Origin of the sequence: Gelidibacter maritimus (assembly GCF_014062315.1) — a bacterium.
In the GTDB taxonomy this organism is placed as follows: Bacteria; Bacteroidota; Bacteroidia; order Flavobacteriales; family Flavobacteriaceae; genus Gelidibacter; species Gelidibacter maritimus.
On the sequence record NZ_JACGLT010000006.1, the window covers coordinates 173,015 to 230,685 of the forward strand.

At 38.1% G+C, this 57,671-nt stretch carries 37 protein-coding genes (1 of these 37 cut by a window edge); 16 read left to right on the plus strand and 21 right to left on the minus strand.

Going from position 1 to position 57,671, the window contains the following annotated elements; genetic code table 11:
* The 9 genes from H3Z82_RS09695 to H3Z82_RS09735 all read left to right on the plus strand — a co-directional run.
* Positions 1-24, plus strand: the final stretch of a protein-coding gene (locus H3Z82_RS09695; protein ID WP_182205303.1) for a nucleotide exchange factor GrpE. It extends 510 nt beyond the left edge of the window; only the last 24 of its 534 coding nucleotides appear in the window; its start codon lies beyond the left edge, outside the window; the stop codon is at positions 22-24.
* Positions 25-67: 43 nt separating this feature from the next.
* Positions 68-1,177, plus strand: coding sequence for a molecular chaperone DnaJ (dnaJ, locus tag H3Z82_RS09700; protein ID WP_182205304.1), 1,110 nt, complete (start codon positions 68-70; stop codon positions 1,175-1,177).
* Between the two features lie 258 nt (positions 1,178-1,435).
* The gene (locus tag H3Z82_RS09705) at positions 1,436-2,362 is read left to right on the plus strand and encodes an ABC transporter ATP-binding protein (RefSeq protein ID WP_182205305.1); all 927 of its coding nucleotides are present in this window, start codon (positions 1,436-1,438) and stop codon (positions 2,360-2,362) included.
* 1 nt (position 2,363) lies between these two features.
* Complete coding sequence (locus H3Z82_RS09710) at positions 2,364-3,677, plus strand: ABC transporter permease (RefSeq protein ID WP_182205306.1); 1,314 nt, start codon at positions 2,364-2,366, stop codon at positions 3,675-3,677.
* Between the two features lie 457 nt (positions 3,678-4,134).
* Complete coding sequence (locus tag H3Z82_RS09715) at positions 4,135-5,298, plus strand: sigma-54-dependent transcriptional regulator (protein ID WP_182205307.1); 1,164 nt, start codon at positions 4,135-4,137, stop codon at positions 5,296-5,298.
* 5 nt (positions 5,299-5,303) lie between these two features.
* Positions 5,304-5,879, plus strand: a complete 576-nt coding sequence (locus tag H3Z82_RS09720; protein ID WP_182205308.1) for a hypothetical protein — start codon at positions 5,304-5,306, stop codon at positions 5,877-5,879.
* Between the two features lie 11 nt (positions 5,880-5,890).
* Positions 5,891-6,769: a PPK2 family polyphosphate kinase gene (locus H3Z82_RS09725; RefSeq protein WP_182205309.1), complete on the plus strand. Its 879-nt coding sequence runs from the start codon at positions 5,891-5,893 to the stop codon at positions 6,767-6,769.
* Between the two features lie 147 nt (positions 6,770-6,916).
* Positions 6,917-8,296, plus strand: a complete 1,380-nt coding sequence (locus H3Z82_RS09730) for a M20/M25/M40 family metallo-hydrolase (protein ID WP_182205310.1) — start codon at positions 6,917-6,919, stop codon at positions 8,294-8,296.
* Between the two features lie 247 nt (positions 8,297-8,543).
* A complete protein-coding gene (locus H3Z82_RS09735; RefSeq protein ID WP_182205311.1) occupies positions 8,544-8,792 on the plus strand; it encodes a type II secretion system protein GspG in 249 nt (82 codons plus the stop codon).
* 97 nt (positions 8,793-8,889) lie between these two features.
* Here the strand turns inward: H3Z82_RS09735 and H3Z82_RS09740 are convergent, their stop codons facing one another.
* Positions 8,890-9,660, minus strand: a complete 771-nt coding sequence (locus H3Z82_RS09740; RefSeq protein ID WP_182205312.1) for a DUF1206 domain-containing protein — start codon at positions 9,658-9,660, stop codon at positions 8,890-8,892.
* 3 nt (positions 9,661-9,663) lie between these two features.
* Entirely contained in the window at positions 9,664-10,719 is a 1,056-nt protein-coding gene (locus H3Z82_RS09745; protein ID WP_182205313.1) for a proline iminopeptidase-family hydrolase, read from the minus strand.
* A 484-nt stretch (positions 10,720-11,203) separates the two neighbouring features.
* Between H3Z82_RS09745 and H3Z82_RS09750 the strand changes: the two genes are divergently transcribed.
* From H3Z82_RS09750 to H3Z82_RS09760, 3 genes are all read left to right on the plus strand, one after another.
* Positions 11,204-14,152, plus strand: a complete 2,949-nt coding sequence (locus tag H3Z82_RS09750; protein ID WP_182205314.1) for a SusC/RagA family TonB-linked outer membrane protein — start codon at positions 11,204-11,206, stop codon at positions 14,150-14,152.
* Positions 14,153-14,164: 12 nt separating this feature from the next.
* Positions 14,165-15,481, plus strand: coding sequence for a RagB/SusD family nutrient uptake outer membrane protein (locus H3Z82_RS09755; protein WP_182205315.1), 1,317 nt, complete (start codon positions 14,165-14,167; stop codon positions 15,479-15,481).
* Between the two features lie 460 nt (positions 15,482-15,941).
* Positions 15,942-17,819, plus strand: a complete 1,878-nt coding sequence (locus H3Z82_RS09760) for a CocE/NonD family hydrolase (protein ID WP_182205316.1) — start codon at positions 15,942-15,944, stop codon at positions 17,817-17,819.
* A 196-nt stretch (positions 17,820-18,015) separates the two neighbouring features.
* On the opposite strand, the gene H3Z82_RS09765 is transcribed toward H3Z82_RS09760, so the two are convergent.
* The 4 genes from H3Z82_RS09765 to lysA all read right to left on the minus strand — a co-directional run bounded on the left by H3Z82_RS09765 (position 18,016) and on the right by lysA (position 26,042).
* Positions 18,016-20,040 carry a S9 family peptidase gene (locus tag H3Z82_RS09765; protein WP_182205317.1) on the minus strand — a complete coding sequence of 675 codons (2,025 nt, stop codon included), beginning with the start codon at positions 20,038-20,040 and terminating at the stop codon, positions 18,016-18,018.
* 274 nt (positions 20,041-20,314) lie between these two features.
* Positions 20,315-23,482, minus strand: a complete 3,168-nt coding sequence (locus H3Z82_RS09770) for a S41 family peptidase (protein ID WP_182205318.1) — start codon at positions 23,480-23,482, stop codon at positions 20,315-20,317.
* A 208-nt stretch (positions 23,483-23,690) separates the two neighbouring features.
* Positions 23,691-24,728, minus strand: coding sequence for an AI-2E family transporter (locus H3Z82_RS09775; protein ID WP_182205319.1), 1,038 nt, complete (start codon positions 24,726-24,728; stop codon positions 23,691-23,693).
* Positions 24,729-24,833: 105 nt separating this feature from the next.
* Positions 24,834-26,042, minus strand: coding sequence for a diaminopimelate decarboxylase (gene lysA, locus H3Z82_RS09780; protein WP_182205320.1), 1,209 nt, complete (start codon positions 26,040-26,042; stop codon positions 24,834-24,836).
* Positions 26,043-26,302: 260 nt separating this feature from the next.
* Here lysA and sucC point away from each other — a divergent pair, with 260 nt between their 5' ends.
* A complete protein-coding gene (gene sucC, locus H3Z82_RS09785) occupies positions 26,303-27,493 on the plus strand; it encodes an ADP-forming succinate--CoA ligase subunit beta (RefSeq protein WP_182205321.1) in 1,191 nt (396 codons plus the stop codon).
* 355 nt (positions 27,494-27,848) lie between these two features.
* On the opposite strand, the gene H3Z82_RS09790 is transcribed toward sucC, so the two are convergent.
* Entirely contained in the window at positions 27,849-28,106 is a 258-nt protein-coding gene (locus H3Z82_RS09790) for a DUF1456 family protein (RefSeq protein WP_182205322.1), read from the minus strand.
* A 169-nt stretch (positions 28,107-28,275) separates the two neighbouring features.
* Positions 28,276-29,082, minus strand: a complete 807-nt coding sequence (locus H3Z82_RS09795; protein ID WP_182205323.1) for an alpha/beta hydrolase — start codon at positions 29,080-29,082, stop codon at positions 28,276-28,278.
* A gap of 266 nt (positions 29,083-29,348) precedes the next feature.
* On the opposite strand from H3Z82_RS09795, the gene H3Z82_RS09800 reads away from it, so the two are divergent.
* A complete protein-coding gene (locus H3Z82_RS09800) occupies positions 29,349-29,750 on the plus strand; it encodes a TerB family tellurite resistance protein (RefSeq protein ID WP_182205324.1) in 402 nt (133 codons plus the stop codon).
* Between the two features lie 330 nt (positions 29,751-30,080).
* Here the strand turns inward: H3Z82_RS09800 and uvrB are convergent, their stop codons facing one another.
* A complete protein-coding gene (gene uvrB, locus H3Z82_RS09805) occupies positions 30,081-32,084 on the minus strand; it encodes an excinuclease ABC subunit UvrB (protein WP_182205325.1) in 2,004 nt (667 codons plus the stop codon).
* Positions 32,085-32,382: 298 nt separating this feature from the next.
* Here uvrB and H3Z82_RS09810 point away from each other — a divergent pair, with 298 nt between their 5' ends.
* Positions 32,383-32,916, plus strand: a complete 534-nt coding sequence (locus H3Z82_RS09810; RefSeq protein WP_182205326.1) for a lipid-binding SYLF domain-containing protein — start codon at positions 32,383-32,385, stop codon at positions 32,914-32,916.
* Positions 32,917-33,048: 132 nt separating this feature from the next.
* On the opposite strand, the gene H3Z82_RS09815 is transcribed toward H3Z82_RS09810, so the two are convergent.
* The 6 genes from H3Z82_RS09815 to H3Z82_RS09840 all read right to left on the minus strand — a co-directional run bounded on the left by H3Z82_RS09815 (position 33,049) and on the right by H3Z82_RS09840 (position 50,037).
* Complete coding sequence (locus tag H3Z82_RS09815; protein WP_235982422.1) at positions 33,049-35,424, minus strand: T9SS type B sorting domain-containing protein; 2,376 nt, start codon at positions 35,422-35,424, stop codon at positions 33,049-33,051.
* A gap of 26 nt (positions 35,425-35,450) precedes the next feature.
* Positions 35,451-40,298, minus strand: coding sequence for a T9SS type B sorting domain-containing protein (locus H3Z82_RS09820; protein ID WP_182205327.1), 4,848 nt, complete (start codon positions 40,296-40,298; stop codon positions 35,451-35,453).
* 163 nt (positions 40,299-40,461) lie between these two features.
* Complete coding sequence (locus H3Z82_RS09825) at positions 40,462-45,288, minus strand: T9SS type B sorting domain-containing protein (protein ID WP_182205328.1); 4,827 nt, start codon at positions 45,286-45,288, stop codon at positions 40,462-40,464.
* Between the two features lie 338 nt (positions 45,289-45,626).
* Entirely contained in the window at positions 45,627-48,014 is a 2,388-nt protein-coding gene (locus H3Z82_RS09830; protein ID WP_182205329.1) for a T9SS type B sorting domain-containing protein, read from the minus strand.
* A 283-nt stretch (positions 48,015-48,297) separates the two neighbouring features.
* Entirely contained in the window at positions 48,298-49,122 is an 825-nt protein-coding gene (locus tag H3Z82_RS09835; protein WP_182205330.1) for an ABC transporter permease, read from the minus strand.
* Between the two features lie 18 nt (positions 49,123-49,140).
* Positions 49,141-50,037: an ABC transporter ATP-binding protein gene (locus H3Z82_RS09840; RefSeq protein WP_182205331.1), complete on the minus strand. Its 897-nt coding sequence runs from the start codon at positions 50,035-50,037 to the stop codon at positions 49,141-49,143.
* A 100-nt stretch (positions 50,038-50,137) separates the two neighbouring features.
* On the opposite strand from H3Z82_RS09840, the gene H3Z82_RS09845 reads away from it, so the two are divergent.
* Positions 50,138-51,199: a hypothetical protein gene (locus H3Z82_RS09845; RefSeq protein WP_182205332.1), complete on the plus strand. Its 1,062-nt coding sequence runs from the start codon at positions 50,138-50,140 to the stop codon at positions 51,197-51,199.
* Positions 51,200-51,474: 275 nt separating this feature from the next.
* On the opposite strand, the gene H3Z82_RS09850 is transcribed toward H3Z82_RS09845, so the two are convergent.
* From H3Z82_RS09850 to H3Z82_RS09875, 6 genes are all read right to left on the minus strand, one after another.
* Positions 51,475-51,993, minus strand: a complete 519-nt coding sequence (locus tag H3Z82_RS09850; protein WP_182205333.1) for an IS1096 element passenger TnpR family protein — start codon at positions 51,991-51,993, stop codon at positions 51,475-51,477.
* A 41-nt stretch (positions 51,994-52,034) separates the two neighbouring features.
* A complete protein-coding gene (locus H3Z82_RS09855) occupies positions 52,035-53,054 on the minus strand; it encodes a COX15/CtaA family protein (RefSeq protein ID WP_182205382.1) in 1,020 nt (339 codons plus the stop codon).
* 143 nt (positions 53,055-53,197) lie between these two features.
* Complete coding sequence (locus tag H3Z82_RS09860) at positions 53,198-54,619, minus strand: CCA tRNA nucleotidyltransferase (protein WP_182205334.1); 1,422 nt, start codon at positions 54,617-54,619, stop codon at positions 53,198-53,200.
* 71 nt (positions 54,620-54,690) lie between these two features.
* Complete coding sequence (locus H3Z82_RS09865; protein WP_182205335.1) at positions 54,691-55,248, minus strand: L-threonylcarbamoyladenylate synthase; 558 nt, start codon at positions 55,246-55,248, stop codon at positions 54,691-54,693.
* 122 nt (positions 55,249-55,370) lie between these two features.
* On the minus strand, positions 55,371-56,126 hold the full coding sequence (locus H3Z82_RS09870; RefSeq protein ID WP_182205336.1) for a glycosyltransferase family 2 protein: 756 nt from the start codon (positions 56,124-56,126) through the stop codon (positions 55,371-55,373).
* Between the two features lie 314 nt (positions 56,127-56,440).
* Positions 56,441-57,550, minus strand: a complete 1,110-nt coding sequence (locus H3Z82_RS09875) for a CDP-glycerol glycerophosphotransferase family protein (RefSeq protein WP_182205337.1) — start codon at positions 57,548-57,550, stop codon at positions 56,441-56,443.
* Positions 57,551-57,671: the final 121 nt, after the last annotated feature.

A 57,671-nucleotide genomic window follows, 5' to 3' on the forward strand; every position in this document is an offset into this window, starting at 1 on the left:
CCTAAAGTAATTACAGGATTTTAAACAAACGGGTAAGGATTTTAGGAATTGATTAGAAATAGATACCATGAAGGAAGATTATTACGACATATTAAAGATTGACAAGAGTGCATCGGCAAGTGATATTAAGAAAGCCTATCGAAAGAAGGCCTTAAAATATCACCCTGACAAAAATCCAGACGATAAGACAGCGGAAGAAAACTTCAAAAAAGCAGCTGAAGCCTATGAGGTATTGAGCAATCCTGACAAGAAAGCACGTTATGACCAGTTCGGTCATCAGGCATTCGAAGGTGGCGGTGGCTTTAATGGTGGCGGCATGAATATGGACGACATCTTTAGCCAGTTTGGAGATATTTTTGGCGGCGGTTTTGGCGGTGGATTTGGTGGTGGTTTCGGCGGCCAACAAAGACGGGTTAAAGGCAGTAATTTGAGAATAAGGATTGCATTGACTTTAGAAGAAATTGCCAATGGTGTTGAGAAAAAGCTGAAGGTGAAACGTAAAGTTCAGGCTGAAGGTACAACCTACAAAACCTGTTCAAGCTGTAATGGTTCTGGACAAGTGATGCGAATTACAAATACAATTTTGGGCCGGATGCAAACCTCATCACCATGTCCTACATGTGGTGGTGCAGGTGAGATGATTGATAAAAAACCATCAAACGCAGATGCCCAAGGTTTGGTACTCAAAGAAGAGACCGTATCTGTTAAAATACCTGCAGGTGTAGTGGACGGCATGCAGTTAAAAGTATCCGGAAAAGGTAATGATGCCCCTGGAAATGGCATTTCTGGAGATCTATTGGTGGCCATACAAGAAGAAGAGCACAGTACTTTGAAGCGCGAGGGCGACAATTTGCATTTTGATTTATATGTGAGTTTACCAGATGCGGTGTTAGGAACCAGTCAGGAAATTGATACCGTAACCGGTAAAGTGCGCATCAAGATAGAGTCTGGAGTTCAATCAGGTAAGATTCTACGATTGAGAGGTAAAGGGATACCAAGTATCAACGGTTATGGCAAAGGCGACTTATTGGTACACATAAATGTTTGGACCCCTAAGACCTTGAATAAAGAGCAAAAAGAGTTTTTTGAAAACGTCAGAAATGATGAGCACTTTCAGCCAAGGCCAGAAAGTTCAGATAAATCATTCTTTGAGAAAGTTAAAGATATGTTTTCATAACCAATTGGAAGTTTGATAAAAATCACTATATTTGAATATCACTAATTAATTTTGGTGATATTTTTCTTTTTCATAGCAATTTTTTCCCATCCTTGATTTATTAAGGGTGGGTTTTGTTTTTTAGGTCGATAGGGATTTTTTTAAGGTCAAAAAATGCCATGTACTTTTTAGATAAAAATAAAAGCATAAAAGCAGTCCTAAACTCTAACATTTAATATATTTACGCATCTTTAAACCATACCTTACAAAAGCTATTTTATGAACAACTTATTAGTTGCCGATTCAGTTTCCAAAAGTTTTGGAGATTTTAAAGCACTAAATGAAGTCTCAATTGCAGTTCCAAAAGGAAGTATTTTTGGACTGTTGGGTCCCAACGGGGCTGGTAAAACGACCCTAATTCGTATTATCAATCAAATTACCATGCCCGACAAGGGTGAGGTGCTTTTGGACGGTTCGCCCTTAATGCCCATGAACATTCGCGATATAGGGTATCTGCCAGAAGAGCGCGGCCTTTATAAATCCATGAAAGTAGGAGAACAGGTGCTCTATTTGGCGCAGCTAAAAGGCTTATCAAAACAAACGGCGAAAGAGCGTCTTAAATATTGGTTTGACAAACTGGATATTGGCGACTGGTGGAACAGGAAAATACAAGAGCTCAGTAAAGGACAGGCGCAAAAGATTCAGTTTATTGTCACCGTCATTCACAGGCCTAAACTTTTAATTTTTGATGAACCATTTTCTGGATTTGATCCAATCAATGCCTCCCTTATTAAAGATGAAATTTTACAATTGAGAGATGAGGGCGCAACGGTTATTTTTTCGACCCACCGCATGGAATCGGTTGAAGAGTTGTGCGATCATATTGCGTTAATTCATAAATCCAATAAAGTTTTGGATGGGAGATTGACAGATGTCAAACGCCAATTTAAAACCAATACTTTTGAAGTTGGTTTGCAATCTTCCAACCCTGAGGAAATTACTAGATTGATCAAGGATAAGTTTGAAGTGTTCCCGGCAACTTTCAAAAACCTGAATGATGATATCAAATTGAATATTAAGTTGCCTCAAGACACATCGTCAAACGATTTGTTGCGTTTTTTAACGTCAAAGGCGGAAATTCATCATTTTGTTGAAGTCATCCCTAGTGCCAACGACATTTTTATTCAAACTGTAAAAAACAACTAAAATGAACCATTTACCGCTCATCATCAAAAGAGAATATTTGAATAAGGTGCGTAACAGGTCTTTTGTTGTTATGACATTTTTAAGCCCTATCATTATGATTGCCCTTGTGGCAGTTGTGGCCTATCTGTCGCAAATCAATAATGACAAAAAACGCTCCATAACAATTTTGGATGAAACGGGGATTTTAGCAGAAGCTTTCGAGAACACTGAACATACCACTTATACCATTTTAACTGATTCTAATTATGCTGACGCCAAAGCCTTAGTAAAAGCCCAGGAAGATTTTGGTTTGTTGTATATTAAGAAAAGTACAGATACGCTCAATCTTGTCGAAACTGTAAATTTTTACTCCGATGAGTCTCCATCGGTATCTATAATTTCCAATTTAGAACGACGCATTGAAAAGCGCATTTCAGATATCAAACTTCAAAATGATGGTGTTAATATTGAACAGATAAGAGCATCTAAGACTACAATAAATATTGCTCAGGAAACTTTTGATGGCGAAAAAACCTCTAAGATTGACAGTTACCTTAAACTCGCATTTGGCGGGGCTGCAGGCTACTTGCTGTTTATGTTTATCATTATATATGGCAATATGATTATGCGCAGTGTGATTGAAGAAAAAACAAGCAGAATTATTGAAGTGATTATTTCTTCGGTCAAGCCTATCCAATTAATGATGGGCAAAATCATAGGGACATCATTGGCTGGTATTACTCAGTTTTTAATTTGGCTCATCCTTGGAGGGGTGTTATTATTTGTTGTTTCTGCAATTTTTGGAATTGATTTGACCCAAATACAATCGCCACAACAGGAAATGATCAATCAGGCTATGGCAACCTCTGATGCGCAAAATATCGCCCAAGACCTAATTGCGGGATTTGTCAACTTGCCAATTCTTAATTTGTGTGTGGCGTTTTTGTTTTTCTTTATTGGAGGGTATCTTTTGTACAGTTCGTTCTATGCTGCCATTGGTGCGGCCGTAGATAATGAAACCGATACCCAACAGTTTATGATGCCTATTATTATGCCACTTATTTTGGCCGTTTATGTTGGGGTGTTTACGGTCATCGAAGATCCTCACGGAACTATTTCTACAATTTTTTCTTTTATACCCTTAACGTCACCGGTGGTTATGTTAATGAGGATCCCGTTTGGTGTTCCCATATGGCAGCAACTTTTGTCTTTGGCAATATTGGTCTTTACCTTCATCTTTACCGTGTGGTTTGCAGCCAAAATTTACCGAGTTGGGATTTTGATGTACGGGAAAAAACCGAGCTATAAAGAGCTGTTTAAATGGTTAAGGTATTAATAAAATATCAATTAAATGATATAGTTACTCGGTGCCACGGCATAAATTATAGGTAACTTAAAATTCTAAATTTTTATAAATCAATTGATCCCGCTTTATTGAAGTAGCCTGATTGGTGGATTTAATTGAGCAAAATGTTTGACTTCTATCTTGCATTCATAAGATATACCAGATCATTTTATGTACTTTTTTGATCTATCTACGAGTTGTCATAGCTTTGAGTTTTTGAAATTCTTTTTATCAATAGATCTTCTTAACTTAAATTGCTAAAACCATTTTTTGTTTTATGACAACACTCTGCGAAGGTCTTTTGCATTGTACGTCATTTTTATTGGGTAATGTCACCTATAGAGTTTCTAATAAATACAGATGGGTTAAAAAAATACATATCAAATTTATACCTTGTTCAAATAATTTGTTTCTATTTTAGAACCTGAATAATCATTAAATATAAAAAATGTCAAAAATATTAGTCATTGAAGACGAAGCGAGTATCAGAAGGGTTTTGGTGAAAATCCTTTCTGAAGAAAATGAAGCCTATCAAGTAGATGAAGCTGCGGATGGCTTGATTGGATTGGAAAAAATAAAGAAGGAGGATTATGATTTGGTGCTTTGTGACATCAAAATGCCAAAAATGGACGGTGTGGAAGTATTAGAAGCCGTCAAAAAAATAAAACCAGAAACTACAATTGTGATGATTTCTGGGCACGGTGACTTAGATACCGCGGTTAATACGATGCGTCTGGGCGCTTTCGATTATATATCAAAACCACCAGATTTGAACCGATTGCTCAATACGGTCAGAATTGCATTAGATCGAAAAGAATTGGTGGTTGAGAATAAAATGCTCAAGAAAAAAGTGGGCAAAAATTATGAAATGATTGGTAAAAGCAAAGCCATTTCCCACATAAAGGATATGATAGAGAAGGTAGCTGCTACTGACGCCAGGGTGTTGATTACCGGCCCAAACGGTACAGGTAAGGAACTGGTGGCGCACTGGCTTCATAAAAAAAGCGAACGCTCCACAGGTCCTCTAATTGAGGTCAATTGTGCGGCTATTCCTTCAGAATTGATAGAAAGTGAACTGTTCGGACATGTTAAAGGGGCTTTTACCAGTGCAGTCAAAGACAGGGCAGGACGTTTTGAAACCGCCAATGGTGGAACTATTTTTCTTGATGAAATTGGAGATATGAGTCTTTCAGCCCAAGCTAAGGTGTTAAGAGCGTTACAAGAGAGCAAGGTGCAACGTGTAGGAAGCGACAAGGACATTAAGGTGGATGTGCGCGTTATTGCCGCAACCAATAAAAACCTGAGCAAAGAAATAGAAGAGGGTAAGTTTAGAGAGGATTTATACCACCGATTGGCTGTCATTTTAATTCAGGTGCCGCCGCTGAATGACAGAAGAGAGGACATTCCATTATTGATAGAGCATTTTGCAACTAAAATAGCCGAACAAAATGGAACGGCACCAAAATCATTCTCGGCAAAAGCCATTAAACGATTGCAAGAGTATGATTGGACAGGAAATATCAGGGAGCTGCGTAATGTGGTGGAGCGTCTAATTATTCTTGGAGAAAAGGAAGTTAGTGAAAGTGATGTAAAACTGTTTGCTTCTAAATAAAACATATGATAACACTCACCCAATATAACAGAAGAGCACTTTACGGAGGTATTATTTCTGCTCTTATAATGGGACTTGGGGCATATTTCTTAGGAAATATTAGCGGGTATGAAGCCAAAATATTAATCAAATCATCACTTCCGGGAATTAATACACTATGCAATACCATTGCCTTGGCATCGGCAACTATTTTGGCTCTTTTGCTAACTTTATTAAGTTTGAGTTCCAGCACCAAATCAAAACTTACAAAAGAACATTATCACCATGTGCTACTTATTGCTAAGATTGATACTGTCATTTTTATTATGGCAATGATTTTGTTCCAGCTACTCAATATCCCCATTACAGAGGCCGATAACGTGCCAAGTTTTTGGTATACTACCATTTATTATGTGAGTTTGGCTTTATCATCTTTATTGAGCGGAGGATTGATTAGTGTAGTCTTAATGCTATTCAATGCCGTAAGCAGTATTATTAAAATTGTAGGTTTGGAAATCACAGATCATCCATTGATTTCTAAAAGCGAAGATGAAAATAATGAAAATACGACCTCTGAAACAAAAAACACAAATTCAGATTAAATAAAATCAATATGAAAAATATTAATATTAACGACTTTAAAGTTACGGATGCAGTTCAGATAGAAGATCTTAAGACTTCTATCGATTTAGAAGCATCCAAGAGCGATTTAAAAGATGGTCTCAAAGACGTCAGAAAAGGACTCGGTAAAATACAAGATAAGATGTATGCCCATGGCAAATATGCTGTTTTGGTGTGCTTGCAAGGTATGGATACAGCAGGAAAAGATAGCCTGATCCGTGAGGTTTTTAAAGACTTTAATTCGCGCGGCGTGGTTGTCCATAGCTTTAAAACACCTACAAGTTTAGAACTGAAGCACGATTATTTATGGAGGCATTATGTCGCACTTCCTGAGCGAGGAAAGTTCGGAATTTTCAATCGTACACATTATGAAAACGTCCTGGTTACAAAAGTTCACCCGTCTTACATTTTAAATGAGAATATCCCGGGAATTGATTCGCTTGAAGATATTGATGAAGCCTTCTGGGAAAGACGCTTTGAAGACATCAATAATTTTGAGAAACACATTGCCGATAATGGTACACTCGTATTTAAATTCTTTTTGAACATCTCAAAAGATGAACAAAAGCACCGATTGTTGAGACGCTTAAACCGTGAGGATAAGAACTGGAAATTTTCTCCAGGCGATTTGGATGAGCGCAAGCTTTGGGGTGACTATATGGCCTGTTATGAAGATCTTCTCAACAAGACCTCAAAGCCTCATGCACCTTGGTACGTTATTCCTTGTGATGATAAAAGAACGTCACGGTATTTGGTGGCTAAAGTTCTGTATGACACCTTAAAGACTTATACAGATATAAAAGAACCAGAATTAGATGACGATATCAAGGCCAATATCGATTTGTATAAAAAACAATTACAAAACGAATAGCTATGATTTTTTATCAGGATTTTATAAGACTCTATAAGACTTATAAAACCCTGTAGGTCTAAAAAGCACTAACTGCTATGAAGAATACAGCTCCAAAACACCGTTTTAAACACTATAGTTATCTCTAAAATCAATCCTTTCTTTCCGATGAAACAGTTTCTTATTATAATAGGGATTTTAATTCCCATTAATATTTCAGCTCAAACCGACGTTGAAAACATCAGAAAAATCTATAGTAATTCGCTTACTAACGGAAAGAGTTATGAGTGGTTGGATTACTTATCCAATAATATTGGTGCTCGATTATCGGGATCAGTAGGTGCAGAACGTGCCGTGATATATACCAAAGAAGAGCTGGAGAAATTGGGATTGGATAAAGTATGGTTGCAACCAGTCATGGTTCCAAAGTGGATTAGGGGCTTGCCTGAGTTTGCTTATATTGAAAGTAAACCGGGTCTGACCACCCATGTCAATATTTGTGCCTTGGGAGGCTCGGTTGAAACGCCAGGTGGTGGGGTGCGTGCACAGGTTGTTGAAGTTCAGGGTATAGAGGCGCTAAAGGCGCTGAGTCGGGACCAAGTTGAAGGTAAAATAGTGTTTTTTAACCGTGCCATGCAGGCCGATTTAATAGATACTTTTGAGGCTTATGGTGGTTGTGCAGACCAGCGTTATGCAGGCGCTATGGAAGCCGGAAAAATGGGGGCGGTTGGCGTTATTGTTCGCTCGCTAAATTTGCGATTGGATGATTTCCCACATACTGGCAGCATGACCTATGGTGATTTGCCCGTATCCCAACGGATTCCATCCGCTGCAATTAGTACCAATCATGCTGAATTATTAAGCACCATGTTAGCATTGGATCCAACAATAAATTTCTTTTTCAAGCAGAATTGCCAACAATTGGCAGATGTGGAATCCTATAACGTGATTGGACAAATTACAGGATCAGAATTTCCAGATGAATATATCGTGGTGGGTGGTCATTTGGATTCTTGGGATTTGGGCGATGGTTCGCACGATGACGGTGCTGGTGTTGTACAATCTATGGATGTGCTTAGACTGCTTAGGGAAAGTGATATTACGCCAAAACGCAGTATAAGGGTCGTACTTTTTATGAATGAAGAAAACGGACTTAGAGGTGGTAAAAAATATGCTGAAATAGCGAAGTCCAAAAAGGAAAATCACATTTTTGCCCTTGAAAGTGATTCTGGAGGGTTTACGCCAAGAGGTTTTTCATTTGATTGTAGCGATGAGGTGTTTAATAAGGTCTTGGGATGGCAGGATTTATTTAAGCCCTATTTGATCCATTATTTCGAAAAAGGTGGCAGCGGTGCTGATATTGGTCCGCTAAAATCTGATCATATTGTTTTGGCGGGTTTAAAACCGGATTCGCAACGTTACTTTGATTACCATCATGCTGCAACGGATGTTTTTTCAGCGGTCAACAAACGAGAATTGGAATTGGGGGCTGCAACCATGGCAACATTGGTGTACTTATTTGACACCTATGGAACGGGCACTAAATAGCTAACGGCTCATATATAGCATGGGAGAAATTGCTGCATCATTGGCCGAATTCTTACTGATGTTTCAGAAGTTTAAATTTTGGAAGAAAAGACGAAAGCATCGGAGTTACAAACAGGATCATGGCCTGTCAAATAACCGATGGTACCATAAATTACAGAAGGGGTTGATTATAGTGTTAATGGTACTATTAATATTCTATTTTTTTAGATTTACGTATTTCATCTTAGGAAATCCGGAAAGGCAAACTGTGAAAAAGCTAACAGAAGTAGCATCTCTTTTAAAACATGAAAAACAGACTTCCGGCCATTATCCAGAAAAATTGTCCACAATTATTAGAAATAACCCTTTGCACAACAAAATTGACAAAGATTATTGGGGCCGAGAGTTTTTCTATGAGCGACATCCATCAGGAGAAAGTTTTATTTTGATTTCTTTGGGACCTGATGGAAATTTGAATACTCCAGATGATATTGCCTATGAATTTTCAGCTGATTGATCGGATTTTTTTGATCCTTTATTTCGAATAGATTCATAAGTCCTCTTCATAACCTATTCATTCAAGATCATCGTGATGGTGATAAAGAGGCGCAGTATTAACGTATATTGATATATAGGTACCGTGCTTTTACAAACATAAAGAGTCCGAAACACAAAAATCCGAGAGCTACGACTCCAAGTACTACATCACCGAATTCATTGTTTAGAAATTGAAAAGCATCTTCGAGCGTGCTCATTTTTTTGTTTCGAAATGTGAGTCCTGTACGTATGGTTAAAAACGACATGACTCCAAAAACTACAGCACGGGCCGAGTGTCCAATGCTTCCAAATTTTAATAAGGTGGTTTTTGCTTTTGGTGGCATTTCTGAAGATTGTACATTCTTTTTGAACTGATTTGAGATTACAAAATATATTTCGAAGATTGCTTTTCCTGCCAAAACCGATCCAAATATAACGGCAAATACACTTCCGTATTTTGAATTTAAGGCATTCATGATGACTTCTTGTTGACGGTCATAACCACCGCCAAGAAGCAGTTTTACGGCAATAAATCCCAATGCCCCATAAAACAGCCCACCGGTAAAGTATCCGCCTCTTGTAAAAAGTGCTTTAAAATCTGTACCTAAATCTCTAGTGTCATAAAACGTTTGGTACATCCGCCAAAATGCATAACTGAAAAGACCAATGGCCATGGTGGCCAAAAGAATTTTTCCAAATGGCTGATCAGATAAAAAAGCAATGGCGCCTTTTGTTCCAGTTTTTTGACCACCCCAATTGAGTGCCGTCATGGCAGTCAATATACCAACGAGAACATAAACAAAGCCCATCGCACTAAGACCAAACCTGGCTATATGCTCCTTGGACATCCTCTAGTTTTCTGTGAAATTGCCATCGTTCACATCTTTTATAAATTTGATTAATCCATTAAAGAAGTTGTCAGCATCATCATATTGTGTAAGATGGGCACCATTTGTGGTTAAACTTCGGCCGTTTTGTACCTGAGTGCTCATCCATTCCATATATTCTGGATCCATAGTATCGTGCTTTCCGCCAATCATTAGAGTTGGTACTTTAATTTCGTCCAACCGATCAGAAATATCCCATCCCTTTAATGTGGCATTTCCAGTAACCCCAAATTCGCTGTAGCCTTGCATATAGATATAAATATTTGGATTCATGTGGGAAAAGGAGCGATTGATAAATTCTGGCCACTCATCCAAAGGTAAATGTAACACGTGTTTGGTGTAATAATGCTGAGTTACAAGTTCTGAGTAGCGAGGGTTGCTAAAATCTTCCTCAGCTTCCATAGCCTTGATTTCTTTATGCACCTCTGGTGGTAATTGTGGCCCTAATACCTCTGCCGCATACTTTTCATATTCGGGGATACTGGCCATCATATTCGCAATAATAAGGCCTTTGATATGATCTTGATGTTTTAAGGCATACTCCATTGCCAAGAGCCCGCCCCAAGACTGCCCGAATAGGTAAAAATTATCCTTATCGAGGTTCAGTGCTTTTCGTACCTGTTCCACTTGGCTTACAGAGTGTTCAATAGTCCATAATGTGGAATCGTTGGGTTTGTCACTATAATAACTATCCAATTGGTCGTAATAAATGTATTCAATTTCTTCGTTAGGGAAGTAACCATCAAAATTTTCAAACAACTCGTGTGTTCCTCCTGGACCACCATGTAGCAGTAAAACTTTCATTTTTGGATTATTGCCCATCCGTTTTGTCCATACATTGAAGGTGCCTTTTGGTGTGGTGATGGGAATCATCTTAATACCTCCAGTCTTTTGGTCATTGCTGTTGGAATAGTCAAAATAACTCGATTTTTCATCAGTATCAGTGCTTTTGGCCTTTTGATCGTTACAGCTTAAAAGAAGGGCTGCAGAAATAAATAAAAAATAAATTGTTGTTCTCATAAGTCATTAATTTATATTTCTTTAAGATGTGAATTGGATATATACAATTATTTGATGGGAGTTTTCAATAATCACTTGGTTCAGCATAACCAAAGCTGCTTTTAATATGCCAAAAAACAAGTGCTAAACAATGTATCATTTTAAAAATCAAGATATTGAGTGTGTTTGGCTTTTTGTCTTCAAAGATAAATCTACTGAAATTATTTTATTTCGTCAGTAATTTCGGTTTTGTTTTTAACATTACAAGGCAAAAGCAGAAGCTTTCCGTGGTTAAATTACTAAAACATCATCAGTGGATATTTTGGAATATGAACTTTTAGATATTATTCTTTCATTGTTTATCAGCATCACTTTTCTGTATTCAAATTGGATATTGTTCACGAAACATTGTTTACAAAAAACGACTTCTTTTTTAAAAAATATTTTTAAAACTTGAAAACTTTACTATCTTCAACTTTTAAATTTTAACACTAATTATATGAATATGAAACAAAACTTTTGGAAAAATTCTATTCTCTTGATCTTTTTAACAGTTCCGTTGCTGCTAGCAGCTCAGGGAACTGTTACAGGTAAAGTTACGGAAGGGTCAGCTGACTTTCCTCTTCCGGGTGTCAACGTTATTGTAAAAGGAACCACTACTGGTGCTATAACCGATATTGATGGCAATTTTGAAATTTTAGTGCCTTCATTCCCTTCAACTTTAGTCTTTTCTTCTTTGGGTTATGCCACTTCAGAAGTCAATGTGACTGGGCCAACCGCCTTAACGGTCACTATGGAGGAGTCCGCAACCGGACTTGATGAAGTCGTCGTTACCGGACTGGCGAGTTCTGTTAAACGACAAAACCTTGCAAATGCTGTGTCTACGGTTTCTGCTGAAGAGTTAGTCGGAACTACGAGTCAATCCACGGTAGATGGCGCTCTATACGGTAAAATTCCTGGTGTAAATATTACTGCCACCTCTGGTGCACCGGGTGGAGGGTTCGCATTACGACTACGTGGAATTTCTTCCATTAACGGAAACAACCAACCGCTCATCATAGTTGATGGTGTTTATTATAATAATGTGGAAATCCCGTCTGGACTCCGTTTCGCATCGGGTGCAAACCGTGGTAATGAGGAGAACTCAAGTAACCGTTTAGCGGATTTGGATCCAAATGACATCCAAAACATAGAAGTGTTAAAAGGATCTTCGGCTGCCGCAATCTATGGGCAGCGAGGTAATGCTGGTGTAGTTTTGATTACGACTAAAAGAGGTAAAGCTGGCAAGACTAGAATTAGATTCAGTCAAGATGTAGGTATGAATAAAATTGCAAAGCGCTTAGGCGTTCGTCCTTGGACGGCTGCTTCGGTAGAGAGTGCATTTGGACCTGCTGAACGAGCGAAATATGAGGCCACAATGGCAGAAAATGGAGAGCTTTATGATTTTGAAGATATTATTTATGGAAATACAGGTTTCATCACTGAAACGCGTTTAAGTGCTACTGGCGGTAATGATAAGACCAAATTTTACGTTGGTGGTTCTTTTAGGGATGAAGAAGGTATTATAAAAAATACTGGATTTGATCGTTTCTCATTGCGAAGCAATATTGACCATCGGATTTCTAAAGTATTCGATTTTAGTTCATCTACTAGTTATACCCGAAGTAATTCCAGTAGAAGTTTTACTGGTAATGAAAATGAGGGCGGTCTGAGTTATGGTTACAATTTGGCATATACGAGACCTTGGGTCAATCTATTCCCGGATGAGAATGGTAATTACCCAGATAACCCTAACGCGGCTGGAAACTCCATATTTGTTAGAGACAATGCCTTGAATGATGATAGCAATGATCGTCTTGTGCAAGGGATGACTTTAAACACAAATATTTTAAGAACAGATACTGATAGGCTTAGAATTGTCACGAGTGGTGGATTGGATTATTTAGCAAATCAGACCTATGTTTATGTTCCAGAAACTCATCAAGCCCAAGTACGCCCAGGTCCTGGAGGTTTTATTGCCGTAGGAAAAAATAACTTTACACAATTAAATACTCAAATTATTGGTGTTTGGAACCGAGAAGCTATGGGGGGCGATTTAGATCTCACCACACAATTGGGAATGGCATATCTATATCAGAAATCAAATCTTGTAAATAGCCGAGGTGCTCTATTAGCTGCTGGGCAAACAAGTGTTGATCAATCTGTGAATCAAATCATTGATCAATTCCGCTCGGAAGAAAAGGATTTTGGTTATTTTGGACAAATAGAAGGAAACTATAAAGATCAGATTATTGCTACTCTAGGATATCGTATGGATAAATCCTCTAGAAATGGCGACCCTAACGAATTCCATGGATTCCCAAAGGCGTCGTTGGCGATTAACATGGCAAATTTCGATTTTTGGAACTTAGAGTCGGTTTCTCAGTTGAAGTTGAGAGCTGCTTATGGAGAAACAGGGAGTCCATCACGTTATGGCTCTACGTTTACCAGTTTGGGTGCGAGTAACATCGGCGGAAATATTGGGCAGTCGGTAGTAGGAACAAAAGGAGACGGCGCTGTAAAACCTGAAACTGCCAGCGAATTGGAATTTGGTTTTGATCTTGGAATGTTCAATAATAGATTATCCTTTGAAGCGACGTATTATGACAAAAAAGTAAAAGATTTAATCTTAGACAGAGCATTACCATCTTCTTCTGGATTTACTATAGAGTCCACCAACCTTGGTGACATGAAAAATACAGGTGTGGAATTAGCATTAAGGGCTTTTGTCTTTGATACTGAAAATTTCAAATGGAACACTTCTATTCAATGGTATACAAACCGCTCTGAAATAACGCGCTTGGCCGTACCGGCATTTGCTCAACCGGGCGCTGGATTTGGACTGGGCTTGGGAACCTTCTATATTCAAGAAGGAGCCTCAGCAACCCAGTTGGTTGGTAACTTAAATCTGGATGGAACAGGAATAAAACCGACTAAGGTTGGTGATGTAGAACCTGATTTTCAAATGGGCTTTAGCAATAACTTCACTATTTACAAACAATTTGATGTCTCATTCCTTTTAAACTGGAAAAAAGGAGGAGAAAACCTTAACCTTACCACATTTCTTTCTGACTTAGGATTGGTTACGCCTGACCTAGAGACTGAAGAAGGAAAAGCGCGACTTCAGATGCCAGCAAATGCAGTGCGATTTGTTGAACCTGCAGGTTATTTCAGATTAAGAGAAGCTTCAGTTCATTATTCGCTTCCTAAAAACACGGTTAACAGTGTCTTTGGCAATGTGGTTGACGGGGTAAAACTTGGTGTATCTGGTAAGAATATTTTTACCATAAGCGATTACAGTGGTTATGATCCAGAGGTGTCCGTTAATGGTGGTACTGGTCTCTCTACAGGGATAGAGGTAGGGTCTTACCCGAGTGCACGCCAATTTTTCTTTAGCCTAAACGTTAATTTTTAAAAAAAATATAATATGAAATATAATATAAAATCTTTAGCGATTGTGACCTTCATAATCCCACTATTCTCGCTTATGGTTTCTTGTACTTTTGATGAAGTCGTAGATCCGAATGGGCCTAGTGTGGATGGGGTTTTAAAAAACGCTTCCAAAGGCCAATTAAACGAACTTGTGGTTGCGATAGAATCTACCTCCCGAAATGGTATAGGAAACGAAGCCACATCTAATGGTGTCATGGCAAGAGAGCTTTATCTTTTTAATGCGGAACCTCGTAATACGGGCGATTTGTTAGGTAAAGATGGCCTTCAATTAGACAATAACTCATTTTATAGCGTTGGCTCATGGAACGGGAATTACAGATGTATTAAGAATGTCAATCTTTTAATAGAGGCGGTTTCCAACACGGATGCAGTAAATGAAAGTGAAAGAAATGGCTATTTAGGTTTTGCCAAGACGATGATGGCAGAAGAGTTGATACAAATACTAAAATCTTACGGGAAAGCCCGCTTGGATGTTTCCGATCCTGAGAATTTGGGGCCAATAGTAGAATTTAATGAGGGTATTACCAAAGCCCGCGCTCTTCTGGAAGAGGGACAGCAGCATTTATCTAATGCAGGAAGTGATTTTGCATTTACATTGAGTAATGGGTTTTCAGGTTTCGATACGCCTTCTACTTTTTCTGAATTCAACAGAGCAGTGGCTGGAATGGCTGCGGTTTATGATGGTGACGGAAATGCGGCATTATCTGCCCTGTCAGACTCCTATTTGGATCTCACAGGGAATCTGGAAATAGGTCCAAAGCATATTTTTGGCCTCGGCGGTGGCGATCAGGCCAACACGGTATTCAAAGTCCCTAATCTTAATGGGGATCAGATTATAGTCCATAATTCTTGGATTGCAGATGCAGAAGCTGGAGACTCAAGAGTTTCAGAAAAATCGGCCGTGAGAGCAAATCCGGCATCGCAAGATGGTCTAAATGGGACCCATGAAACGCGTTTGTACGACTCTGATACCAGCCCTATCGATTTTCTTAGGAATGAGGAGTTGATTTTGGTGTATGCCGAAGCAAATATTTTAGCGAGTAATTTGCAAGAGGCAGAAGATGCTTTAAACGTCATTAGAAACTCGGCCAACTTGTCTGATTATTCAGGAGCACAAACAGCAGAAGCCTTAACCGCAGAAATGCTCAAACAGCGCAGATACTCACTTTGGTCTGAAAACCATAGAATGTTTGATCTGAGACGGTATGGCTTGTCAAATACTTTGCCAATTGATAGACCTGGAGATCAGGTGTTTAATACGATGCCTATTCCATTACCGGAAACTTACTAAAACCTATGAAGTTAAAAGAATTAGAAGGTTGATAACCAACTTATTCTGATTTGGAAATACTCAACACACCCGATGCTAACCCGTCGGGCGTGTTTTATTCCCACCAGTGGGATATGTTTTTAAGGCCTCATAAAAATATTCTATCCTATCCTCTTTAGACCCTGTCCGAAAGTAATTATCAATAAGTTTGTCCTAAACCAAATGACAATTTAAATGCCAGTAAATTGGTTTTTTATCCGTGTGCCGCAAGGTTTGTTTTATCCCAGCATAAAAATTGAGCTAATCGGAGCTATAGGGGAAGGAGTTATACTAAATTCGAATATTTAATAGGGGACTTGAGACTCTAAATGATATTAAAGTTGTAATGGTTAGTTTTTCAAGCTGTTTTACAGATTGGTTTAATTAATTTTTCTTTACATTAGACTAATGATAAAAACAACCAATCATAAAAATTAATCCAATGAAAACTTACCGTATTCCCTTTATCTTTATCTTCTTGTTGACTGTTCAGATATTCTATGGACAAGAGCAAAAAGATATTTTTGAAAAACTTGAAGAAATTGCCATTATTGATCAAAAGGTGATGATGCCTATGCGCGACGGAATTCGTTTAGCTACCGATATTTACAGGCCTAAAACGACAGAAAAAGTACCTATTATTTTCTCGCGTACACCTTACAATTTTAACACGTGGGTTGATGGCGTTCGCCAGACTCGGACTGCTCAACAAGCCTATGAGGCTGTCAAACGTGGATATGCCTTTGTGGTGCAAAATGAACGTGGACGCTTCTTTTCTGAAGGCGAATGGGATATTTTGGGGATGCCGCTCACCGATGGTTATGATGCTTTTTCGTGGATGGCCGATCAACCTTGGTCTAACGGAAAAATTGGTACAATTGGCTGTTCATCGACTGCAGAATGGCAGATGGCCGTATCGGCGCTTGATCATCCTTCACATGCCGCCATGGTACCACAGGGATTTGGCGCAGGTATAGGAACTGTAGGCGACATTAAAGAACAGGGCAATTGGTACCGAGGTGGTGCAGAGCAGCTTTTGTTCTTCGCTTGGTTGTACGGGGTTGAGCAAGATAAATTTAAGCCAAGAATCCCTGAAGGTGCTACACAAGAAGACTTGATCAGAATTTCAAGGTTCTATGATCTCGCTCCAAAAAATCCACCAATAGATATGGCCGAGGCCCTTAAACATTTACCAATTAAAGATATTGTCAAGAACATACATGGAAAAAATGAAATTTTTGATAAAATGGTGATACGTAAACCTAATGATCCAGCTTGGTACGAAGGTGGGCTCTATCATGATACCATGGAAATTAGTGCACCAAGTTTCTGGTTTGCCTCTTGGTACGACGTTTCAATCACGCCCAATTTGGCTCTGTTTAACCATGTTCGCAACAATTCAAAAGATCCTGAAATAAAGGAAAATCAATACTTGGTCATTGCGCCTACCTTACATTGTGCATTTACCCGAGCCACCGAAAATACGATAGTCGGTCAACGTAGCGTAGGCGATGCCCGTTTAAATTATGACGAACAGATTTATGCTTGGTGGGATCTTTGGTTGAAAGGAGAAACCAATGATTTCAAGGAAAAAACACCTCGAGTACAATATTATACTATGGGCAGCAACGAATGGAAATCGGCAGAGGAATGGCCGCCAGCAGATACTAAAATGATTACTTATTATTTGAATAGTGACGGAAAAGCCAATACACTTAAAGGCAACGGCACGCTGTCAAAAAAGAAAGCTACGAAAGATAATCCAGACTCTTTTATTTATGACCCCATGAATCCCGTTAATTCTTTAGGAGGCAATGTATGCTGCACAGGAAATGCGGTGCAAGGAGGCGCATTTGATCAGCAAAAGGCGGAAGAAAATCCTAACATTCTTGTTTATACTACCGATGTTCTCACGGAAGGTGTGGAAGTCACCGGATTTATTGAGTCTACGCTCTATGTTTCTTCCGATGCTAAGGACACGGATTTCACTATTAAGCTCATCGATGTATATCCTGATGGTACGGCCTACAATCTTGACGAAACCATACAGCGTGTGCGTTATCGAGAAGGCTACGATAAAGAAGTGTTCATGGAAGAAGGCAAGGTGTATAAAGTTGATTTGACACCAATGTCTACAAGTAACTATTTTAAAAAAGGACATCGAATTCGCATTGAGGTTTCAAGCAGTAATTTTCCACGATTTGCGCGTAATCTGAACACTGGAGGAAATAATTATGATGAATCTGAAGGCGTCATCGCAGAAAATAAAATTCACCACTCAAGGCAGTATCCTTCTCAAATACGATTGCCTATTCGGTAATCCGAACATTAAATAGTTTATGTGAGCCACGAGGTTTGTTTTGGATTACAAAGTTCCAACCGTGGAGTTCTATACCGCAAAAATGCATCCATATAGTTGTTTTCATCAACTTTATGGATGCACTTTTTTGGATAGTAAAGCTCTATAAAAAATGTTGTTTATCGATGTTGATTAAAGAGGTTAGGCAATTAAGAGCCTAATCTTCATTTTTATATTTATCAAACCAAGTCAATATACTTGCAATTTTAGCAATAAGATTACTTGGCTTATTGGCAATGCCGTGAGATGCGCCCGGAATTCTTACCATAGCCGTTTCTACCTGTTGTATTTTGAGGGCGCTATATAATTGCTCCAGCTCGCTTATAGGGGTTCTATAATCTTCTTCACCGCCCAAGACCATAGTCGGTGTGCTGATATTGCCAACATAAGACAATGGCGATCTTTTAATATACGCCTCAGGATTGTCCCAAGGTTTGTCTCCAAACCAATATTTATAGAAAAATGCTGGGTTATCTGCATAAAGTACAAAACTATACCAGTTAATCACCGGCTTAGCCACCACAGCAGCTTTAAATCTGTTGGTTTTTCCAACAATCCATGTTGTTAACACGCCACCACCTGAGCCGCCGGTAACAAAAAGGTTGTTGGTGTCTATGTTGCCCATATCGATAACAGCATCCACACCAGACATGAGGTCTTCATAATCGTGGTTAGGATAATCATGGTGAATCGAATTTCCAAACTCCTGTCCGTAGCCCGTACTTCCTCTGGGGTTAGAATATAAAACCACATAGCCTGCAGCAGCAAACATTTGAACTTCCGCTGAAAATACAGAACCATAACTGGCAAATGGTCCACCATGGATTTCAAGAATTAAAGGGTATTTTTTATTTGGATCAAAGTTTGGAGGTGTGACCACCCAACCTTGAATCTTCCGATCGTCGTAAGAGGAATTCCACCAGATTTCTTTAACATTACCAAGTTGTTTGTCAGCAAAAAGATCTTTGTTAACGTTGGTAATCCTTGTCGTTTTACCGCCATTCCAAACCGCTAAATCTGCAGGATGATCCGTTGCACCGAGGGTATAGGCAAGTTTGTTTGTGGCTTCTGAGTAGGACGCAGCGTTATAAGGCCGACCTAACGAAAGTCCGCCAAGTTTGTTGGTAATAGTTCTTATTTTTCCTGTGAGTGCTACATGGCCAATTTTGGTATCACCTTTTTCATCATACTGAAAATAAAGACCTTTGCCGTTGTCTTCCCAAATTGGATTGGAAATATCCCGGTCTAAATCTCTGGTCAAAATTTTGCTGCCAGAACCATCTGTATTCATAACATAAAGATTGGTAACTGTATAGCCTTGATAGGTATCATCAAAACCTGTATAGGCTATTTGACTTCCATCGGGCGACAAAACTGCACCACCATCTGGGCCTTTACGGCTTGTGAGTGCTTTAATCGCGCCTGTGCTGATGGTGAGTTGGTGAATTTCACTATTTCGAGGTTCCATTTCATGATTTTCGTGAAGATTGGCATCAAAATAAAGTGACTTTCCATCTTTGGACCAAATGGGGTTAGCATGATTGTTAGCAGTAAAAGTGAGTTGTCTTGGAGTACCACCATCCGTAGAGATTGTGAATAATTGGTGGTTACCAGATTTAAGATAGCCTTGGCCATCTCCTCTGTAATTCATTTGGTCAATATAAATTGGAGGTGCATTCCATTTGGCGCCCTCAGGTTTTTGTGGTAGAGAGATAGGTGATTTTTTGGTAGTAGGTACAAACATAGAAAACGCCAATTGTGTATCGTCCCAGGACCATGATACAGCTCCAGGACTTTCGGGAGTATTGGTAAGCGCTACTATATCTTTGGAATCGACCCACATCAGATAGAGTTTTACCCGATCATCTTTCATGTTTGATTTGAACACTATTTTAGTGCCATCATGCGACCATCTTGGTTGAGAATCGTTTTGATTTCCAGTAGTAAGGGGTCTATTTTGGCTGCCATCTATATTTACCATCCAAAGATTTGATAAGTTCCGGTCGGTCATCACGTCTTTGAAATTTCTGACGTAAATAATACGGCTGCCATCGGGAGAAATTTGAGGATCAGAAATATATTCCAAATTAAAAACATCCAAAAGTTCTAGGTTTTGAGTTTTTTGAGCAATGCTATTTGCACAAATAAATAAGGAAATGATAAGAAAATAAAAGCTTTTCATAATTATCGGATTGATTATAAATATGTAGGTTGTCTTTTGAAACTGGGGTAATTTGGTATACTATTAAAATTATGGTTTAGTGGTTCTGTCTTTTTTAGTTCTGTTTATATCCACCAGTGGATTTTAATTCCCAACAGTGGGTTTTAATATCATAAGGCTTGCCTCGATCGAAGGGATAATTCGTTTTTCATGCCACGTGGTCTTGCCGGTCCGTGCCGGTCGGATGGGCCCCGAGGTTCTTAACTTCCGAAGGCTTTTCTTTTAGTTACATCACTTAAGGTTTCAGCTCCTTTAAGATTTCTACAATAGCTTCGTCCAATTGTGGTTGCTTGCCCGTGAGTCGGTCTTTAAAGTTTTCTTTCACATAAATATCTGGTGCTACACCTGTATGCTCTAAATTATTACCGCTCAAGGTATAGCAGCCCCAAGATGGCAAACGGTATGATGACCCATCCACCAAACGGCCGCTTGAGGTAAAAATAATCCAACGATAGGTCTCTGTTCCGATGATTTTTCCTAAGCCCAATTCTTTAAAACCAGCAGCTGTAACTTCAGCATCACTTAAGGATTGCTCGTTAATTAGTAAAACAATTGGTTTGGCTGCAGGTGCGAAATTGGGCTGCTGTGCCAATTTTCCATTTCTATATTTCCATTGGGCGTAAGGTTTTTGAGATAAGAACTGTAAAACGGCATCGTGCACATTTCCACCTGTATTATTTCTTAAATCTAATATTAAAGCGTCTTTTCTATAGGCTTCAGAAACCATCTCCTTCATAAAATTATCGAGTTCACCACCGCTCATATTCTTCATATGGACATAGGCTATTTTATCATTACTTTTTTCATCGACATACTTTTGATTGTCATCCACCCATTCATCGTATAGCATATCTTTAAGCTCTCTATTTGCAATTGGATGCAGGTTTACAGTAATGTCTTTACCGTTTCTTTTAAAAGTTAACTGCATTTCGTTATCCAAGGATGGTCCAGAAAAATAAGCTTCTCTATTTGTTTTGGAATCTACTGGCTTTCCATTGACTTTGATTAAAATATCACCTGGCTTAATGTCTTTTCCTGTGATACCCGCAGGACTTTTACTAACAATATGTGCTACTTTATAAGGGTTGTCTTGAGAGAAGATGATTCCCGATTCTGAAGTGGAACTACTGTAGTAGGTTTCATCTTCCTTCCCGGAGGTATAAAAACCAACATGGGAGGTGTTTAACTCGCCTAACATATCGTTGAATAACATACTCAATTGTGAGCGTTTTGTAAGGTAGGGAAGAAAGTGAGCGTACTTATCTCTAAGTTGTTGCCAATTTTCTCCGTGGAAATCTTCATCGTAATAATTACTTTCAAAGCCTGCCCATGCTTCAAAAAACATCTGATCAAATTCGTTCGCCAGATTTTTTCGAAATGTGGTTTCTGTTTCAATTTTTTCAAGCTTGTTACTTTTTAGGTCCATGCTGTGGATAGTGCCATTCAACAAAGCATAATATCCGCTTTTACTGGTTTCCAATTGGCTATACCTAATGGTTTGATCATCTACTTTTTCAGTTTTGTTTTCTTCAAAAGGTTTTATAATGGTTCTCCATAACTTATATTTTCCTTGATCGTGATTAGAAACATAATACACATAGGTCGTTTCATCTTTTGTAATGATATAAGGATCATTTTGTGATCCAAAAGAAGGACTGATACGTTCGATCCGATCCATCAGCCCTTTTTTGTTGATGGTGATTGAAATGGGCTCCTTAATACTGTCTTTTTCTTTTTTATCTTTAGTTTTCTTATCAGAGTTATCCTTGTCCTTTTGTTCATCTTCTTTAAAAAGTTCGTCAAACTTATTCGATTTAAAAGGTGTGTCATAGGTGTCTAAAGCCATTCTGTAAATATGTGTATCGCCAATACCTCTTGGAAACGAAGGTTGCATTAAGTTAGATTGGAAATAAATGTATTTTCCATCTGAAGACCATGTGGGATTACTTTCTGAAACACCTGTTTGGGTTAAGTTGATAATTTCTTTGGTTGGGATATGATAGGTGAAAATATCAAGCTCAAAATCACGAAAAGCGGAATATAAAATATACGCACCATCTGGTGAAAATTCAGGTGCTGGTGGCCGAAGTGCCCAAAACTCATCGGTCACTAAGGTTGTGCTTTTTAGTGTTTTAAGATCCAATAGTCTCAATTCATCACGGCCACTGATATAAGCTGCATTTTCTAGTTTATGATCTAAAACAATATTCGCGTTATTTTTCTCCTCTTTAGTAATTCTATGTTCTTCACCCATTCCATCGGCAGCAATGGTAAAGAGATTGGTGTAGCCGGAAACGGTCTGATTAAATAATAGCGTCCGATTATCTTTTAGCCATTTTACTTCCTTGACGCGCTCATTGGGATTGGTGTTTATTTTCTTGATAAACTTGCCTTTTATGTCCGATACAAACAGTTCGCCACGAGAAATGAATGCCATTTTTTTATTATCTGGCGATATGGACATCGTACTGATATTACCCTTAGTTTTAAAATCCTGCTCTTTAATGAGTGTATTATTAGTGTTAATTAGAATCTTGACCTTTTCAGTTGTATTTGAAGTGACGTCGTACAAGAATATCTGATAGTCTTTGGTAAACACGACCTTATTTCCGTTGGCACTAACCTGGGGCCAACCGATTGAAGTTTCAAATTTTGTTAAAGCGTTTTTAGTAGTTCCATCTTTAAAAGTATATAAATTGTATTCCCCGTTGATTTCATCAGAAACGAAGTAGATGTCACCATTTTCAGCTATGGTTACCCACATGTCTTTTCCAATATAATCGGTATATTCTTTGAATCCTTTGGTTTTTGGATTGTAGGATTTGATATCAGGATTGTAAGCGCCTTTATAGCGTTTACGACTGGTAAAATTTTTGCTTTCCCAACTTTCATTAAAGAAAATTTCGTCTGTATTAGGATAAGAAACGACATTATGGACATTGTTGAAATAGTTTTCAAACAATCGTGTTGGCGTACCACCGGACACAGAAACCTTATACCCACTGTAACGATTGTATCGCGATGAGGTAAAATAAATTTCTTTTGAATCCCACGACCAACTATCTACATCATCGGTGGCATCATGATACGTGAGTTGTTTAATCTCGCCGCCGTCTATTGGCATAATATAAATATCCTTATTGCCATATTGGGTGGCACTAAAGGCCAACCATTTTCCGTCTGGCGAAATACGCGGCAGTGTTTCTTCTCCTTCCATGGCCGTTAGCCTAAATGCATCACCGCCACTTGCAGGGACTTTCCATAAATCGCCGTCATAACTAAAAACTATAGTTTGTCCGTCGGGAGTTATTGTGGGGTCGATTAGAAAATAAGCTTCTTGTGCATGAAGTGTTCCGAAATATAAAAAGGAAATTAAAATGGATAGGAGATAGTGCGGTTTCATAAGTTTTAGGAAATTATAATTTAGAGAATGTTAGGATGTAAGTTAATTATAATATTAATTTCCTAAAAGTGTTTATTCCATATTTTACCGTAAGTCTCTTAAAGATTTAAAAAGTGAGTTGAGTTTGTTTCTTTGAGCCCAATAAAATTCTATGTTGTTTTTTTACTTATAGACAACATGAGCGATTTATATATGATTGGATTATGAATTAAAGATGTTCTTTATCCGTGTTTGGTTCCGATTTTCCGTATTCTCGTCTGTAGATACTTACTAAAGCCATGAACAGACTGATCAATAAGGGGCCAAAAATCAATCCGATAAACCCAAAAATAGGCACCCCCACTATAACTCCAATCAAAGTAATCAGTGGATGGACATCGTCCAGTTTTTTAAGCACGTATAGCCGAATGATATTATCCGTTGAACCTACAACCACAAAACCATAGATTAATATTCCCCAGGCCTGAAACGTATCACCAGAAGAAAGACTGATTAAAAAGACCGGTAAGATACCGACCAAAGTTCCTACAAAAGGAATCATAGAGCCGATAGTGACAATTACAAACCAGAAAAACGGTTCCTGTATGCCAAAGATCAGAAATCCAATCAAGGCAATTATACCTTGGGCTAAGGCAACTAACGGAATTCCGATGGCATTGGAACGCACCATCGCTTCGATTTCTAAACCTATTTCTTTCAGGTTATCTTTATCCAATGGAATATATTCAGTTAAGGATTCGCGCAAGGCTCTCCGGTTGGTTAGCATATAATATAGCATGAAGTACATGAGCCCAATGGCAATAAAGGCATTAAAAGTACCACCCACCACGTTTTGTAAATTGGTTGACACCCATCCGGTTATGGCTGTGGTATCAATTTTTGAAGCAATATCAAAGCCCATATATTCCTCAACAATGGTCAATTGGTGTTTGAACGCGGTTACGACCTGCTCACTATTATTTGCAGCTCTCCCTATTTTATTGCTCAACATCCAAATAATTCCAGCCAATGGAAGGAGGATACCAACAAATGATAAGAACATAATGAGCGTTGCCGCCAATGCAGCGTTCCATTTCTTGGTTTTTACCAAATAGGCCATCCATTTTTTAAACAGTATATAAATGGTTATGGCACCAAGAACCCCTGTAAGATAAGGTAACATCTCCTGAAAGATTAAGCTGCCCATAAATAAAATGAGAAGGATCACGAAAATCTGACGGATCAATTTAGGAGGAATTTGGTTCATTATGAGCTATTTAAAAGGTGGCCACAAAGTGGGGTGTATGCACTTCAAGTATGCAGCAAGTTTCTATAATTATATCCAAAAAACAAATCGCATATACAAGAAGTTTTAACTCAAATCAATCTCAACTTGATTTCTTAGGATATCGTCAAATGTTTCACGTTTTCTGATCAAATGTGCTTTTTTATTGTGCCATAACACTTCCGCAGGTCTGTAGCGAGAGTTGTAATTACTGGCCATGGTAAAACAATAGGCACCGGCATTTTTAAAACAAAGGATATCACCTTCCGTAATCTCATTGATCCGTATGTTGCTGGCAAAAGTGTCCGTTTCACAAATATATCCTACAACCGAATAAAAGCGCTCTCGTCCGGTTGGGTTTGAAATGTTAATAATATCATGCTTTGAGCCATAGAGCATTGGTCTTATCAAATGGTTAAAGCCAGAATCTACTTGAGCAAATACCGTAGAGGTGGTTTGTTTAACAACATTCACTTTGGTTAGAAAAACACCGGCTTCACTTACCAAGAATTTTCCAGGTTCAAAGGTCAATGTTAATTCCCTTCCATATTTTTTACAGAATGTATTGAACCGATCGGTAAGTTTCTGTCCCAGCTCTTCAATATTGGTTTCTATATCTCCTTCTTTATAAGGAACTTTAAATCCGGATCCGAAATCAATGAATTCCAGGTCTTTAAAATTCAACGCTGTATCAAATAAAATTTCACTGGCATAAAGAAATACATCAATATCAAGAATATCACTTCCCGTATGCATGTGAATGCCGTTGATGTTCATATTTGTGTTTTCTATAATACGCAACAAATGTGGAATTTGATGAATTGAGATCCCAAATTTACTATCAATATGCCCCACTGAAATATTGGTGTTGCCGCCAGCCATGACATGCGGATTGATTCGGATGCAAACTGGTGTTTTTGGATGACGTGTTCCAAATTGTTCCAAGATGGAAAGGTTGTCAATATTGATCTGCACCCCAAGTTTAGCTGCCATTTCAATTTCTTCAAGAGAAACACCGTTGGGTGTATAGATGATTTGATCTGGAGTAAAACCAGCCTTCAAGCCTAATTTAACTTCTTGGATGGATACGGTATCCAAACCTGAGCCTAAGGATTTTAGAAATTTTAATACAGATATATTGGATAATGCCTTAGCGGCATATTTAATTTTTAAATTTTTAACCTTATTAAAAGCAGAAGTTAAGCGTTTATATTGCACTGCTATTTTTTCTGTATCGTAGACATAAACTGGACTATCAAAGTCTTTTGCAATCTGTAGTAAGGTTTTTTGTTCCATTTTAAATTTAAATTATAATAGCGGTAAAGCTAAATCCTTTTTTTTATTCAAGCTAAAGAAAACCCTAAAAGTGATACATCTTTTTATCGAAGGAATCCAGCCCTAACAAACAATAGTCAAATTTATTGGTAAAAACATTTATGTTGATTACTTTTGTGACCATTAATTTCTCAGATATTCTATAGAAATTGAAGACCATTTTAAAATATTCCTCGCGATAGCTATTCGGATTGAGGACATGACAAAATAAACATTTAAAGATGAATTTACACGAGTATCAAGGAAAAGATATTTTAAGCAGTTTTGGAGTACGTATCCAACGTGGTATTGTCGCAAAAAACGCCAACGAAGCTGTTGCTGCAGCAAAACAATTGACCACCGAGACCGGAACAAGCTGGCACGTGATCAAGGCACAAGTTCACGCAGGTGGACGAGGTAAAGGTGGTGGTGTTAAATTGGCCAAAAACTTAAAAGAAGTTGAAGAAATTGCTGGTAATATTATCGGCATGCAATTGGTTACACCTCAGACTTCTGCAGAAGGCAAAAAGGTACATCAGGTTTTAGTCGCCGAAGACGTTTATTATCCAGGAGCAAGTGAGACCAGTGAATTTTACGTATCCGTTCTTTTAAATAGAAGTACCGGACGCAATATGATCATGTATTCTACTGAAGGTGGAATGGATATTGAAACAGTTGCTGAAGAAACTCCTCATTTGATTTTTACTGAAGAAATTGATCCATCCGTTGGAATTTTACCGTTCCAAGCAAGACGTGTGGCTTTTAACCTTGGTTTGGAAGGCAATGCCTTTAAGGAAATGACCAAGTTCATAACCAATCTTTATACAGCTTATGATAAATCAGATTCATCTTTATTTGAAATCAACCCTGTGTTGAAAACAAGTGATGATAAGATTATTGCTGTTGATGCAAAAGTTACTATTGATGACAATGCGTTATATAGACATAAAGATTATTTGGATTTACGTGATTTACGTGAGGAAAATGCCATTGAAGTAGAAGCTGGAGCTTTGGGTCTTAATTATGTTGATTTAGACGGTAACGTTGGCTGTATGGTTAACGGTGCTGGTTTGGCCATGGCAACCATGGACCTGATCAAACAAGCAGGAGGAGAGCCGGCAAACTTCTTGGATGTTGGTGGTACTGCAGATGCCGCTCGTGTTGAGGCTGCATTCAGAATTATCCTAAAAGATCCAGGTGTAAAAGCAATCTTGATCAATATTTTTGGAGGAATTGTACGTTGTGATAGAGTTGCACAAGGTGTGATTGACGCCTACAAAAACATGGGTAATATTAAGGTGCCGATTATTGTACGTTTGCAAGGAACGAATGCTGATATCGCCAAACAATTGCTTGACGATTCAGGATTGGACGTTTTAAGTGCTACTGAATTCCAGGAAGCAGCAGACAAAGTACAAGCGGTTTTAGCTTAAGAATTAGAATTTAACATTAGATTATTTCAGACCTGACTGTGCCGATAGCTATTGGCGCTGTCAGGTCTTTTTAGTAAGACCCCTGTCTGCCGACCGGTAGGTGTATTCTAAAAGCCTTAAACGGATTGGAATATGTTGGTGGGCCCAGTTACCATAAGGATTGGTAGGAATAGATTACCGGTCTGCTGACCGATCTACTAAACGCCAATGTGAAGTTCAAAAATTTCTCCTCCAGATTGATGTTCAATGGTAGAATGAAATTTTAAATTTCCAATTGTCTCTTAGTAAGAAGATGGATCCGACACCAACAACTATTTCAATTGAGCCTCTCCCAAGCTTGTCTCAAGGATGTTGGTTAGCCCTCTTTCTTCGGTTTTCCTTTACTGTCTTTAACAGGCTTTGGTCCCCGCAGATGAATGACCAAACCATTTAAGAAATTACGTAAAATTTGATCTCCACACTCCATGTATTTCGGATGGTCTTCTTTTCTGAAAAAAGCACCCAATTCACTTTTTGAGATTCTGAAATCTACCAGTTCAAGAATTTTAACTATTTCGTCATCTCTCAATTGGAGTGCTACCCGTAGTTTTTTGAATATATCGTTGTTTGTCATAATTTAAACTTATTAAATTTCTATGTATTTGCTAACCATTAATCATCTAAAATTTTTAAGTAGTCCTCTCAAATGCTCGGAAAGTTATGTAAGTCCACTATTGAAGTTATTGAGTAAAATTAGCATTTTATTATTCTTCTTTTAATTTTAATATCCAAAGATTTTTCCTCTAATCCCTAATCAACCACTCATAAGCTTCTGGAAAACTTTCGCGCCATAACGATTCATTGTGTTGGCCTTCTTTTATAATGGTACTTTTGATGTGATTTTCAGGAACTCCTTCTTTGCGTAAGATTCCTATCATTTTGTTCATATCTGGGATCATTCCTTTACTTTCTTCAGAGCCAGCCAGAAAATAGAATCGCGAGTTCGGAGAAACATCAGTTCCAGATACAAATTCAAAAATACGATTACTGAACCAAAACGATGGCGAAAATATCCCTGCATTTCCAAAAGTCTCTGGATATTTTATAAGAGCATAAAAAGATAGCAAGCCACCTAAAGAGGATCCAAATATGGTTGTATGCTCAGCACTATTTAAGGTGCGATAGGTGGTATCAATATGTGGCTTGAGCGTGTTGATGATAAAGCTGAGGTATGCATCAGCTTTTCCACCGCCATATTCTTCATTGGAAAATGGTGTCAATTCCTCCATCCGTTTTTCGTTGCCGTGTTCAATTCCTATAATGATAGACTTATTATCTGATATGGAATCAAGATATTCATCTATATTCCATTCGCCTACATAAGATGTATCAGCATCAAAAAGGTTTTGTGCGTCCTGCATATAAACCACAGGATAATCTTTTTTAGAATGGGCATAGGCTTTTGGCAAATAGACCCAAATGGTTTTTTCAACTTGTAATTGGGGTGCATCGATATAAAATGTTGACACCTGTACGGATGCTGTACTTTGGGCATAACCAAAACCATTAAATCCAAGTATGACAATCAATAAAAAACGAAGAACTTTCATGAGTATGGAGGTTTATTTAGGCAGAACAAATTTATAAATAAACTAATAGTGCAGTTCATCGAAACTAAGATTTGATTTGTGAAAAATCGATGAAACGCATTATTTTTATAATTTACTGATGATCAGTCAATTGGTTCTTAAAAATGTATGAAAGTAGGAAAAATGCGATGAATTACAGTCTGATTTTCGATAAGCTACTCATAATCAACGATTATCAAAATAAAATTCTCTTTAACTTTATAATTATAAAATAAGTTCCCTCAGTTATGATAAATCGTGTAGAAAAATTGAGTCTCCTTTCGGAAATGATTGCATTTGCTCAAACGGATGACTCCATTAAAACCATAGAATATAAATTTCTCTTAGGTGTGGCCAAACAATTGGACATATCCAGAGAAGACCTTGTTTATTTGTTTGAATATCCGGTGAGCTATGTGCATTTAAAATCGCATAGCGAACGGATTGTCCAGTTTCACAGATTGGTGTTATTGATGAACCTCGGTGAAAATATTACAAACAAAGAACTTGTAAAATTGCATAATTTTGGATTGCGAATGGGCTTGAGCCATGAATCCATAAATCGCGTATTGGATTTAATGGAAAGCTTTCCTGATAAGATAGTTCCCCCAGATTTTTTGATTGATATTTTTAAGGTACAGTATAATTAGGTTTTAAGTAGACGGTCTTCAGTCTTCAGTAGGCAGGCTTCAGTATGGTAATTTGAGTTATGCTATTTCCTCGTAGATTTTGCAGATAGTGGCTGATGATGTCATGGAATTTGAGTGATTTGTCCTCAGTTTGTAGACATCAGAAGGTAGTTTACGTTGGATTATTTTTCCGCAGATTTTTTGTATAAGGTTTTTATAGATGAACACCCTGATTAATGTTGGCCGTTATTCGTTATTCAAGACAATATACAAGCTTAAATCGGTAATCTTTAAATTTCACAAATTTAACCCCTCTACTCACCACGCACCACTCAATCACTCGCCACTCGATCACGCCTTCAACTCCTCCAACTTCCCCTGATATGCTTTAATATCGTCTCTCAACTGCGCTGCAATAATAAAATCTAAGGCTTTGGCTGCCTGCTCCATAAGTTTTCGTTTCTCGCGGATTTTCTTTTCCAATTGATCCTTGGTCAAGTATTGACTTTCTGGTTCTGCTGCTTTTATGGCTTCCAATTCATAACTATACGTACTTACTGAGTTTTTAGACAAAACATTGTCCAGGCTTTTATTCAGTGCAGTTGGCGTAATGCCATGTTTTGTATTATAAGCAATTTGTTTTTCGCGCCTATAGTTGGTTTCGTCAATGGTTTTCTGCATACTATTGGTAATGTTGTCTGCATACATGATTGCTTTTCCATTTAGGTGTCTTGCTGCTCTACCTACAGTTTGGGTTAAGGAACGGTTGGATCTTAAGAATCCTTCTTTATCCGCATCCAAGATTGCCACCAACGATACTTCTGGTAGATCCAGTCCTTCACGTAACAAATTAACACCTACCAAAACATCAAATAAACCTTTCCGTAAATCTTGCATGATTTCCACTCTTTCTAAAGTGTCTACATCACTGTGGATATAACGTACCCTAATTTGGATTCGGTCCAGGTATTTGGTCAATTCTTCGGCCATACGTTTGGTTAATGTAGTCACAAGTATGCGCTCATCTTTTTCAACCCGTTGGTGAATTTCGTCAATCAAATCGTCAATTTGGTTCAAACTCGGACGCACTTCAATCGTCGGGTCCAACAAGCCTGTAGGGCGAATCAATTGTTCCACATACACACCATCGCTTTTTTGCAATTCGTAATCCGCGGGAGTTGCACTAACATAGATGACTTGATTCTGCATGGCTTCAAATTCTTCAAATTTTAAAGGCCTATTATCCATGGCTGCAGGAAGTCTAAATCCGTATTCTACCAAGTTTTCCTTTCGGCTTCTATCCCCACCATACATGGCATGAACTTGCGAAATGGTCACGTGACTTTCATCAACCACCATTAAATAATCATCAGGAAAATAATCCAACAAACAGAAAGGACGCGTTCCTGGCAAACGACCATCTAAGTAGCGCGAATAATTTTCAATTCCGGAGCAGTAGCCTAATTCCCGGATCATTTCCAAGTCAAATTCGGTGCGTTCCTTTAAACGTTTTGCTTCAAGATGTTTACCAATATCCTTAAAATAATCATGTTGTTTGACCAAGTCATCCTGAATCTCCCGAATAGCTCCTTGTAATACTTCAGGAGAAGTTACAAACATATTGGCCGGATAGATGTTGATCTGATCATACAATTCAATCACCTTGTTGGTCTGAATATTAAAGGCTTCAATTTCTTCTATTTCATCACCAAAAAAATGAACCCTAACACCATAATCTGCATAGCCAGGAAAAATATCTACAGTGTCACCTTTTATTCTGAAATTTCCGTGATTGAAATCGGCCTCCGTTCTTGAATAGAGGCTTTGAACCAATTGATGAAGTAATTTCGTTCGTGAAATAACCTGGTCTCTTTTTAAAGTGATGACATTTTTTTGAAACTCTACTGGATTTCCAATTCCGTATAAACAAGATACCGAAGCAACTACAATGACGTCACGTCTGCCCGAAAGTAGGGAAGAAGTGGTGCTTAATCGCATCTTTTCAATTTCTTCATTGATAGAGAGGTCTTTTTCTATGTACACCCCAGAAACAGGGATATAGGCTTCCGGCTGGTAGTAATCATAATAAGAGACAAAATACTCTACAGCATTTTCTGGAAAAAACTGTTTGAATTCGGAGTAAAGCTGTGCCGCCAAGGTTTTATTGTGTGCCAATACTAGAGTAGGACGTTGTACTTCTTCAATCACATTGGCCACGGTAAAGGTTTTTCCAGAACCTGTAACACCTAATAAAGTTTGGTACCTCTCATTGCTTTCAACACCTTTTGCAAGTTTTTTTATGGCCTGAGGCTGATCGCCAGTAGGTTTAAATTCTGATTTGATTTTGAATTTCATTTTACAAATTTAACCAAAGTTTTTTGAAGATACCTGATATTTTAACTTCTGAGGTGGGTTTTAATACGCTGAGGTTCTTGATTCTTAACACTTGGATTTAGTAGTCCGAGTTCCTGATTCAAATCAATCCTAAATGTTGGATTGATGGATAGCGTGTTCGAGTTAAGAAATACGGCAATATGATTAAATTGAAAATGATTTTTCGAGTAATTTTACTCAAGACTATTAGAGATAGTTCTGATCACCGAACTGTTGATTATAATAGAAAGTATTATTTTATCTAAAATTAATAGAACTCATGAAAAATTTAAAACAATTTACTTTTATAGTATGCATGCTGATGGCTTTCAGCACTTTTGCTCAAACCGATAAGGATAAAAAGATAATGTCTGATGCCGATGATGCGAAGGCAGCTCTTATTAAAAAAGATCCAGGGCTTACCAAATACTTTGAAAATGCTGCCGGATATGCTTTGTTTCCAAATGTAGGAAAGGGAGGATTTATCGTTGGTGGTGCTGCTGGAAATGGCGTGGTTTATGAAAACGGTGTTGCCGTTGGAATGGCAGATTTAAAAAAATTGGACATTGGGCTCCAAGCAGGAGGTCAGGCCATTATTCAGGTGATATTTTTTGAGACTGATGTTGATTTGGCCCGATTTAAAGAAGGCAACTTTAAGTTTTCAGCAGAAGCGACTGCGGTTGCCGTAGAAAAAGGAGTGGCAGTAAATACCAATTATAACGAAGGGATTGCCACATTTGCATTGCCAAAAGCAGGACTTATGGCGAGTGCCTCAGTAGGTGGCCAGAAATTTAGCTATAACGCATTTTACTAATACTTGTATATAGTATTAGAATGTTTACAAAAAAACGTTCATGGTATAACAATCATGGACGTTTTTTTATGACTTAAATTGAGCGGCAGATCGTACTAATAAAGAACTTTTTCTTCTGCTTGAAGTTAAGGATTAGCGCACCAGGGAGAAGTGTCCCGTATACGTCGTTCCATCAGCAAGTATCACTTCAAACCAGTAATCATTGGCAGGTAATGCGGTGCCACTATAAGTGCCATCCCAACCACCACTCGGTTTCGTTTGTTGAAATATAAGCTTTCCATACCGATTGTAGATATTCATACGGAGGGCTCGACTAAATTGATCAGTAATGCCATATAGGCTCCAAATATCATTTATGCCATCGCCGTTTGGTGTGAAATATTTAGGGAACCCCAAAATAGATACCTGTTTTTTAGAAATGCCACAACCTTTTTTATCTCTTACATAAATGGTATGAATTCCCGGGTCAAGAGCGGTAAATACATTACTGTCTTGATACGGCCCCGTAATTTTGTTAAAAGCGAATTCATAATCACCATCCCCAGAAACGTTGATCTCAATACTATTGTTGTTGGAACCTTCAATTATTGAGATGGCTTCAATAGTAGCAATATCCGATGGGATAACGGTAATGTTTTTCACATTTGAACAACCATTAGGTCCTGTGACATTGACGGTGTACGTTCCAATCGCGTTGATATCAATAAAGGATGTGTCTACGTCTGTTTCAACACCATTATAAAACCACTGGAAACGATATGCGTTTGACGGTGTATTTTGAATTCCTCCAAATAAACGTATGGTATCTGGATAGCTGTTCAAACAGTAAAGAATAGTTTCATCAGGTTCTAATAATGGACTGTGTAAGACATTTAATTGGGTTGTTGTTAATGCATAGCAAGAGCTATTGCTGTTTATTTTAATGTAAATGGTTTGTTGAATTTCAATATCAGTCGTATATATTGGACCTATAGAATTGGATTCTGTAAAGGCATCTGCTTCATTCTCATAAAACTGCACCGTACTGTTTGTCGGAATTTGATTTTGGATATCCGCTGTTATTTGATTCAAATCAAAAGTCGCAAGGTCATCACTAGGGCCTTTACAAGCATTTAAAGGCGCAGCATTAATGGTGGTGTTTGAAATTTCTAAAGTCAATTCGCCAATTGTAAAACAACGGTTTTGGTTTTCTACTCTGGCAAATACGGTTTGAGCTGGACTCGAATTTTGAAAATTGGCAGGATCTGGAATGGCGTTCGTTGCATTAACAGCATCGTTATAAGTAGTGTAAAAATTGGAGACGATCAAAGTGTCGTCATTGTTTGTTAAATCAGTATTTGCCTCGAGTAAATTATAAAAAGTAATCCCATCCTGATTCTCATCGCAGGCCAGCAAAATTGCATTTGATGCCAATGGGTTAGTAGCATATTCTATAATAATTTCGCCATAAGCCTTGCAACCATTTGCTAAAGTAACTTCAACGCCATAGGTTCCAGGCCCAGTAACTGCATAGGTGCCGCAATTAGGACAGCTTGCATTCTGAGTTTCCACGAGAGCACCATCTTTATACCAGACATACTCCAAATTGCCAGGCTGTACGGCGTTAAGCACCATGCTGTCACCTTCGCAGACTGGATTATTGGTAGATACCAGGCGATTGACTCCAAGATTGGTTTTTAATTCAAAACTGTTTGCTTCCAGAAATATCGCCGAATCGTATCTATAGTTCTGGGCATCTGCAATGACTAGTTTAACATGATAATTTTGGTTAGGGATAATATTCGCCGTTGCCGTTAACACCTCGGTTTGGCCGTTAAAGTTTATTGGAGCGGTACTATTGTTCCAGCCGCCAAAATATGTCTCGTTGATCGCGTCACAGCCATCGGGAACTCCAGAATGGACTGTGGTCACCTTTACTGGGGTCTGGCTGCCTGGTATCAAAGCAATATTGGTGTACTCTTGTTCGTTTTCTGAACGTATCAAAAATCCAAATAAATCTGAATAACGACAAGTCCGTGTGTTATTTTCCTGATATTCTTCGGATGCAAATAGGTAGCGAAAACTAATTTGACTTGAAGCAGCAACAAAGTCAAATTCTAAAATGGTGGCGTTAATCGTATTGCCTTCTGAAAGGCTTCTTTCCAGATCGGAGTCGCCATCCCAATTAATGGCATCGTCATCACTTATCGAGGTATTGGGTCCAGGTACATTGGATAAGCGGCCCGTACTCATTACAACGCCTCTTTGAATTGGAAAGGTTGTGCCTGAAGCATCAAAATATCCATAACTTTTGTCTGTACTGTTAAAACTACCACCAACAACATTAGTCACCACAACGTTTTGAACGCAATTACTGTTTATAAATATATCTTCAATAAGCTGCTGTGCCGTATAGGTTTGGCTATCCACCTGAACATTTTGAGAATACCCAGTGAAGTATATGAATATGAAGAAAACAGTAAGTCCTTGAATCATTGATGGTTTTACTGTTTTGATCGGTCTTATCATGTAGAATATATAATTAAACAACGACATTAAAGCTTCAACGCAAAATGCCCTTTGACCTCAAAAGTATTGTCGTTTTTTTTAATTTTTCCAACGAACCAATAATCTGATGAGGGCATTAGGTGTCCATTATAAGTCCCGTCCCAACCTTGAGAACTTGAAGTCAAGGTGGTAATGTGCTTCCCATATCTGTCAAATATATTGATTACACTTCCAGGTAAAGTTTCGATACCGCTGATGTGCCACGTATCAAAATAGCCATCATTATTTGGGGTCACAAATTTAGGAGCATCGATGACTACCACTTCTTTTGTGGTTTTTGCACAACCATTCAAATCAATAATAGTAATGGTATGATAGCCTAAAGTGACGTTGTTGAATACATTCGATTCTTGTGGTGGACCATCATCTAAAACATAGCGATAGTTGCCAATCCCACTAATGGTAATGGTGATGTTATTGGGGTCGGAAAAATCGACAGTTTCTGTGGCGTCAATACTTGCGGCTTCCGATGCTATAACCTGAAATTCTTGTGTAGATTGACATCCAAAACTGCTGGTAATTGTTAGGGAATAGGAGCCAATTGTGGTAATATCAATTTCAGGCGTTGTTGCTCCCGTTGACCACAAATAGGTATCTGAAGGATTATTGGTTTCGGCATTTACGACTAATGGTGCGTTGTCAATACAAAGCACCTGATCAGTAATGGAAATTACGGGTCTTGGATGGACAATGGCAGAAAATTGAGTGGTACTGAAACAGCCTGTTATAAGGTTGGTAACCCTTGCGTAAATTAGTTGTCCGTCTTTAGCTGCATAAATGTCTTTTAAGGGATTGGAGCCTGAGTTTGCTGTACTTTGCGAATTATGATAACTAACTTCATAATTTGTCGGATTTTGACCATTAAGGATTGTTGGGGTTTGTTCAGAAAGATCAAAAGCAAGATAGCCATCAAAATCGTCATCACAATCTTCTAAATCATCTGGTGTATTTGCAACTGGCAATGGTAGTACGACCAAACGGAAATCATAATAGGAGATGCAGCCTGTTTTTGTGTTTTCCAATCGCGCATAAATCCGATCGTTTGTGGTTGTATAGGTGTAATCCGTACTTATTGCATTTTCATCAGCTATAGCATCTGATTGAGTTGAATAGTAGGAGACTGAGATATTCGATTCTGATGTAATGGTTTTATTTATGGTATTGAGGTCGAAATATTTCTCAGGATTTGAACATATACGATAATTTTTGAAATCATTTATAGCAGGTGGCAGATTGACTTTTAATTTAATGGGCAAATTGACAAAGCAGTTGGAAACGGTGTTGTTGATTTTTATATAAACGGTCTGATTAATTGAGGTGTTTTTATATTTATTAGGACTTGATATAATTTCACTATCGGTTTCAGCACCTTCCAAAGACTCGTGATAGGTCACTATAATATTATCCTGTCTGAGGTCTAAAACTTCAATTTCCACCACGGTTAAATCAAAAACTATGGTACCATCGTCGTCGGTATCACAGTCAATTATATCGGTTGGCGTAGTAACCGCGGGCAACTGAACGACGTTTATTGAAAACTTGGTCAGTGCATAGCAATACGTACCGTTTTCAATTCGCGCAAAAATGGGTTGCGGATTAACGCTGTTGGTATAGTTTGATAAGTTTTTTATAGGATTAATAAGGTCTTTTGCATCTGCTTCTGAGGTGTATAGAGTGATGTCTATCGGTTCATTTATGTTTTTTGATATCTCTGATATTTTTGTGTTCAAATCAAAAGTAACAACCTCGTCATTATTGAGGCCATCACAAATAAATTCATCTTCTGGAGCATTAAATGCTGGTAGTGAACCCACTTCTAAATCAAAGGAAGTTGTGCCGTAGCAGTCGGCGTCTGTCGTGGCTTCAACTCTCACATATACCGTTTGTGGACTTGAGGTATTTGGATATGGCGCAAATTTATCGATTATGTTTGTACGATTTTCTGCATCTTCAGAAGTTTCAAAATATAAAACATGCTTGTCGGACTGTCCATTTAATATTTCTTCATCTTTCTCATAAAAATAAAAATCTGCAATCGGATTGCCAGCCGCTTCACAGTTTTCGAAGTTAGAAATTGGAATAAATATAGGTCTCGTATTAATATACACATAAAGATCGGCTATACTGACGCATCCTGTGACATTATCCTCAACGCGTACCGCAATATACTGTGTGGGACTGTTATAATTCTCTGGATTGGAGATGGGGTCTTCCCCACTAAGTGCCAGGTTATAATTGTTATGAAACGATATTGTAAGCCCTGTTGTATCTGCAACGAGTTCTGGAATTTTGCTTGTGAGATCCACAACATAGTAGCCATCTAAATCATCATCACATTGGATGATATCAGCATGACCAATAATCGCTGGCGGTAGTTCTATTTGAATAGTCAATGGAGTAACGTCATAGCATGAGGTCAACGTATTGGTCACACGCGCATAGATTGTTTGTGGATTAGTGGTGTTATAAAAGTGAGTGTCCAGAGAGGGTTCGTTGTTTAAAGCGTCTTCTTCTGTTTCAAAGTATCTGACATTGGCGCCGTTGATACCATGAGTTACATGAGCATCAAAGGTTTCCAACAAAATGTTTGCAACACCATCCTGATCTGTATCGCAATAGGTGACAGGGACAAGAGGTGGAATTATAAGTGGTGGATTAACAATTAAGTTGATACTGATAAAAGTATCACAGTTATCAACAGAAACGGTTATATAAATGATGTGCGGATTAGGCGGGGTATTGGAATTGACAGTAAATGGAAGGTTTTTATCGATGGCATTTAATCCATTTTCTTGATCGGCTTGGCTTTCATAAAAAGTCACTTTAAACCCTTCATATTCATTAAGCAGTTGTGATTCTACCGCAAGCAAATCAAAGTCTACTATACCATCTTCCGAAGCATCATCACAACCATTAAAATCACCGCGTACCAATCCTGTTATTGTAATGTCGGTGTGCAGCTCAATGGGAACTATGTTGAAGCAGCCAGTGTTACCGTCTACGATTTTTATATAAACAATCTGAAATTCAGAAACTATATTTTGATAATTGGCAGCATTGGCTATGGGGTTAATTCCCGCCTCTGCATCGTCTTCTGATTCATAGAAATTTTCTGGAATATCCGAGAGGTTAACCAAAAGCTCATCGATGATGCTGGTTAAGTCAAAGGTTTCAAAGCCCGTGCCGCTATCCACGCAGGCATTGAGATAGGGTTTGTCAATTGCTGCTCTCGGCGGATTAACAACTGTAACATCCAGTGTTGTGGTGCTAAAACAATCCGTATTGCCATCATAAACTCTGACATGAAAAACATGACTTGGATTACTGTTGGTGAAAGGAGATTGCACCGGATTAGCTCCTGAGTTGGCATCAATGGCATTTAAATGATAGCTCACAAAAAGATTCGGGTCATTATTGGTAAGATCAGAATCCATTTGTCTAAGATCTATTTCAGTTACGCCATCAGGAGTACCATCGGTATCGCAAATTGTCCAAGGACCGGGATCTGTAATTGTGGGAGAGGGATGGACCACTAATCGAACTCCGCTAAATGTAAGACAGCCATTGTCTACATCTTGAATTCTTATAAATATATCTTGGGGATTTGCAGTGTTCTGGATGGGCGATAAAATAGTGTTTGTGCCAGCTTCAGCTTCTTCTTGGCTGTAGTGATAAGAAATATTGTAATTTGATGGTGGGAGTAGTTTTAAAACCTCATTATTTCTTGAGTGTAGGTCGAAAACTTCCAAGCCATTATTGGAAGAATCGTCACACAAGCTATAATCTGGAATGTTAGCTAAGGTTTGTTGTGCATTTAAGGTGATGGTGATATCATCTTCCAGCTCGCAAGTTTTATTATTGAGTTTTACACTCGCACGAACCTTATAGTTTCCTGATTGATTGACGGTAAGCATAGCATTCGTGGCACCTGGAATTAAGGTACCGTTTCTGAACCATCTATAAGTGGCTAACGAGTTGTCAATACTGCCATTTAATAGCATTGATGTTGCACAGGTAGATATATCTGGGCCTAAGTCTACGGTGGCATTAAAGCTATTACCTTCTATAAAAACGGCAGAATCATAAAATGGATCTTTTTGATCTGCCACGATCAATTTAATTCGGTAGGCGACATTAGGTTTTATATTTGCAGTTGCCGTCAGTACGGTTGTTCTTCCGTTATAATTGGTGTCTCCATCATTATAATCATAAAAATAGGTTCCATTTTCAGCAGGACAATAGCCGACAATCTCCGGTCGTATCGTGGTGGTGTTCACAGGTGTTGAGGTCCCCGGGATTAGGGCTATATTGGTATATGGACTCGTAGAACCAGCTTCTTTTATTAAAAAAGCAAAACCGTCCGAATAAAGACAGGGATTAGTGCCTAAGTATTCTTCTGATGCTAAAATATAATTGAATGCAATTTGGTTGGATGCAGATATAAAATCAAACTCGATAGAGGTTGCGTTCATTGTTCCATCAATGCCCAATGCCGCTTCCAAATCGGGGTCGGTTCCCCAAGACCTCGTGCCATCATTAAGTGGACTCGTATTTAATACATTCCCGGCCGAAAGAACATCCCCAGTGGTAAGAACAAGCCCGTTTTGAAACGGAAAATTTGAGTTCTCTTTTGAAAAACGTCCAAAACTCGAAAGGTTATCAGATGAACCATTGACGCGGGAAGAAATGTTTGAAATTTCAACACAACCTTGACCTAAGGTGTTTTGTATCAAAGCCTCTAATGGCAATGTATTGGATGTGGCAATCTGTTGTGCAAAAATCAAATTGCAGAAGCTTAGAAACAAAATAAGGGTTAGGAAAGGTTTCTTTAACATTAACACGGTACTTAAAAAAATAATTCATGAAAACCTTGTTGTTATCAATCAATTACGAATTTTAAAAGTACCAAAAAACCCTCAATAATGAGGGTTTTGCAGTTAATATGAAAATTTTATAGCTGAAATGCTATTTTTTAATAGCACATTTTCGGTATGGTGTTTAGCGCTTTAATGTAAAGTGCCCTTTGAGTTGAAAGAACTCATTGTCTTTTTTAACTTCAGCAACAAACCAATAGTCTGAGGCTGGCATTTTATGTCCGTTGTGAGTGCCATCCCAACCGTTGGAACGTGAGGTTAAATAAGCCATTTGTTTTCCATAACGATCATAAATATAAACAACAGTACCAGGTAAAGTTTCGACGCCCGTAATATGCCAAGTGTCAAAGTAGCCGTCATCATTAGGGGTCATAAACTTTGGCGTATCGATTACAATGACCTCCTTGGTAACTTCAGAACAACCATTCAAATCAATAACAGTAATCAAGTTGGGACCGATAGGCACGCGCTCAAAAACATTGGATTCTTGTGGATCATTATCGTTTAATGCGTATAGATAATTTCCAATACCGCTAATGGTGACGGTAATGTTATTAGGGTCGGAAAAGTCGACTGTTTCGGTAAATTCAATGGTTGCAGACTCTGATTCTATAACATTAAAGACCTGAGTGGTTTCACATCCGAATATAGTCATCACCTTAACCCAATAGCTGCCTATTTCAGTGATTTCAATCTCTGGGGTGGTGGCGTTGGTTGACCATAAATAAACATCGTCTGCATTATTGGTATCGGCACTTACCACAAGTGGACCCCTATCCAAACAGATCACCTGATCAGGTATATCTACTTGCGGTCGTGGATGTACGTAAGTTTGAAAACTTGTGGTATTATAACAACCGGTTGCATTATTTTCGACTCTTGCATAGATGGTTTGTAAATCGGTTGCAGCATAAAAGGTGCTGAGCGCATTTGAGCCGGAATGTGCAGCTTCATTAGTTTCATAATAGGAAACCCGAAATTGCTCAGGATTTTGACTGCCCAAGATCGTAGCACTTTGTTGTGAAAGGTCGAAGGTGTATAAACCATCAAAATCATCGTCACAGTGTTCTAAATCTATGGCGACATTGGCCACTGGTAAGGGGTCAATTTTTAATGTCAACTGATGGGTTGTGAAACATAGGGTTGTAGCGTCCTCTATTCTAGCATAAATCTTTTCTACCGCCGATTTATGACGAAAATTTTTGTCGAGAGCGTTGTTGGCATCTAATGCATCTTTTTTGGATTTATAATACGAAATGTTCAGGTTTGAAGTATTATCAACGAGAAGATCATCTACTTCGGTCAAATCATACTCATGCGCTTCATTATCACAAATTGATAGACTGGTAATGGGATTAAATACCGGTGGCTGATTGACAATTAGGTCCAACGGAATAGATAAATAGCAATTTGAAACAGTATTGGTAAGTCGTACATAAACTGTTTGAGGATTTGAAATGTTTTTGTAAGTCTCCGGTCTATGGATAGGGTTGGTTTCTGCCTCCAAATCTTCAGTAGTTTCATAATAGGCCACCACAAGATTATTCTGGCGTACTTCCAAGATATCAATTTCAGATTGTTTCAAATTAAACGTCATCTGACCATCATAATCCGTGTCACATTGAATAAGTGGTTTGGACGGATTGGCATCTGGAGCTTTGATGACACCTAGACTAAAGTTGGTTATTGAAGCACAAATACTACCATTTTCAATGCGTGCAAAGATTTTTTGTGGATTCTTTGTATTGGCATATTTTGTATTGATAGGGTTCACGGCATTTTCCGCATTGGCGTAACTGGTATAAAAAGTAATATGTAAATTGTCATCAATTCCAGCTGAGATTTCGGTAATCTTTTCTGAGAGATCAAAAACTTCAGTGGCATCGTTTGAGATATCATCACATACAAACCAATCGGCAGCGACATTAAACTCTGGACTTGTACCAACTTCAATATTGAAGGATGAGGTGCCGTAACAACTGATGTCCGTGGTGTTTTCTACCCTCACAAAAATCTTTTGAGGATTGCTGATGTTCTTATAAATTTCGGTCTTGTTTATTTCATTTGTTCTGTTATCAGCATCTTGTTGATTCAAATAATAGGACGCCACTTTACCGTTTTGGCCATTTAAAATTTCAGAGTCTTTATTCTCGAAAATAAATTCCCCAAAACCATCGCTAGAATCTTCACAATAGATATAATCACTAATAGGAGTAAAGTCGGGTAGCGTATTGACAATAACTTTAACAGGTTCAATGGAATGACATCCGGTGAGCTCATTTTCCACGCGGGCGTATACCGTTTGTGTATTGGTTCTATAGTTGTTGACGTTGATAATAGCTTCAGTCGCATATTCTGCATGTTCCAATGATTCGTGGAAAGAAATGATTCTATTTTCGCTGTTTGCCACCAACTCGCTAATAGTTGTGCTTAAATCCACATTGAAAAAACCGTCTTGATCGTCATCACAAATAATAATTGTTTCTGGTGTAGATGTTTCTGGGGCTGGTAGAACCGTGATTTCAAAACTTTTAATATCCGAACAGCCCGTGGTATTTGAAGTGGTCCGGGTGTAAAGCCTTAAAGGGTTTGCAGTATTGGTGTAAAAATTTGGGAGCTCATTTCGATTTCTATCGGCATCCTCCTGTGTTTTAAAATAACGGACTGTATAGCCATCCTCGCCATGGGTAATAGCACTTGAAAATGAGGTCAGGTCAATGTCTGTAAACCCATCCTGGTCTACATCACAATAGGTCACGGATTCTATGGACGGGAAATCTATATATGGATTGAGCAACAGCTGTATTTCCGAAATTTCCGAACAACTGCTGTTTTGTAATGTGATATAAAGTGTTTTCGGGAATTCTGTTGGCAGGTAAGGAAATGCAGGGTTTAGTGCATTAATCTGGTTTGTCTGATCTTCTAATGTTTCATAGAATGTAATTGTCACATCTGGAATATCGTTAATAATTACTTCGGCAATATTATTTAGGTCGAATGCCGGAATATCACCATCTTTTACATCACATATTGAAAAATCTTCAATACGTGTTCCAGTTAATAGAAGATTGGCATGGATTTCAAATGAAGTAACCGAAGCACATCCAGAATCATCATTAATGACTCTAATGTATAAGGTCTGATAACCTTGTCTGGTGTTGGTATATGAGGAAGGGTTGGTAATTGCATTGGAGCCTGAAAGTGCATCGTCATAGACTTCGTGAAATGTTACTGAAACACCAGTCAATCCGTTTAAAACATCTGGGGTGATGTCATTGAGATTAAATTGTGAAAATCCATCGTGTTCTGGGTCGCAGGCATCCAAATAGTGATTGCCAGTGGTTATTACCGGTCTGTCCAGAACGTTTAAAGTGAGGGTTGTGGTACTTGAACAACCCGTTTCAGGATTGGTAACTCTTACATATAAAGTTTCGGTTCTGGACTGATTATTATACGGAGATGCAATTGGATTAACGCCTGCATCAGCATCTGATTGTGTATGGTAATAACCAACAATTAAATCTTCTTGACCGTTCGTGATTTCATGATTTTTTTCGGTTAAATCAATAGACGACAATCCGTTTTGAGTAACATCATCACAAGCAAACAGGTCTGTTGGTGTCATAATTTCTGGAAGTTGATGTACCACCAAATTGAATGATGAGTAGGCCATACACCCATTAACGATATCTTCAATTCTGACAAAAACGGGTTGCGGGTTAATGGTATTGGTTATTGGTGCGGTAATGGCATTAGTGTTGTCAAGAGCATCAGCATTGGTATAGTGATACGAAATAGCGTATTCAGATTCGGGGACTGCCTTTAAAACTTCTGCATTTTTGGTAGAAAGGTCAAATACGCCAAAACCATCACCAGATAGATCATCACAAATGCCATAATCAGATATTTCTGAAGCCGCTTGGGTTGAACTTAAAACCAAAGCGACACTATCGTCAATGGTACAGAATCTATTTCCTAACGGAATATCAATTTTCACCGTATAAATACCCGATTCAAATGCTGTCAATGTAGATTGGGTCTCACCTGGTAAAAGTTCATTATCCAGGTACCATGAATAAACACCATCCGGATTGTCAATATTACCATCTAAAGTTAGACGATCGGCACAGGTGGTAACGTCCTCTCCCAAATCAACCACGGCAGCAAAGCTATTGCCTTCAATAAATACTGCAGAGTCATAGTTGGAATCTGTCTGATCCGCAATAATCAGTTTGATGTGATAAACTACATTTGGGACTGTATTGGCAGTGGCGGTCATCACTTTTGTCCGACCGTCATAATTGGTGTCTCCAATGCCATAACCATCAAAATAATCGTCATTAGAGGCAGCGCAAAAACCTACAATTTCATTATGAATGGTATTCGTATTTACGGGGATATCGGTACCTGGGATGATGGCGATGTTTTGATAAGGATCATTGGTGCCAGCCCGTTTGATTAAAAACGCAAAACCATCGGAATAATCGCAGGGAAAGTTGCCATAATATTCTTCAGACGCTAAAATATAATTAAACTGTATTTGGTTGGAGAGCGACGAAAAATCAAATTCTATCACCGTAGCATTAAGTGTATTGGAGATGCCTAACGCCGTTTCTAGATCAGGATCTGAAAGCCAATTGTTATCGCCTTCATTTAAAGGACTGTCTTTTATTTGATTGCCAGCGGAATCTGCACTACCGGTAGAAAGCATAATGCCATTTTCAAATGGAAAATTAGAGTTGCCGCGTTCAAAATAACCAAAACTTGAAAAGCCATTTACTGAACCATTTATTGGTGAATTCACATCGGAAATCTCAACACAACCTTGAATTAAGTGATTTTCGATAAGTTGCTGAGGAGCAACCTTGCTATCTATGGTTATTTGTTGACCAAATACCTGGTTACATAAAATTCCTGCAAAAACAAGGAGGGATACTTGGTAGGATTTCATTCTTTATAGGTTAAGTATGTCGGAGAGAATTCACTTTAGGGAAATGCATTCTCTTTTATCATTTATTAGGGACTCCAAAAGTAACTTATTTTTAGACGAAATACAATAAAACCCGATGAAATACACTAAATATTAACGTTAATAACCGTTTTTACTATTTTTTAATCGAAATTGTTTTTATTATCTTAAATAATTGATTTTGAAGTATAACTTCGTGTATTAAATATCCTACTTTTTATGGCGCTATTTTATAACCCATTGAATTGGTATTATTTGTAATACTATTTCAAATGCTCATTTCGGGAGGAGTAATTTCAAGGATTGGATTTATGATTGGATTATCGCTTTAAGCTAAAATGACCATTTAAAACCCTGCCATCTTGCAAGTTTACGACAAACCAATAATCATCAGTAGGCATTGGTCTGCCAATAAAGTTTCCGTCCCATCCGTTGCTTAGAGGATGAAGTTCCTTGAGCAATTTACCCATTCTATCAAAAATATAAATGGTGGTTTTGGGTTGAAATTGTGCATTGATACCGGAGACTTGCCAGAAATCATTGAAGCCATCATTGTTTGGTGTGAAATATTTTGGAAACCCAATCACAGAAATCGCTTCTTGAGTGATGCCGCAACCGTTTATATCTCTAATGTAAAGGGTATGGAAGCCAGCAGAAACATTTTCAAAAGTGGTACTTTGCTGATATGGACCATGACTATTGTTAAGGGCGTATTCATAATCTCCTTCTCCTGAAACCAGTACTTTTATGGTGTTGTTTTGTGTTGCATCCGTAATGCTGATATCTGTTATGGTGGCTATGTTTGAAGGTAGCACACGAATCGTTCTATCCTTAAAACAACCGTTGGCGTTGGATACTCTAACGGCATAGTTTCCTGGGCTATCTACCATAATCTCTGAAGTGCTTTCACCTGTAGACCAATCATAAGTGTAGTTGATGGGATCATCATCAACAACTCCACCAGTGATAGTAATTTTATCTGGGAATTTGTTCAGACAGTAAATGGCTTCTTCTTCCATCACAATATTTGGCATTCTGAATACCGTGAGCCCAACTTCACTAATACCATAACATGCATTACTGTTCTCGACCCTTGCATAAATAGTTTGGGAATATGGGATTGTATTCGTGAAAATATTTGGTAGTGGATTCTTTTCTAAGAGCGCATCATTATAAGTTTCATAATAGAGTAGTGACATTCCGCTTGGCAAGTTGTTTAAAACGGCAGCATCGGCTTCAGAGAGGTTGAAATTGTAGTGTCCATCTTCAATCCCGTCATTGTCACAATACTCAAGTATTGCATTGTTTGCCGAAGTTGTGCTGACCTCCAGATTCAACTGGCTTATACTAAAGCAGCCCGTTAAATCATTAGTTACTTTTACCCATAATAATTGTGGATTTGTGAGATTCTCGTAAGCAGTTCCGTTGATTTGATTGAGGTTGTTTTCAGCATCCGTTTCAGTAAAATGATACGATAAGCTTCTGTTGGCAACACCACTGGTAACAGCATCTTTGACCTGGTCTAGATTAAAAATAGTCTGTCCGTCCGAAATGTTATCTTCATCGCACTGGATGATGGTAGCGTCAAAGGCATCAGGAAGTGGATTAACTATCAGATCTAAGGGTGTAATACTCCTGCAGTTGGCGTTGGATGCATCTTCAATTCTGACAAAAATCTGTTGTTGATTTGGATTGGTGTTGTAATAAGGACTGGTCAATGAAGCTGTGCCCATTTCTGCGGAAGCTTGAGTAGCATGATAACTAATATGGATAGAGGAGGGGTCTTGACCTTTTAAAATCTCAGAGTTTTTTGAATTTAAATCGAAAAAAGTCTGTCCATTATTAGCGTTACCATCGGCAGATGAATCGCAGAGAGGGTATGGCGTGGGAGGACTAAAATTTGGCCCTGAATTTACGATAAGTGAGAAATCGACAATTTCAAAACATCCCGTAGTAGTGTTTGTCATCCTCACAAAAATTTTCTGTGGATTGGAAATGTTGGTATAGATGCTTGGTAGCGGATTAATATTGATATTAGCATCACTTTCCGTAAGGTGATAACTAAGAGACACATCAGTTTGTGTGCCCATGATTATAGGTGTATTGACATTCAAATTAAAACTTGTCATGCCGTCTTCAAAAGGCATTTGTGTATCACACTTCTCTAAATCCAATGGCGTTACGGAATCCGCTTGATTAACCGGTGGTGAAGAAAATTGTGCGGTTCCCGTCCATTCCAAGGTGAATCCGCTATTTCCTATAGGTCGATCAATAACGATAAAATAAGTGTCGCCCGCCGAGACATCCAACCAACGCACAAAACTGTCGCCATCAGGTCCAGGTCCCTCGGAGGTATCACTTGAACTGGCGTTCATTCCCGTAAAATTATTGCTCAAACCGGCTGCGGCTGGATTGGTTGTTGAGCATCGGATAGCCTGTCCAATATTATTACATGGAACATTTGGACCGAAAACAAAAAAATCATAATCTTCTTGTATGGCAGTACTATTGGGCCTCAAAATAAAGCCTAAGGTGCCATCGGTAACTAAAGACACCTGTAGCCAAATGCTATTGTGTTCACTACTGCCACAGGTATTGGAATTATTTAATTCTTGGACCCCAACGCCATTGACAACTAAATTGACCGTGGAATTCCCACAAATAATCACAGAGTCGATACAGTCTGTAGGGCCCTGCCCAAAGGACATATAATTTATACAAAGTATACTTAATGCTGGCAGAAATCTAAGAAGTGTTTTCAAAAAAGCAATGCGTTAGGATATGGTGGACTTTAAAAAAATACAAATGGTCATATTCCTGAAACCAGGAATCATCATGCTTGTTTAATTGTCCATCCTAAACAAAATAGATTCACAACTGATATTCTCAATAATAAAAGTAGTTATACTCAACTACTTTTATGAATACATCTGTGATCGAAATTGAAAAAAAATTCTGTACAATTAATGATGGCAATCGCTATCAAATATATTATAAATCGCGCTTTTTTAACAATCTGTACGATAAAAACACAAATAGAGCCGTCCAAGCCAAAACGATGACAATTTCATACCAATGCACCGCATAGTCATAGGCCATGTCAATTTTCTCAGGGTACTTGGTCATGACAACACGTTGAAACGGTTGGTCAATCAGATTGTACATGGACTCCAATGGTAAAAAATTCTTGACCTTCCATGCCATTTCTGTACTTGAAGCCTGGGCTACGATCCAAAAAATAATCCATTCAAAAATGTAGAGAATAAAGAGAAATGCCAATGCAAAAGCCGATCGTTTTACCAACATTCCAAAAAACAGACATAGACTAAAGAAACCTACCAGCTTTAGAAAATATGCCAATAGATACTCGGTCTCTCTAAAGATAATGGATGCCTCAGTATAACTTGAATAGTAAAGTCCGATGAATAGCGAACCCACGCCAATGAGGACGGTGGCCAAGAACGAAAAGAAGACAATAGTATAAAATTTGGAAAGAATGAATTCTTTTTTGCTCAGTCCATCAATCAAATTTTGTTTTATGGTTTTGTTACTGTACTCATTACCAATCATACTGACCACCACTATAGCGAAAAATAGTTTAAAATAAGACGCAAAAAATGTGGTAATATGCCAGATGATGGGAAAATTGAAAATACCGAGTTCGCCCAATTCCAAGGTAAAAAAACCGAAGAAATTAATTTTTATGGATGAAAGTATCAAAACCGTAAAAGGGAGAACAAAGGAGATAAATATCAAGACTTTACTCGCTCTGTTTAATAGTAGTTTTTGTAGTTCTAAGTTGACTAGTCGTAACATAGGGGTGGTTTTGATGGGTTAGATAGTGTCAGTTAATTTCAAGAATTGCTCCTCCAAACTCTCTTTTCGTTTTACTAAATGAGAAAGCGTAATGCCGTTGTCAAACAATAGCTTGTTGAAGGTTGCGGCATCCATAGGTTCTTTTAGAAAAGCGGTGATAAGTTCACCTTCCTGTTTTACACTTAAAAAATTAGGGTTGTTCTGTAGAAAGGAAGCCAAAGCTTCATGTTGTTCTGATTTGAGTTCAAAAAAGCCATGACTGGAAATCATTTCATCCACACGCCCAGAATATAATTTTTCGCCTTTTCGCAGCACCACAACATGCGAGCATACTTTTTCGACTTCGTCCAAGAGATGTGATGCCAATAAAATAGTGGTGCCTTCGCTGGCAATCTTTTTTATCAATGTTCTGATTTGATGGATCCCCTGTGGATCCAATCCATTGGTCGGCTCGTCCAAAATTAGTATTTCCGGATCGTTTAAAAGTGCAGAAGCAATAGCCAATCGTTGTTTCATTCCCAAGGAGTAGTTGCTGAATTTACTGTCCTTTCGCTCCAAAAGACCTACAATAGCAAGCTTCTCATCAATCTTGCTATAATCAACACCTTTGATCTTACAAACCAATTTTAAATTTTGATAGGCCGTCATGTAAGGATAGAAATTTGGATTCTCAATGATGGCGCCCACCTTTTTTAATGCCTCATGGGTTGACACCGAACCGTTGAACCAGCTAAACTCACCCGAAGTCTTATTGACCACGTTAAGGACAATGCCTAAGGTAGTGGATTTACCACTTCCATTTGGACCTAAAATGCCGTAAACGTTACCCTTATTGATAGTAAATGAGAGATCTTTGACCGCCGTAAGGTAACCAAATTTTTTAGTGAGGTTTTTGATGGTGAGAATAGTTTCCAAGATGCTTTTCTGATTGATTAGTTACACGTAAGACGAGTGATTTGTAAATTTGTTACATCAGTAAATATATTAACTTTACATTTGAGTTAATTTAAGCACTATGCAAGATCTTAAAATATCCTTACGAAAACCGTCTTATCCCATAACTGAAAAGTTACATGCTTATCTTTCTGACTATAATAGAAATATAAGACTGCCTATTTTTTATGACGATTTGCTACGGTTTCAAGGCTCGGTTGTTTTATACGATAAAGATGATAATGATACGCTTTGGGTAAGGGTTTACTTCAATGAATTTGAACGCCAGGAAATAGATTTAAGTCTGAAGAAAGTCTACACCATTCTGCACTCCGATGGGAATGAGCGTACCATTCCGTTTCTAAGTGTGGATGCCATTGATTATTGTACGTTTGGAAACTCTAAACCCTTTCGAATCAAGATCAGAAACATTTTGAACGATAATTACACTTATTTTTATGTTAAGAAAGCAGATGCCTCACGCATCTACGGCTTGGAATTAGAGCACATGCTTTCGCCTTATAACTTAAACTTTTTAGTGTTTCAGGATACGTTGATTGAAGAACATATTTCAGGGGTTCCGGGAGATGAATTTATTAAAAACATGTTGCCTACGTGTACGCCATCAGAAAAATCGCAGATAGCAAAAGAGTTTGTAAAGTTTAATGAACGCTGTATGATCAGACTTTTAGGAGATATGCGTTCATATAACTACGTCATTGTCCCGACGCATGATTTTGATCACGTCGTCTATAAAATTAGGGCCATTGATTTTGATCAACAAAGTTACGAAGGCAAGTTTAATGTGTACCGACCACAATTTTTTAAGGAGAACTTGGCTATGGTCCAATTGGTACAAGAAAAGTTCCAAAAGGAATCCATTGATCAATATAAGTTAGAAGAACGCTCCATTATTGCCAAACGTTTAATTAGCTATCATGAGCGTATCAAGCAATTATTGGACTGTATGATTGACGATACATTATCCAAACCAGAACACATCCAGCGTCTTAAAATGACCATTTATGAATACACGCTCGATTTAAAATTTAAACGGAGTAAAAATATGGGTGAGATTGTTAAGAATGCCTTAGATTTTGTGCAACGAAATTATGAGACTGTTAATATGAAACACTTGAGGTGAATTGGTGGTGAGTGGTGAGTAGGTGAGTATTAAGTATTAAGAACCAAGTACTAAGTATTAAGTATCAAGTATCAAGATTCAAGGATTAAGAATCAAGAACCAGGACTCAAGAAACAAGACTTAAGAAACAAGAATCAAGAAACAAGACTCAAGAAACAAGACTCAAGATAGTGGATATAAGACTCAAAACCGTAAAGCACTTAAAATTTTGGTCAGATAATTTTTAAATTGACAGGAATAAAGAAATGAAAATTAACAATAAGAAATAGTTCTCTTTAATTCCAATTCTCGTCAAAATCTAGGCTCTCGTAATCGTCAACGTCAAAATCGTCGTCAAATTCGTTATAATCATCAAACTCATCCTCGGCCTCAAACTTTTTTTGAGGTGCTTCAGTAGGAATTTGGCCATGTACAAACATTAAATTTGGGTAATCCGTACCTTCTGCCTCTTCAATTATCTCGCCTAATTCTACGTAAAAGGTCCACATGCTGAAGAAATCATAAACATAAATGAGTCTCGTTTTCGATTTATGAACAACACTATTGATGGCAGTTTCGTTCATAAGCCTTACTTCCCCTTGAACATCGCCTGTATCAAACATTGGAATTTCCTCGCCTTGATTCCACTCTTCATCACTTAAGTAAAACGATGCCATTTCAATACCATCAAACCCGAATGCTTGTGTGATACTATTATGTAGGTCTTCGAGAGTGTCTGTTTCTCGAATTTCTATATCCCTAAAAACATCATCATCGGTGTCGTTGTCAAGAATAATTCTGAATCTGTAAATCATGGGTTAAATTTTAATTTGCAAAGGTAAACATTTTCCATTATTTATCTGCTGAAGCGGTGTAAAGCAAATGTCATTGCAGACAGCAAGAAGAATGCTCCTATTTGATGGGCTACACCTAACCATAACGGAACGCCGTAAATAATGGTCAGCACGCCCAATAAAAACTGAAGGCAAACAAGAAATAGTAAGCTGTCAATGCTTTTGGATTGTATGGGCGTCAGCGTCATTTGCTTTGCACGATACCAGATGATACCAATAATAATCACAACGATGTAAGCAATCGTACGGTGAACAAATTGGATACCACTTGGGTTTTCAATCAGGTTGATATAGAAAGGTTCAATAGCATAAGCTGATTCGTGTATAAATTTGCCTTCATTCATAAAAGGCCAATGGTTGTGGAGTAAACCAGCTTTTAATCCTGCTACAAATCCGCCATAAATAATTTGGATTGCCAAAACGATATAACCAACAACAAGGAGGTTTCTAAAGCTTTTATCGATAGGTTTCTTTTTAGGAAATTTTAAATCCAAAGCCACCCAAAGTGTTGCTGCAAACGTTAAAAATGCTGTGGTTAGATGGGCTGATAATCTGTAATGGCTCACGTTGGGCATATCCACCAATCCGCTTTTCACCATATACCATCCTAAAAATCCTTGAAATGCACCAAGTGCTAATAAAACCAAACATTTTTTTATGGTTTTTGAGGTAAGCTGCTTGGTTGCTAAAAAATAGATAAATGGAATAATAAATACGAGTCCAATCAAACGACCCATAACTCGATGCAGCCATTCCCAAAAATAAATACTTTTAAAATCGGATAATGTGAAATGCGAATGGAGTTTCTGAAATTCTGGATATTGTTGGTAAACCTCAAAGGCTTCCTGCCATTCAGCTTCATTTAAAGGCGGAATGGTGCCGGTAATGAGCTTGTAGTCGGACATCGACAATCCAGAATCTGTTAATCTGGTAATTCCACCTATTACTACCATGATAAAGAGTAATGCGCAACCTGTAAGGAGCCAATAGATGACGTTTTTATTATCTTTTTGTTTTGCCATTTTATTTATAAAAAATTGAAATTGACGTTGAACATTAATTTTAATTCCCATCGGTGATTTGTCCGTCCGTACCGATCGGCCTAACACGATGTTTTTTGATTTAACCTTCATTTTTTGAACGCTTCACGCCATCCAACATGCCATTAGTCGCTTGCTATCACTTGCGTTAACCCCAAACGTTTGCCTTCCTCGAGCATCAAGTCATACGCCGCTTTGTGTTCATTGGGTATTTCTCCTTCTAAAATGGCTTCTTTGATACGCTCTTTTATAGTGCCAATCTCTCTTGAAGGCTTTAAGCCAAAGGCCGCCATGATTTCCTCACCCGAAATTGGAGGTTGGAAGTTTCGAATTTGATCGCGTTCTTCAACTTCAATAATCTTATCTCTGACAAGCTTGAAATTGTTATGGTATTTTTTAAATTTTCTTGGATTTTTTGTAGTGATATCGGCTTCGCAGAGTATCATTAAATCGTCCACATAATCACCAGCATCAAAAACCAAACGTCTTACAGCAGAATCGGTAACATCTTGTGCTAAAGCGATTGGCCGAGAACTCATGAGCACTAGTTTTTGTACAAACTTCATTTTTTCATTAAGTGGCATCTTCAATCGTTTAAACAAACGATACACCATTTTTGAACCCTCAAACTCGTGTCCATGAAAAGTCCACCCCACTTTTTTACTAAATTTCTTAGTTGGTGCTTTGCCAATATCGTGTAAAAGCGCAGCCCATCTTAACCAGAGATCGTCAGTGTTTTGAGCAATGTTGTCAACCACCTCCAATGTATGGTAAAAATTATCTTTATGACGTTGTCCTTCTTTTTCATCAATACCTTTTAGGGCAACCAGTTCTGGTAAAATATAGTCCAAGAGACCAGTTTGTTCCAACAGTAAAAATCCGATGGAAGGTACCTCGCTTTCCAAAATTTTATTAAGCTCTACCACAATCCGTTCTTTCGTGATGATTTTGATGCGGTCCTTGTTTTTTGAAATTGCTATAAGTGATGCATTTTCGATGGTAAAGTTGAGCTGTGTGGCAAATCGGATGGCGCGCATCATTCGTAAAGGGTCGTCGCTGTAGGTAATATCCGGATCTAAGGGTGTTCTGATAAGCTTGGCATCTAAATCCTTAAGACCATCAAAGGGATCAAGCAAGTCGCCAAAACGGGAAGGATTTAAATCCAATGCCATAGCATTTATCGTAAAATCACGTCTATTTTGATCGTCTTCCAAAGTGCCGTTTTCGACGATAGGATTCCGGCTTTCTTCCGTATAAGACTCTTTGCGTGCGCCTACAAATTCCACCTCAATATCTTCGTAACGCAACATCGCAGTACCATAAGTTTTGAATATTTGAACCTTTGGGTGGTTGGGAATGTTCTTCGCCACTTGTCTAGCGAGATCGATTCCACTGCCTATGGCTACAATATCGATATCCTTATGCTGTCCGCGCTTCAAGATAAAATCACGAACAAAACCACCAATGACGTAGGCGTCGATTCCTAACGCTTCGGCGGATTGGGATATGATTTTGAAAATGGGATGTTTTAAAGCGTTATTTTTCATAATATTCAAATTTCAAAATCTAAATACCAAATGGATTTTTGGAATTTGGAATGTGAATTTTGGTGTTTTAATTATCTGATGATCTTCACCCTCCCGTTTGCACTCAACTTAATAATTGAGGATGGTTTGGAACAATTTTTTTCGCGATGCAAATTTACGATATAGTCCACACCTTTTAAAATATGGGGTGTGATTTCTTTATATGATTTTGGAGTGGCTTCATGGCTTCTATTGGCTGATGTCGAAACAATGGGTTTGCCAAATCGTCTGAGCAGTTGAAAGCAAAAATCGTCATCTGGAATTCTGATGGCAATCGATCTGTCTTCTGCTACTAAGTTTTCGGCCAAATTTTGAGCTTCATCATAAATAATGGTGATGGGCTCTTCAGAAACCTCAAAAATATCGTAAGCCACTTTCGGAATCTCCTTAACGTACTTGCTCAACATCCTATCGTCGGCCACCAGGCATATCAAGGCTTTCTTATCCTCACGCTCTTTAAGCTGGAACACCTTTTTAACAGCTTCAGGATTGGTAGCATCACAGCCTATGCCCCAAACAGTATCCGTGGGATAGAGTAGGAGTCCACCGTCCTTTAAAACTTGTAAAGCATTTGATATTTCTTTTTGCATATTTTATAAATTGAAATTGAACTTGAAAATGAAGTTTAAAATCAAACTGATCGGTCCATTTTTTTTCTAAACTCTATACATCACTCGCCACCCATTCACTCCCAACCCCCAGGTTTAAAAAATTATTCCCTGTTTTTTCTTAAGAGCCACAATTTAACATAGCGCATAAAAACGACATAACCTTGCATATAACCTATAGTTAATCCTACCACACCATCTCGAAAACCACTTTGTACGATATAATGCTTGAAAAATCCCCAAAAAGGCTTAATCACAAAATGATAAGGCGTTAAAGACCCAGTTTTTGGATCATAATCCTTGGCTTGCCATGTGGCGTACCTGTTCATTTTTTCTATGTATTTGTCAAGTGTAGTATAACTGTAATGCAGGAATTTATTTTTTAAAGTGGCAGTTTCACCATTTGGAATGATCTCAGCATGTACATGCTTGTCTTCATAGATACAAAAGTCACGTTTAAATAATCGAGTAACCTTGTCATTGCGCCAACCGCTATAATGGACGCGCTCACCCATGAAATGATTGATTCTTCCAATTTTGTAGGCCACAATATTCGGATCTGGATCTTTAAGAATTTCTAAAATTTCTATTTTCAATTCAGGAGTCACACGTTCATCAGCATCGACCAATAATATCCATTCATGCGTAGCTTGAGGAATAGCCCAGTTTTTTTGAGAAGCGGAATATTGATACTCTCTCCTAATAACCTTTGTTGCCAATTCCTGTGCTTTTTCAAAAGTACCATCGGTACTAAAGCTATCTACGACGAGAATTTCATCGGCAAAATCAACAGATTTTACGACTGCGTCAATATTATGAATCTCGTTGCCGGTAGGAATAATAGCAGTAAGCGTATGCATGTGAAGGGTTGATTTTGATCAAATTTAATTTAAATGCAAAAATAGGTTTTTTGCGTTATGGAATGCAACCTTTAGGCATCTATTAAGTAATGGATAAATCGACCCCGCTGTAGTAATGTGAAATTACATTACTAAAATCATTGAGGCCATCTTTAGTTGAAGGCATTGCTATTGGTCGTTATTGTTGTATCTATTAATAATCCAGCAACAGGATCTATTAATTAAGGTTCAAATTTCGATGGAAATATTAAGTAGACGTGTTTGTAACTTCAATATAATCGCAACAAATAAGTTGGTTTAGCCTCAAATAAATTCTATGTGTTCTGTTGTTTTTTTATAGTATATGGTCTGTTGAAGCTTTTAAATGTGAAATACCCCAAGCGTTTTCTTATTTTATATTTTCGGAGTAGATTGAGTGGTTTCTTTTTAAGATGGCTTTTATCTTTGTGCAAAAACTCAATACAAGCTTTAATAACACGCTGACTCGATTTACCGTCGTTATATGGATGAAGATTAAGGATGTAGGCCTCAATTTTTTCCATCAGCTCTTCGGACGGATTTAAAGCTTTTTCAAAAGCTGTTTCAATAGCATTGACATTATCAATGTCTATTAAAAACTCTTCGTAAACCTTATGCTTAAAAGTAACAACTGGTTTTTTTTGAAGCACAAATTCTTGTATTGCCGATGTCGTATCAGCAAAAAGGATATCTGCTTTAAAAAATAATGGTATTAAGTCCGTAGTGTCGTAAAACGTAAAATTCTCGTTGTTCAAGGACTGCCATTTTCTGAAGATATATAAGGGCAACTTGGGATGTAAAACCATGATGAATTTATAGGCATTTGATTTTGATAGCCTTTTTATTTCCTCAAAAACCTTGTCGTCATAAGCTAGGCTTAAGCGTTCAGTAAAGGTTGAAGCAATCATTATGGTTGGAAGCTGAGAATTTGAGTCGGGTAAAATATTTTGCTTTTCTTCTAAGGGAAACATGGGGTCTACCTTGCTCCAGCCCGTTTCTATAACCTCAAAATATTTCAATTCATTTGCAAGTCGGCTAAACTCGCTAGTTGTACTTGGTCCTTGTGTACAGTACAAATCATAAGAACCCCGGATTCTGAAATGATAAAATTTTCCATTTTTCAGAGGCCTTTTTTTTGCAAAGAAGCCGTGGAAAATCTGAACTTTTAATCCGGTTATAAAATCTGGAACATCATCGGTAGCAACTAATACCACATCCGGTTCATAGGAAACTACTTCCTGAATGGTATCAAGTAAATAGGGGTTACCCTTTAGACCTTCTTTGCCATTGCCTGTATCGCTAAACCATTTAACGGTATTTCCAGTACGAAGAATTTCTTTCTCCAACGGATTGCCTATTGGAACTGCATAGCGGTAAGAGATATAAATTAGAAACTTGTAAGACATATGGTTATTTATATTAAAAGGAATTGAGGTCATATAGATACCTCAATAGGGTTCTCTTTTGCTAAATTCTATTTGGGACTAATCAATACAGCGCCTTTTATACAAGGATTCCTCCTAATAA

Coding starts and splice junctions, on each gene's coding strand:
- dnaJ (WP_182205304.1), top strand. CDS start 68: ATGAAGGAAGATTATTACGACATATTAAAGATTGACAAGAGTGCATCG.
- H3Z82_RS09705 (WP_182205305.1), top strand. CDS start 1,436: ATGAACAACTTATTAGTTGCCGATTCAGTTTCCAAAAGTTTTGGAGAT.
- H3Z82_RS09710 (WP_182205306.1), top strand. CDS start 2,364: ATGAACCATTTACCGCTCATCATCAAAAGAGAATATTTGAATAAGGTG.
- H3Z82_RS09715 (WP_182205307.1), top strand. CDS start 4,135: ATGTCAAAAATATTAGTCATTGAAGACGAAGCGAGTATCAGAAGGGTT.
- H3Z82_RS09720 (WP_182205308.1), top strand. CDS start 5,304: ATGATAACACTCACCCAATATAACAGAAGAGCACTTTACGGAGGTATT.
- H3Z82_RS09725 (WP_182205309.1), top strand. CDS start 5,891: ATGAAAAATATTAATATTAACGACTTTAAAGTTACGGATGCAGTTCAG.
- H3Z82_RS09730 (WP_182205310.1), top strand. CDS start 6,917: ATGAAACAGTTTCTTATTATAATAGGGATTTTAATTCCCATTAATATT.
- H3Z82_RS09740 (WP_182205312.1), bottom strand. CDS start 9,660: ATGTCCAAGGAGCATATAGCCAGGTTTGGTCTTAGTGCGATGGGCTTT.
- H3Z82_RS09745 (WP_182205313.1), bottom strand. CDS start 10,719: ATGAGAACAACAATTTATTTTTTATTTATTTCTGCAGCCCTTCTTTTA.
- H3Z82_RS09750 (WP_182205314.1), top strand. CDS start 11,204: ATGAAACAAAACTTTTGGAAAAATTCTATTCTCTTGATCTTTTTAACA.
- H3Z82_RS09755 (WP_182205315.1), top strand. CDS start 14,165: ATGAAATATAATATAAAATCTTTAGCGATTGTGACCTTCATAATCCCA.
- H3Z82_RS09760 (WP_182205316.1), top strand. CDS start 15,942: ATGAAAACTTACCGTATTCCCTTTATCTTTATCTTCTTGTTGACTGTT.
- H3Z82_RS09765 (WP_182205317.1), bottom strand. CDS start 20,040: ATGAAAAGCTTTTATTTTCTTATCATTTCCTTATTTATTTGTGCAAAT.
- H3Z82_RS09770 (WP_182205318.1), bottom strand. CDS start 23,482: ATGAAACCGCACTATCTCCTATCCATTTTAATTTCCTTTTTATATTTC.
- H3Z82_RS09775 (WP_182205319.1), bottom strand. CDS start 24,728: ATGAACCAAATTCCTCCTAAATTGATCCGTCAGATTTTCGTGATCCTT.
- lysA (WP_182205320.1), bottom strand. CDS start 26,042: ATGGAACAAAAAACCTTACTACAGATTGCAAAAGACTTTGATAGTCCA.
- sucC (WP_182205321.1), top strand. CDS start 26,303: ATGAATTTACACGAGTATCAAGGAAAAGATATTTTAAGCAGTTTTGGA.
- H3Z82_RS09790 (WP_182205322.1), bottom strand. CDS start 28,106: ATGACAAACAACGATATATTCAAAAAACTACGGGTAGCACTCCAATTG.
- H3Z82_RS09795 (WP_182205323.1), bottom strand. CDS start 29,082: ATGAAAGTTCTTCGTTTTTTATTGATTGTCATACTTGGATTTAATGGT.
- H3Z82_RS09800 (WP_182205324.1), top strand. CDS start 29,349: ATGATAAATCGTGTAGAAAAATTGAGTCTCCTTTCGGAAATGATTGCA.
- uvrB (WP_182205325.1), bottom strand. CDS start 32,084: ATGAAATTCAAAATCAAATCAGAATTTAAACCTACTGGCGATCAGCCT.
- H3Z82_RS09810 (WP_182205326.1), top strand. CDS start 32,383: ATGAAAAATTTAAAACAATTTACTTTTATAGTATGCATGCTGATGGCT.
- H3Z82_RS09815 (WP_235982422.1), bottom strand. CDS start 35,424: ATGATAAGACCGATCAAAACAGTAAAACCATCAATGATTCAAGGACTT.
- H3Z82_RS09820 (WP_182205327.1), bottom strand. CDS start 40,298: ATGTTAAAGAAACCTTTCCTAACCCTTATTTTGTTTCTAAGCTTCTGC.
- H3Z82_RS09825 (WP_182205328.1), bottom strand. CDS start 45,288: ATGAAATCCTACCAAGTATCCCTCCTTGTTTTTGCAGGAATTTTATGT.
- H3Z82_RS09830 (WP_182205329.1), bottom strand. CDS start 48,014: ATGTCCTTTGGGCAGGGCCCTACAGACTGTATCGACTCTGTGATTATT.
- H3Z82_RS09835 (WP_182205330.1), bottom strand. CDS start 49,122: ATGTTACGACTAGTCAACTTAGAACTACAAAAACTACTATTAAACAGA.
- H3Z82_RS09845 (WP_182205332.1), top strand. CDS start 50,138: ATGCAAGATCTTAAAATATCCTTACGAAAACCGTCTTATCCCATAACT.
- H3Z82_RS09850 (WP_182205333.1), bottom strand. CDS start 51,993: ATGATTTACAGATTCAGAATTATTCTTGACAACGACACCGATGATGAT.
- H3Z82_RS09855 (WP_182205382.1), bottom strand. CDS start 53,054: ATGGCAAAACAAAAAGATAATAAAAACGTCATCTATTGGCTCCTTACA.
- H3Z82_RS09860 (WP_182205334.1), bottom strand. CDS start 54,619: ATGAAAAATAACGCTTTAAAACATCCCATTTTCAAAATCATATCCCAA.
- H3Z82_RS09865 (WP_182205335.1), bottom strand. CDS start 55,248: ATGCAAAAAGAAATATCAAATGCTTTACAAGTTTTAAAGGACGGTGGA.
- H3Z82_RS09870 (WP_182205336.1), bottom strand. CDS start 56,126: ATGCATACGCTTACTGCTATTATTCCTACCGGCAACGAGATTCATAAT.
- H3Z82_RS09875 (WP_182205337.1), bottom strand. CDS start 57,550: ATGTCTTACAAGTTTCTAATTTATATCTCTTACCGCTATGCAGTTCCA.